Origin of the sequence: Streptomyces sp. SID12501 (assembly GCF_010550245.1) — a bacterium.
Lineage (GTDB): Bacteria > Actinomycetota > Actinomycetes > Streptomycetales > Streptomycetaceae > Streptomyces.
Genome location: NZ_JAAGLU010000024.1, coordinates 115,016 through 172,686, shown reverse-complemented (window position 1 = coordinate 172,686; position 57,671 = coordinate 115,016). Strand labels below are relative to the sequence as shown.

The following is a 57,671-nucleotide window of genomic DNA, read 5'->3' as shown; positions in this document are numbered from 1 at the left end:
GCTCAGCCGGGACCCGGCCGAGGCGCGGTCCATCGCATTCGCCCCGCAGGCCGTACGGCCCGTGATGGAGGTGCGCGCAGGCGGGCTCGGTCCCGACGCCGTGCCGGCCGCGATGGTGTGGACGGCGTCCGGCCGCTTCGCCGGCACGCTGCGGCTGGTCCCGCTGCGTGCCGGTGTGGTGGAGAACGTGCGCGTGCGCACCTGGGCCGACGACGGCCCCCTCCCCGGCCCGGACCGCGGCACGACCGGAACCGTCCCGGACCCCGGCGAGGAATGGGCGCAGCGGTGAACCGTACCCGTACGACGACGACCGACCGCGCCCCCGGCGCACGGACCAACACAGTGGGGAAGTCATGGTGAACGACCACCGGCCCGCACCGCACCCGGACCGGTTCGGGCCGGCGCCGGAGCCGTACGCGGCGGCCGACCCCCGGCCGAGCGCCCGTCAGGAGTCCGTCCACGACGCGGAGGGTGACCGCGCGGAGCGGAGGGGGCCCCGCGAGCACACCGGCCGGAAGACCGGCCCTGCCGCGTCCCGGGAGGCTGCCGTGGAGTTCTCGTTCGTCTCGCCGCAGGGCGTCACGCACCGGGTGCGGGCCAGGTTCGGGCCGGACCGGCCGCGTCTGGTCCGGCCGCCCGCGCTGGCCCGGCCGGTCCGCTTCGAGGACGGCTGGCAGGGCTTCCAGGTCCGGCTGCCGCAGGAGGCGGGCGCGGACCGGGAGGCGTACACCCTGCTCCAGGCGGAGATCACCGCCGCGCTGGCGCTGCACCGGGCGTACGCGGGCACCCGCTTCGCGGGTCTCTTCCCGACGCCGGTCGGTTACGACGTCAACACTTTGGCGCCGTTCGTGCTGTACGCCGTACCGCGCGGACGCCCGCTGTCCGGGCCGACCGAGCGGGTATCGATGGGCGACCAGCGGGCCGTCGAGCGCGATCTGGTTCTGGCCGTACGGCTGATGGAGGCGGTCGGCCTGGTGCACCGGGGCATCGTGCCGGGCGCCGTCCGCTGGGACGCGCAGGGCGTGCAGGTGTGGGACCTGGGCTCGGTGGTGCGGGCCGGGCGTCCCCGGATGCCGTACGGCATCCCGCCGTACGCCTCGCCCGAGCAGCGGAACGGGGTGGGCACGACGGAGGCGCGGGACGCGCTGTGGAGCGTGGCGCAGGTGATGTACCACCTGGTCACCGGTCGGCCGGGTAACGCCGACGGTCCACCCGCCGACCTTGCCGCGCAGCGGTCGGTGACGGAGACGCTGGGCCAGGTGTTCGCCCGGCACGCTCAGGACCGGCCGACGCCGGACGCGCTGCTGCGCAGTCTGGTGCCCGAGGTCGCCGCCGAGGCGGCGAGCGTGCTGCTGCCGGACCCGCTGGAGCACCACCGGCGGGAGTTCGACGAGGTCCGGCGCCGTAAGCACGCCTCCCTCGCCCCGCCGCCCCCGGCGCACGCCCCGTACCTCCCGGAGCAGGAACACACCGGGGTCCCGGGCGGCTACGGCGCGGACGGGCCCGGGTACGGCGGGGCACCGCCGACGCAGTCCACCGGCTACGAGTATCCGACCCGCGAACGCGGCCGGCTGCGCACCTGGATCAGCGGAGGCCGTACCTCCGGCACGAACGAGCCCGGCGGGAGCCGGTCCGAAGGAGACACCCGCCGATGACCGTTCCGATGCCGCCGGGCGCCACCGCGCAGGAGATCCTCTGCCCGTACTGCCTGGAGATCATCTCCTACGACGAGCAGCAGTTGTTCGCTCGCAACGACAAGCAGCTGTTCGAGGAGCTGCACGTGGACCGGCGGATCAGTCCGCTGCGGCTCGCCGACACCCTCCGCTCCGCCTATCAGCGGTGCGGCAACTCCGAGGGTGGGCAAGCCCATTACGTCCCGGCGCCGTACCTGACCAACGGCAGTCCGCTGACGGTGGCGATGGTCGGGGACTCTGCCACCGGCAAGACACATCTGCTTACCCAGATGATCGCCGAGATCGCCGACGGCGGCCTGAAGCGGTACGGGCTGCAGATGCAGTCGGTGAACCCGCAGGACCACCAGACGTTCATGACCGAGCGGGTGGAGCGGCTGCGGTCCGGGACGATGCTGGAGCACACCCGCAGCGCCGGTGAGTTCGCCGCACTCGTGGACGCGCTGCTGCTGAGCCGCCCGGACGGGCTGGCTCGGCCGGTGGCGTTCTTCGACCTGGCCGGTGAGGACCTGCGCCGCACGGACGCGCTGACCCGGTTCATGGTGGGCGTGGACGCGCTGATCTTCGTGGTGGACCCGCTGCGGGCGCTGCCGATGCCGTATCTGGACCCGCTGCGCGGCGACCTCGGCTACACCCGGGGCGGCGATCCGGCGTTCCAAACCGTACTGGACCGGCTGCCGCGCGCGGGCGGGCAGTATCTCGGGGTGGCGGCGGCGGTGGTGATCAACAAGAGCGATCTGGTGCGGTTCGAACCGCCCGTGGACCGCTGGCTGGGCGAACCCCCGCCGGAACGGCGGATGGCCGAGCGGTTCGTGGAGGAGAGCCGGGACGCGTACTCGTTCCTGCGGCACCACACCGGGCAGGCGTGGGTCGGTCCCTTCGACAGCGTGCTGCGCTGTACCCTGCACTTCGCCTCGGCCACCGGCAGCCACGACCACGAGGGCAGATTCCCGCACGGCACCCGGCCGTTGCGAGTGCTGGAGCCGCTGATCTCGGTGCTCGCCATGTGCGGACTGCTCGACGACGGCACCGAGGACGGACCGGCGGCGGTGGGCTTGTGACACGTACGCAGCCCGGCCGCCCCGGCGACACGGCCGCACCCGACGACCAGGTGCACCAGGTCGTGTTCCGCTGGGCCGGCAACCTCGGCCACCGGGGCGCTGGGATCGCCGCGGTCGCCTACTCCTGCCCCGAGCCCGAGGCACGCGCACTCGCCGACCGGCTCGGCCCAGTCCTCCGCGTCATGGGCGGCGAGCAGCGCCCCAGCCTGGTCCGGCACATCATCCCCGGCGGCCGGGTCCTCCTCGTCCGCCGCACCCCGGGCTCCGACGCCCACGGGCGCGACAGCACGGTGTGCCATGCGCTGCTGGGACCGGCGAAGCTCCTGGTGCCGCTGTACTGCGTCAGCCTGGGCGCGGTTCCCTGGGCGGAGCAGGGCTGGGCCGACCGGGTGACGGGGCGGATCGACCCGATGCCGCGCGAACGGCTCAACGCCCTTGCCAACCACATGCGGAACCGCATGTGGGAGAACGTACGGCTGGTCCGGCGCCCGCTGCTCTGTCTGGTGGCCCAGTTCCTGCGCACTCCGGGGGCCCGGCTGTCGGCTCTCGTGGGCGAGCTGGACGAGTCCCTGGCCAAGGCGCACGCCCAGACCCTGGAGCATCAACCGGTGCCCCCCGTAAGGGAGTTGCCGGAGCCAGCACTCCTGGTGCTGTGGGGTCTGTGGTGGATCTTCGGCTCCTCGCTGGACCGAGGCTCGGGAAGCTGGCAGTTCGCCACCTTCGACACGATGGACGACCAGGCGTACCGGGTGGTGTTCGTCCCGGCCTGGCGTGTCTCCCCCACCGAGGACAGCCGTCTGCGCCGGATCGACCTGCTGGACCCCGGCACGGACCTGGCCTCCAAACTCGCCGCCACCCTCGTGGACCACTACCTGCACTGGCCAGCCGTCAAGTACCACCGCCTGCTGGACACCGACCCGAACACGACCGACCCCGAGCTACGGCGCTTCCACACCCGGCTCCGCGAAGTGTGGCCCACCAGATACGAGGGCCCGGGAACTACGGACACGGGTTCCGTCCCCGTGATCTCCCCACCCCCGGCCCCGGAACGGAACCAGGAGCCCGCTCCGCCACAACATCCTTACATCCAGGACGAGTTGCCTGCCCATCCGCCGGCCCGGCGCACTCCGGCCTCCGACGCAAGCTGGTCCTCCCCAGCGGAGTGGCGCCAACAGCTTCACAAAGAACCGGAGTTGCCCCCTTCCCCACACTCCCGCCCGACGGCGGAGCCGGCGACAGGGCTACGGCAGGCGGGGAGTCCCACGGAGGAGGGGCAGGGCTCACTCGAAGCGACGGAAGCGCAGCGGTCCGGCACGGGGACTCCGTCGTCGGCGTCGTCGCCGCCATCGCCATCGCCGGACGGATCAACGTCCGCGGCGGCACAGGGGACATACACGTCCGGGCAGACCGTGGAGCCCAGGCAGCCAGGACAGCACAGGCGGTCCGGACGGTCAGGACAGGGGGCCCACCACAGATACCCGGAGCCACCGAACACCCCACCCCAGTACCCTCCACCACCGAACCCGCCTCCCGAGTTCTCCCCGCAGGCGGACCCGCCCACCACCCACCACGCGGCGAGCCCCGCTACGGGCGCCGAAATGGGTTCCGCGACAACCCCGGCGATGGGAACGATCACCGACCGGCTGACGCCGAACCGCCAACGCGCCCTGGAGGAAGAGGCGTTGCCGGAGTTCTTCGACCAGCCGGTCGCGGGAAGATCGGCGGTCTCGAAGTTCTGGGTGCACAGGGGCCGCCGGGCCCGCATGGAGACATCTCAGATCCGAGCGCTGGCCGAGGACCTGATCCGCGCGACGAACCCGGCGGAACGCGCCGCCGACCTCAGGCACAAGGCCGAGGAACGCCTGGCCCAATTCCACCACGAGGACCTCCTGTCCCTCCTCCGGCAATCCCTGCCCTACGCCGCCCAGAACATCGTCCTCGAACACCTCCCACCCGCCGTCCAGGCGGAGGAGTCGGCCCGCGACCTCCTCACCAGCCTCCTGGCGAGCGGTTTCCGGATCACAACACCCCCCGGCCTCCCGGACCCGTGCTTGACCGACCTCCACACCCAGCGCACCGCCCGCATGATCCGCTGGTTCTTCATCTGGCTCGTCGAACCCCGAGCCACGAAGACCCAGAGCCCTCAGCTCACCAAGTACCTCAGCTCGATCGCCTCCTCCGACGCCCCGGCCGACCACCAGATCCTGCAGGAACTCCTGATCGACGCGAAGGAGGACCGGATTCCGACATTGCCGAAGGAGACTTGGGTGGCGATCACCCGGGCGTTGTACGAGAAGGCACGGCCGTAGGCGGACGCAGGTCTGCCCCAACAGAGATCGGGGGCAGACCTGCAAAAGGCTACTGTCCGAGGGAGCCGAGGAACACATTCCAGGCCGCACCCGGTTCATCGTGGAAGCTGCGGCCGGTGAGCGGATCCCGTTCCAGCGGACGCGGCACAGCGAAGCTGTACCAGCACACCCGGGTAGGCCGGCAGACGTGCTCTCCGCGCGAGCGGAGGTGAGCCGCCCGCTGCCGCGGAGGAACAAGGCCGGCCTCCAGCGCACAGCCCTGGCCCCGCCGCGCCGCCCTACGGGGCCCGCCCAGCCCAACAGTTCGCCTGACTCCCCATCGGAACGAGCGTCACGAGCGCCGTTCCAGCGTCAGGATATCGCCCGTAACGCCCACACCGCACACAATGCGCACGCGCAAAGCTGCAGGTCAGGAACCCTTGGCAGCAGGCTCCAGAATCGCCACGCACTCCACATGGTGCGTCATCGGAAAGATGTCACAGGGAACGAGTCAACAGAAACCGCAGTTCAGGGCCGGGTTCTCGGCTCGGTGGACGACATCTTGGGGCCCTGAGCGTCAAACGAGCGTCACGGTGCGAGCCTGCCCGTCGTGATCAACCGGCGACTGGCTGGGGCGAAGGCTTGCCTCTTCTTTGCACTGACCTGCAGCCCAGCTCCCCGGGCGCATCGGCTCGCCAGTGACAGAGTGACCGGTGCAACGGAGGTGCGTGAGGTTTCCGTGATGCCCACGATGTGCGCCCCGGACAGCGTCTGCCCGCAGCCATCCTCGGGTGCGGGCGTGCTCCAACATCGCCGCCCATCGATCGGCCCAGTCGGGCGTGATCGGTTGGGGATCGACATGTACCAGTTCACGTAGCCTGTGAGTGTTCAGCCAGCGTGGCTAGTACCGTCCAAGTGCCCCAGGTTTGCATGTCGAAGGGCCGCCGAGACGTCCGCGATGCACTACCGCCGCGGTCACGGCGGCGGACGTGGGATTCATGTGCACACTCTCCTTCAGCGCCCGGCTCACTTCACTCGCCGCCGGGCCTCGTCGTGGATGGACTGTGCGGGCAGGTTACGTTGGAGCAGAACGCCGCGTACCGTGCGCAGGAACGGCAGCGGGCAGCCGCCCTCCGGCGCGTGATCGCCCGGCCCACGTCACGGGCTCGGAGTGACGCAGACAGCGGCCTCGTCGGGCGGGCGGTCCGTGAGCTCGTCGAGTGGTACGACGTCGGCGGCCGCGCCTGACACGTCACCGCGTGCGGCAGATGCCATGGTTCCTGCACCTACCGACCCGTAGCTGTCTACGCTGGTCGTGTGCGGGCACGGGAGGGGAACGATGTCCTCGTCACACGGGGACTGTTCAAGACTTACGAGACGGGAGCCGCATCGGTACGAGCATTGCGCGGAGTCGACTTCCGCGTGAGCGTGGGCGACTTCGTCGCCATCATGGGGCCATCAGGGTGCGGGAAGTCCACCTTGCTGAACCTTGTCGCGGCCCTCGACCAACCGGACGAGGGCGCCATCGCGGTGGCCGGCTCGCGGGTCGAGAGACTGTCGGCCGCGCAGAGTGCCAGGATGCGGCGCAGACACATCGGCATGGTCTTCCAGTTCTTCGAACTGGTCCCCCAGATGTCCGCGTTGGAGAACGTGAAGCTCGCCGCGCTCCTGAGTGGTGCCTCCGCCGCCGACAGCGAGCGGCGAGCGATCACTCTGGTGGACACCCTGGGGCTGCTCGGCAGAGCGGGGGACTTACCGCACACGCTGTCCGGTGGGCAACGCCAGAGGGTGGCCATCGCCCGGGCGCTCGCCAACCGGCCCACGCTTCTGCTGGCGGATGAGCCCACTGGAGCCCTCGACTCGGGCGGGACTAGGGAGATCATCGAGTTGCTGCAACGGCTTCACCGGGACGGGCAGACCATCGTGCTGGTCACGCACAATCCGGAGGTCGCCGCCGCGGCGCGCCGGATCGTGCACATGCGGGACGGCTGTCTGGAGGCCGGGTCGGGGGAGGACATGGCGGACGGAGGCGGGCCGGCATGATCCCAACCGGACAGTCGAGTGCGGTGGCACTTCGAGCCCAGGTGTCATTGGCCGCCTCGGCCGTTGTGGTGGCGGCAGGCACAGGCAGTGCCCTGCTTCTCGTCCGGTGGGTGACCGGAGGGCCGTCATTGCTGGTGATGGTCCTGACTGTCGTCGTTCCCGCCGTCCTGTTGTGGCCGATCGCGGGCTTCGTCGGCGGCTCCCGACAGGTCAGTGGCCCCGCCACCGCGGTCGCCGCCTGGGTGGTGGCGACCGCCCTGGCCGTCATGGCCGGTGTCGCCGGGACCGTACTGCTGCTCGGACGTCTGCCCGACCACGGCGAGGGCGAGGGCGAGCTGATGGGAGCGGCCACGGCCGGCATCGCACTGGCCGCCGTGCTCGCCGTCCCGTCGGCCCGGCGCGTGTCACCCGCACTGCGCCGGTGGGCACCTCCCCCGGCACGGCTTCCGGACGATCTCCTGGCCGTCTTCTCCTCCCGCTCCGCGCATGGCGCGGAGTTGGCAGAACTGCTGCGCGAGCTTGCCGAGGCGTTACGCCGTCACTGGCAGCTTTCGGCGGTTCACCTGTGGACCGCCGAGGAGGGTGCGTTGCGCTGCTCCGTATCCGTACCAAGGCCGGCTGAACCACCGGGTGACGTGGAGGCGAAGGACATCCACCTGCTCCGCAGGGTCTCGGTCGCGGGATCCGGCTGGCTGCACAACTGGCTGCCGGGTCTCCTCCGAGCCCGGACGGCCTGCGAGTTGCGCCTCGCACCCGCCGTCCATGGCCGGGACGTCCTCGCCCTCGTTGTCGTCGAGCGGGACGACGACGCAGACCGGTTCGGTGAGGCCGAGGAGCGGGCGTTGATGGAGGTCGCCCAGCGACTGGCCATGGTGCTGCGCAACAGGGAACTCGACGAGCGACTGGGAGACACCCTGCGCGATCTGCGGCGCATGAACCAGCAGTTGGAGGAGTCGAGCAGCCGCCTGGTCACCGCGGCGGACGCCGCCCGGGCCGCGATCGAGCGCGACCTCCACGACGGTGCGCAAGCACATATCACCGGACTCGTCGCCGCCATCGGCCGGGTCCGCAACTCACTGTGCCGCGCGGCACGGTTCGGCGACCGGGAACGCGCGGCCTGTCTGGCGGACCTCGATGCGTTGACCGAACGTGTCAAGGAGGTAGCGGACGCGCTGCGGGACCTGGCACACGGCATCTACCCTGCGGTGCTGACCGATTTCGGTCTGCGTGCGGCGCTGAAAGCGGTGGCGGCACGCAGTACCGCCCCGGTGACCGTGGATGTGCCGGACAGCACCCGCTACGCGCCCGGAGTGGAGGCGGCGGTCTACTTCTGCTGCGTGGAGGCGTTGCAGAACGCCGCCAAGCATGCGCCGCCGGGCGTCTCCGTGTCGGTCTGCCTGTGGGCGTCTGGGGGCCGGCTGCACCTCATGGTCCGGGACGACGGCCCGGGCTTCGACCCCGCGTCCGTTCACCGCGGCAGAGGTCTGCTGAACATGAAGGACCGACTGCGGGCACTCGGCGGCGAGCTGACCTGTAAGTCGGCGCCAGGGGCCGGGACCACGGTGTGCGGGTTCGTGCCGCTGTGCAAGGAGGCGTGACGTGCAGTGGGGCGCCGTCCTGGCGGTCGCGAAGGCCGATTGGCGCAGCCGGTGGCGCGGCTCACTGGTCATCGGCTTGATGTTCGGCCTGATCGGGGGGTGCGTACTGGCCATTCTCACGGTCGCCCAGCGCACCGACTCGGCCTTCCCCAGGCTTGTGGCAGCGGTGCACCGCCCGGACGCGGTCACGCATGTCGTGGGCGCGCAGGACGCGTTGCTCCAGAAGGTGGCGTCCCTGCCGGGGGTAGAGGAATCATGGGCGCCGCACATCTGGGTCGGCCAATTGGACAGTGGCCCCCTCACCTATCTGAGCGTCATAGCGGGGCCCGGCCATCCGGCCGACCTCGTCCGGCCTGTGCTGCTCGAGGGCCGTGAGCCGCGGGAGGGCTCACCGCATGAGGTCCTGCTCTCCGAGGACTACGCCCGGGCATCCGGCGTCTCGGCCGGTTCGACTATCGACATGACGCTGCTGACGGGTCAGCAGGTCGCCCGCTTCGGCGTCGGCTTCGGCAAGCCGGCCGGTCCGCGGGTGACGTTGCACGTCGTCGGCATCGGAAGGATGCCGCTGTGGGGAAGCGATGCGGGCACCGCCATCGCAACTCCCGCGTTCACCGACCGGTACGTGTCCTCGTCCGCCGGTCATGTCTCGTTTCTGCGGCTGGCTCCCGGTGACAAGCCCCGGCGGAACTTCGACCGGGCCTTCACCGCTCTCGCCACGGCCAACCCGGCGCCCCCGGAGCTGGCGGAACTGGGGCCGCCGCAGGTGCGGTATCCGACGGCGACCGAGGACCCCTTGGTGGCCCCCGTGCGCCGGGTCCTGGTCGCCGGGCTCACCATGTCGGCGGGGGTCACCGCCGTGGCCGCGCTCCTGATCACGACACAGGCCCTCAACCGCCGGCACGCCCAGAGCCTCACCGCCCACCGCGTCGAGGCGGCTCTTGGGATGACACGCCTCGAACGGGCGGTGGCGAGAACGGCGGCCGCCCTACCCGGTGCGACGGTCGCGGGCTCGACGAGTACGGCGACCGGTCTGGCCGCCGGACTGCTGGAGCCGCTCGGCGCGCTGCGGGCGTTCGAGCCCACGCCCGGCTACCTGCCAAACCCGGGGATCGCGCTCATCGGCGGGACGTCCATCGCCCTGATCCACCTCGCGCTCTCCGGTGCGACGGCCGCGGCGGTCCTGCGCAGCACGCTCGCGGGCAACGCAACGCCGCGGCGCGGGCCATGGCTTCCGCTCGTACGGCGTAGCCCGGTCCTCCTGGCCGGGCTGCGCATGGCCTGGGGGCCCGGACAGGGCCATGGCACCGGTATGGCCGCCCAAGTCCTCGGACTGGCGGCGGTCGTCACGCTGAGCGTCGCTGTCTCGACGTTCTCGACTAGCCTGGATAGGCTGGTGTCCACTCCCTCGCGCTACGGGGCGCCCGCCGACATCTCGCTGATGGACGCCAAGGCTCCGGACGTCGCCCGCCTGGCCACCGATGCCAGGGTCGCGGCGATCGACGTCGTGAGCATCGGTGAAGTCGTCCTGGCCGGCGAAATGGTGCGCGCCTACGCCTATCGGCCGGTCAAGAGCGCCCGAGAAGTGACCGTGATCTCGGGTCGACGCCCCGCTGCGGCGGATGAGGTGGCCCTCGGGCCGCGGCTCGCCGACCAGCTCCAGGGCCGGAAGCGGGACGGCCGTCTCGTCGTCACCCTTGCCGACGGATCCACCGCGACGCTGCGCGTCGTCGGCGTCATCACCAACCAGCCGATCGACGCGAGCGAGCGTCTCGGCGCGAGCGCGGTCCTCTCCCCGTCCGGTCTCGACCGGGTGGCGGTGACACCGCCGAGACAGGACGCCCGCATCACGGCGGAGCCCGGCCGGCTCGAAGCCCTGCGGGCGTCTATGGAGCACACCCTCGAGATCTACGGTGCCGAGACGCCCAGGGAGATCACAACCCTCGACGGGCTGCGACCCCTGCTCGACTTCCTGACCAGCGTGCTGGCCTCCGGGGTGGTCATAGCCGTCACCCACTCCCTGTGGCAGACGCGGCGGCGCAGTCGGCGGGCGACGGCCGTGGTCCGGGCACTGGGGTTCACCCCGGCACGGGTTGGTGCGCTACGCGTCACCATGGTTGCGGCGCTCGTCGCACCGGCCCTGGCACTCGGTGTCCCGATGGGGCTGGGCCTGGGCCGGCTGGTGTGGTGGGAGGTGGCAACCACGTCGGGGGTGGAGGGGGATGTGCTGCTTCCGGGCGCGTGGGTAACGGCCGCCGCCCTGGCTGTGCTCGTCGCGAGCATGGTGCTTCCCACCGCCTGGACGCGGAAGGAGGACCGCGCGGTGTCCACAGAGCTGCGGGCGGAGTGAGGGCCCGCCTCACGGCCCATTTCCTTTTGTGGGCGGCCGCGGAGGCCGTGCCAGTCCGCGATACGCCCGACGCCGCCGTCATTGGTCGAGGAAGAGCAGCACCGCACGTACCCGCTTGTTGATGTCCCGTTCCTCGGCGATCCCAAGCTTCGCGAACATTGAGTTGGTGTGCTTCTGCACCGCCCCCTCCGTCAACTGGAGAGCCTTGCCGATCGCCGCGTTGCTCTTCCCCTGCGCCATATGACCGAGCACCTCCAGCTCCCGGGCCGTGAGTGCGTCCAGCGGGGACCGCCTGCCGCCTCGCCGGGCGCGCACCATGGTCTCGACCACGGCGGGGTCGACGACCGACAGTCCCGCGGCCACCTGCCGTACGGCATCCGTCAGATCCTTCACCTCCGCGACTCGTTCCTTGATCAGGTACCCACGACCAGCGACACCGTGTTCGAACAGCGCGTACGCGTACGCGGGTTCCTTGTGCTGGCTGAGTACCACGACACCGGTCGAGGGGTGCCGCTCACGCAGCAGCGCGGCGAGCCGGATTCCTTCGTCCTTCTTGGTGGGCGGCATCCTGATGTCCGTCACGACGACGTCGGGACGCAGAGCGTCGACCTGCTCCAGAGCCGTCGAGAGGTCCGCCGCCTCCCCCACGACCTCCAGACCGGGTGCCGCATCGATCAGTTGGGCCAGGCCCTTGCGCAGGAGCACGTCGTCCTCGGCCAGTACGACTCGGATGAGCATGACCGCAAGCCTAGTCAGCGAGCCGGACCACCATGGGGCGAACCAACAGGTGAAGGCAACTACACCTCGTGCAGGGAGGTTTCCATCCCCGTACACGCACACTGGGCATATCGCCCTCCGCTCGCCGCCCTGCGACCTTGGAGACGCGGCTCCCCGAGGGGGCCAGCCGCGCACGCCGCGTCCTGACGACGAGGAGGCACAATGACCGGCCAAGACCCGGAGGAAGCCACCGCAACCAGGTCCGCCATCACCCAACGTTTTCGGCGCGCCTTCCGGAAGGACGGGGACGGCGACGGTGATCAGGCCGATCTCCGCCTCGTGCACCACAAGCGAGATGTGTACCGCCGGGTGGCGGGCCGGATGGCTCAGCTCCTGCCCGCGCCGCCCGCGCCCCTGCGGGTCGCCCTGATGCGACTGTGCGAGGAGGACGACCCCCGTGTGCTCTCGTCCGGGGGCGAAGAGCCGGTGGACGAAACGCTCGTCGACCGGTTGAGGGAGATTCTGATCGCCCTCACGGTGATCTTCGAGTACATCGAAGGACCGTACGTGCGGGTCGTCGAACTCGTCGTCCGCAACGGCGACAAGCCGGTGGTCTATCGGAACAAGACCTACGCGGACGGTCTGGACGTCCCGCACCGGGTCACCGAGGCGCGGATCATGGCCGGCGAGACGGAGACCCGCTTCACCGTTTATCCGCCGACCGCGGCGGAGGTGTGACATGCCGCTTCCCATCCTGATCTGGATGGCTTTCGCCGGGGGTGCCGCCTGGCTGGCCGCCAAGGCCGTGGAGACCCTTTGGCTCCGGGTCCTGCAATGGGCGGAACAGAGCCTTCTGCCGTGGGCCGAGGCCCGGTTCCCCGCGCTGGCCCAGGACCTGCGGCTCGCCTACCTGCACATCCACGACCTCTCGGCGCGGAAGCTGGACGAGGTCCGCAGGGCATGGCTCCGTGTCCGGCAGGTCCTGCTCGACCAGACCGCGGAGCTGGTTCGCCAGCCGAACGGACACTGGGCCCTGAAGCTCACCAGCGTGGTGGTCGACGCCGCCCGACAGGGGCAGCCACCGAGGAAGCAGCAGCAGGAGGTGTGGACCGAGCTCGGCGACCTCTCCGAGGAGGAGCTGGCCCGCTGGCGCGCATTCCACGAGAAGGGGACGCTCCAGATCGTGCAGACCAGAGACAACGAGCTGTTCGGTGACCAGAACGGGGAGCGCTGACATGCCGGCATGGAGCACCAACGGAACAGCCCGGCCCGCCGCCGTCGCCGCACTGCCACCGGCCGCCAAAGACCCGGTCGCGGGCGAGCGACGCCGGCCCGCACGGACGCTGGACGAGCTGATCGTGGCGGACGTCGTCCTCGAGCAGCTCCGGCAGACACTGACCATCGTCACCCACCGGCAGACGCTGCTGGAAACCTGGAACCTCGCCCGGCTGGTACCGCACAGGACCGGTATGGCCGTCAACCTGTACGGCCCGCCGGGCACGGGCAAAACGCTCTGCGCCGAGGTGATGGCCTCGGCGCTGGAGCGGGATCTGCTCGTCGTCGACTACACCGCGCTCGTCTCCAAGTACGTGGGGGACACGCCGAAACACATCGCTTCGGTGTTCCGCACCGCTGAGCGGACCGGTGCCGTGCTGTTCTTCGACGAGGCCGACGCGCTGCTCACCGCCCGGGAGCACGCGGGCGGTGAGGCGGCCGACTCCGCCAACCTCAACCGTTCCGTGCTGCTCGGTGAACTCGACCGGGGTGGCTCAGTCGTCGTCTTCGCCACCAACCGCGCCGCCGACTACGACCCGGCGTTCGTGCGCCGCATGATCGCCCATATCGAGATTCCGTTGCCCGACGAGGCGACCCGGGTGCGCCTCTGGGAGCGCATGCTGCTCGACGAACTGCCCCGGGCCGCGGATGTCGAACCGCGCGAGCTGGCTTCCCGCTCGGAAGGACTGTCCGGTGCCGACATCGTGAACGTCATCGTGCGTGCCGCCGCGCGGGCCGTCCAACGGCAGGGGGACGAGCGGCGCGTCGCCCTCGCGGACCTGCTGCGCGAGATCGAGGCGGTACGTGAGGCGGCACGCCGTATCGGCTCGTCCTGGCAGGCGTCGTGATGAGGTGCGCACGGTGCGGCGCCTCCTTCCCGGGGGGCGCCGGGAGCACCGTTCGTCTGATCGGTGAGACCGACGTCGTCCTCCTCGGCGCGCTCCTGCGCGGCGATCTGGACAGTGTGCGCTGCCCGGCATGCCAGGCAGCGCTGGGGCGGACCCCCATGCTCATCGCGGTCCTCCCCAGCAAGGGCGCCGCCTACTACACAGCGGGACAGGTGAGGGGACACAGCCCAACTGCGTCCGTCATGCGGGCGAATCTGCGGGCGTTGCTCCCCGGTGCGGCAGCCCCCCGGCTCGTCGAGCATCCGGACGCTGAAGCCCTGCGGCGGGCCGTCACCACGGAGCTGGCCGGGCAGCTCGTACCGCTCCGTGCCGTCGTCCGCGCGGTCGCCGACGGCACGATGCCGGAGCTGATCTCCGTCCAATGGCGGATGCTCACCCCTGCCGTGTTCGCCGCTGGACACCTCGCCGTGGTCGGCGAGTTCCCCCAACTGGAGCTCGGTGGCGCCGACGCGGACGAATCCGACGACTCTGCGCTGGCCCCCCTGGTCGCGCCCCACCGATACGCCCACGCCGACCGCCTGGCCGCGCTGACCCTCGTACAGCTTGCCGCGCTGGACGAACTGTGCAGGGAGTGGAGTGCGTTCATCGACGCCAAGTGCGCGTCGCCGCCCGGCGTGACCTTCGAGGAGGATCTGCACGCCTATGTCGACCGGGGCCCGGACCGGTCCCGGCTGGCCACGGCCGCGCACGAGGTCCTTCGGGAACAGGAGGGGCTAGTGCCCTACGTCCTCGAAGCCGTCCTGGCGAGCCTCCACGCCGGCACTGGGGTTACCAACCCGCGGGGCAGCCAGTGGGCGGAGCTCTACTTCGCGCACGAACTCGTGGCACGGGCGCGGCGGCCCCCGGCGCCGTACATCACGGCGAGCCGCGTAGCGGCCGAACGGGCGCAGGCGACCATCCCCCACGAGCACGCCTGGGGGGCCGCCGGAGCGGCACTGGCCACGCTCATGACCGAAGGGCGCGGGGGCTTGGCCCTGCCGGGTGGGCCCGCACTCCTCGAAGAGATCGCCACCGGCGCCGGGCACCCCCACCTGATGGAAGCGATGAGCCAGGCACACCTGCGCAGCGCCGTCAACACGGTGGAAGGCGTGGTTCAGGAGCTGCGCCGCGAGGCGGCTACGCGCGGCCCCGATGACCTGGTCCCGCTCGTCCGGCTCCATGCCGAGTTCCTGGTCGCCCAAGGACGGGTGGAGGACCTGGAGGCCGTCGCAGAGGCCCTGCGGGAGTGCCTGGGCGGGGACGGCCCCGCACGGGGCCGCTCGGAGACCTGGCTGGCCGGAGCACTGAACCGTGCGCACCGGCCCGCGTCGGTGATCACCAGGCTCGGCACCGCCCCGCAGCCGTGGGAAGCGGAACTGGACACGGATCTGAGAGTGAACCTCCACCACGAACGGGCCACCGCGCTGGAGGGTGCGGGACGCTTGGCAGAGGCGCTCGCCATCCGGGTGGCGGTCCTCGGTCTGCTGAACGAGGCGTCCCCGAGGCACCCTTGGGCGCTCACCAATCTCGCCCTGACCCAACTCGACATGGGCCGACCCGACCTGGCGCTGCCCGGAATCGAGAAGGCGATACGGCTCCTGGGCCCGGACCCATCACTACTCGAGTACAAAGCCATGGCGCACGAGGCAGTCGGCGACCGGTCGGCTGCCGAGGCCGCCCTGGCCATGGCCGAGAGGCTCTCGTCCACGGACCGCTCCCGGCACTACGCCCTGCTCCGGGCGCACCGGCTGGCCGTACGCGGGCGGAGCGACGAGGCGATCGGTCTCCTGACCAGCGCTTCGGGGCTCAAGGGCACGGCAGCCGCCACAGCGGACGGCCGCGATCTGCTGACGGAGTCCCGCGCCTGGGCGGCCCTCCTGGACAGGCGGGCCGAGCTGCACCCGGCGGCCGAGGCGCGGGCCGCCGCTCTGCCCCCGCTGCTGCACACCTTCGCGGAGTGGAGCGAGGCAGCGGGTCACGCGACGCTCGCCGCCGCCGCCCACAGGTGCCGCGCCGAGCTCCTCGACGCCATGAACACCGGCGCCACAGGGGACGACCTCGTGGCCGAGGCGTGGCGCGAGGCCCACGCGGTCGGGGAACGCCATGGCCTGGCGCCCGACGGGATGACCCTGCTGAAGCTGGCCTTCGACGCGTACGCCCACGCGGACACCGAAGCGGCTCGGCGTCACCTGGCGGCGGTCCCGGCCGCCGTGGCCGCCGAGATCGGAGGTGTACCAGACATCAGCAAGGTGGTCCACGCACCGGCGAAACTGGCCGCCCCGCTGGCCGATATCGGCGGCCTCCTGCTCGGCGTCCTCACCGACGGCGGGACCGAGCCCTCGCAACGGAGCCCCGGTGCCGCGCGAGTGGAGTGGCCGGACTTCCGCATGGTGGCCGAGCTCCAGCGCGACGCCGCCGGGCGGGCCGCATCGCGGCGCCGGCTGCCGGACGTGACCGTATTGGACGAGGGGTTCACCGACGCTGCCGTGGCCCGGCTGGCCCAGCCGGGCCATGGCCTGGTGGTGGTCGAATGGTTCTACGTACGTCACCAGGACGATCAACGCGACAGCGGACTCTGCTCCGTGCTGACGCGCATCGACGCAGCCGGCCACGTCACGACGTATTTCCTCCCGCAGGAACAGATCGACTACGCCCGACTGGGGGCGCGTCTCCGCAAGCGCCTGTTCGACTGGAGACCTCGCCGTCGGGGCGACCCCCTGGACCAGGCGGAGTGGCGCCGGGCCGAAGAGTGGATGGTCAATGTGCTGCGCACCTGCGCCGAAGCCGACGATCATGTTGTCGTCCTGGCCCACGCGGCGATGGCCGGGCTGCCGTGGCACACGGCGATCGGACCGCACTGGTCGGTGTCGTACGCATCAGGCTGGACGGCCCTCCACTCGCTCCTGCGGCAGCCTGTACCGCCGAGGGAACGTATTGGGGTCCTGACCGTGCCGCGTTCGGGCGAACAGCCCGAGGTTGCCGCGGCGCTGCGCGCGTCCGCAGGCCGCGCCGCGGCGCTCGGGGCGGGTGCGGTGGCGCCGCAGGAAGGCGCCTGTGACATAGCGGCCTTCGAGGAGGTGATGCGCCACTGTGATGTTGCGGTTTTGCTGTGCCATGGCTTCGTCAATCACGTCGAGCATGAAGTGGCGTTGATGCTCGCCGATCGCGGAAACGCGCCGCTGGCCGATTCGGTCGCCGCCGGCAGCTCGCTGGGCAACGCCCACCGGCTCAGTTGGCGTGACTGCGTCCTGTTGCCCCACGCCTCGCGCACGGTGTTCTCCGCGGCCTGTTCCAGCGGCATGAGCCACCACGCCGGGCTGGGTGACCGCCTCGGCATCTTCGGGGCACTGCGCCATTCGGGAACATCGGCGGTCGTCGCTCCCGGCTGGGATGTGGTGGCCTCGGCGACACTGCCTGTTCTCGACGCCACCCTGGCGCGCTTCATGGCGGGACAGTCCCTGGGACGAGCGCTCCGGCAGGCGTCCTTGGACGCGACCGAGGACCTGCCAGCCTGGCTGGCGTGGTCCCTGACCCTCGAAGGAGACTGGCGATGACGGAATCCCTGGCAGCGTTTCTCGAGCACATCGGGGCCGACGCCGACACCGTGCAGCAAGCGACCCGCTATTACCTCGCCGAACACACCGACGACCTCGACTACGAGGAGATGAGGGACGAGGCACTAGCAGCAGCACCTGACGCGGCGGAGGCCGAGGAACTTCTCCACCTCCTGACCTCGCATTCGGAGTACCTCGAACAGGGTGCGCTGGTGATCCTTTCGACGGCCTGGGAGGACCCGGGAGAAAGAGACATGGTCCGCGACGCGCTGCTGGACGCCAAGGCGAAGCTGCCGGTCATCGAGGTCGCCATCCTGGGAATCGTGGTGATGTACGGCATGTACCTGTTGGCCACACGTGGCCGGAAGAAGCACAAGAGGGTTATGGAGCGCAGGCGGGACGGGTCCTACAAGGAATCCGTGGAGACCGAGTACTTCCCGCCGGGCAATCCGCTTTCCGCGCTGATCCAACTGTTCAACCAGCCACCTCCGTAAAGGTTCCCGCTGCGGCGAGGCAACCCTCCTCAGGCGCTCGCCGGGCCCGGGCAATTGATAACCGGTAGCCCGCCAGCGAGTACGCGGGCCGCCGGTGACCCATCACCGACGGCCCGCGCCACTCCTGGCGGCGGCCGTGCGGCCCACCGAGCAGCGCGTGCGCCGTAACGGCGGCAATGCACAGCCGGTCGGGCACCTCGTAGAAGCCAGCGAGGCTAGGTTCCCTACGAGGTCGTCCCGCAGGGCGACGGGGCCCGTACCGCGTCCGGTCCCTAGCCGGCGGACATCTCCCGCACCACGGTGCCCGCCTTCGCCGAGTGCCCGGGAACACGTTTGCCGGCGCTGCCCAGCTCCAGCGGCAGCCTGCGTGGCGACGACCGGTGTTCGGCCGCCGGGGCGTGATCGACGTAACCCACGGTGTCGCCCTTCACCACGACCGTGGCCGTGGTGAGGCCCTTGTGCGCCGCCTCGAACAAGCCACGGCTGCACATGTGCATCGCCAGCCTGAACTTCTCGTGCAGTGTGCGCGCGTTCCGCACCCCCATCACCATGCAGGGTGAGGTTCGCACCAGGCTTTTCACGCCTGTCGCCTTTTGTTGCCAGCTATTTGTGAGGGAAGCACAGCCGCTGCCTGAACTGGTGACGGCCGGACCACGACCCGACAGTCCATGCGCGAACGCGCCGTGGTGGAGCGTGCCGCGCTGGAAGGAGTGGTGGACGCCTGTGTCGAGTTCGCACCAAAGGTGACAACCCATCAGAGCGGGCGTCAGTCGAGCGTCAAGACCGTCGGCCACCATCCTGCCGAGAGGAAAGGGAACTCAACCGTCATCCTCATCCCCCTAACGAAACCCCATGTCAGACGGGAAATTCCGAGCGTATGGCGCCCTTCACCTGGTGGGGGTCGGGAAACAGGTCAACACCATCCGCCAGGAACGTGAAAACGAAGGAAACCAGCAGGTCAGACGCCCTTGGCGGTCGGTTCCAGAATCGCTACGCACTCCACATGCGAGGTCATCGGAAACAGATCGAAGGCCCGCAACGTCCGCACCCGATACCCACCCTCCCGGAAGTACCCCAGGTCCCGAGCCAGCGCCGCCGGGTCGCACGCCACGTACGCGATCTTCCTCGCGCCCAGCTTCACCAGCTGCTCGACCGTCTTCCGGCCGGCTCCCGCGCGCGGCGGGTCCAGGACGATGAGGTCGACCTCGGTGATACCCGTGCGCGGCAGCACCGCCTCGACCTTGCCCTGTTCGATGCGGACGCGGTCGAAGGCGGCGAGGTTGTGCCGGGCGTCCTCGACCGCGCGCTTGCCCGACTCGATGCCGAGGACCGCGCCCTTGTCGCCGATCCGGTCGGCGAGGGCGCCCGCGAAGAGGCCGACACCGCAGTAGAGGTCGAGGGCCATGTCGCCCTTGCGCGGGAGCAGACCCTGCATGACCGCCTTCGTCAGCATGTCCGCCGCCGCCGGGTGGACCTGCCAGAAGCCACCGCTGCCGACCCGGTGCGTACGGCCGTCGGCGCGCTCGCGGACGAAGCCACGGCCGTGGACACGGTGGATGCCTCCGTCGTGCTCCTCGACCCGCATGACGGAGACGGGCTTGTCGAGCTCGACCAGGGGCAGCCGGGCGCCCGGCTTCGGCTCCAGGATGACCATGCGGTCCTGGGAGCCGGTCGCGGCGATCACGTCGACGGACTCCATGCCGGACCAGTCGTGCTTCTCGATGCCCAGCTCGCTGACGCCCGGCGCCGCGATCATGCAGTGCTCGATCGGCTCGACCTCGTGCGAACGGTGGTGCCGCAGCCCGGCGTTGCCGTCCGCGTCCACCGCGTACTGGACCCTCGTACGCCACTGGGGCACCTCGCCCGGCGGCAGCTTGTCGCCCTCGGCCGGCATGACCGTGCCGTCCCAGCCGGCCTCCTCCGGGGTCAGACCGGCGAGCCGCTGGAGCTGCTCGGTGATGACCTCGCCCTTGAGGCGGCGCTGGGCGCCCGGCTTGGCGTGCTGCCAGTCGCAGCCGCCGCAGCGGCCGGGTCCGGCGTACGGACAGGGGGCCTCGACCCGGTCCTTGGACGCCGTCAGCACCTCCACCGCGTCGGCGCGCAGGAACCGCGCCCCTTCCTCACCGTCCGTCACCCTGGCCACGACCCGCTCACCGGGCAACGTGTGCCGTACGAAGAGCACCTGCCCGTCATCCGTACGGGCGACGCAGTGGCCGCCATGGGCGACGGGACCGACCTCGACCTCGTACTCCTGCCCCGCCAGCGATTTCTTCGGTTCTGCCTGCATGGCGGGGTGACTCCAGGGGAGAGAAAAAGGAACGGCCGGACAACAGCCCACCAGTCTACGTGGGCGCCGCCCGACCGCTCACCACAAGCCCGAGGAGGCCGTGCAGGCCGTCCCCGGCTCGTCAGTTCTTCGCGCTCGGTTCGCGCGTCCGCTCCTCGGCCGGCCCGCGCCGGACGGATCCGGGCGCGTTCCACTCCTGCCGCTTGCGCGCCCGCTTCTTGGCCGCCTCGGACGACTGGAGCTGGTAGGGCACCGACGTCACCATGACGCCAGGCGTGAACAGCAGGCGCCCCTTGAGCCGCAGCGCGCTCTGGTTGTGCAGCAACTGCTCGTACCAGTGGCCGACCACGTACTCCGGGATGATCACGGACACGACGTCGCGCGGCGACTCCCGGCGCAACCCCTTCACGTACTCGATCACCGGCCGGGTGATCTCCCGGTACGGCGAGTCGAGCACCTTCAGCGGGACGGTGATCCCCCGCCGCTCCCACTCCTCCTGCAGCGCCTTCGTCTCCACCGGATCGACGTTGACGCTGAGCGCCTCCAGCGTGTCGGAGCGCATCAGTTTCGCGTACGCGAGCGCGCGCAGCGTGGGCCGGTGGATCTTCGAGATCAGGACGACCGAGTGCACCCGCGACGGCCGTACGCTGTCGTCGCTCGGGCCCTCCGGGGCGGCGATCTCCTCGGAGACGCGGTCGTAGTGCTTACGGATCGCGGTCATCACCGCGTAGAAGATCACCATGCCGAGCAGCGCCACCCAGGCACCGTGCGTGAACTTCGTACCGAGTACGACGACCAGCACCAGCCCGGTGAAGAAGGCGCCGAAGGTGTTGATGGCTCGGGAGCGGACCATCTGCCGGCGCTTCGCCTGGTCCTTCTCGGTGGCCAGATGGCGGTTCCAGTGCCGGACCATGCCGGTCTGGCTGAGCGTGAAGGACACGAACACGCCGACGATGTACAGCTGGATGAGGCGGGTCGAGTCCGCCCCGTAGATCCACACCAGCAGGATGGCGGCGCCGGCCAGCAGCACGATGCCGTTGGAGAAGGCGAGCCGGTCGCCGCGCGTGTGCAGCTGGCGCGGGAGGTAGCGGTCCTGCGCGAGGATCGAGCCGAGCAGCGGGAAGCCGTTGTACGCGGTGTTGGCAGCCAGGAAGAGGACCAGCGCCGTGGCGGCGGCGAGCAGGATGAAGAAGAAGCTGCCGTCACCGAACACGGCCTCGGCGACCTGCGAGATCACCGGGTTCTGGACGTAGCCGGAGCCGACCTCGACGCCCTTGTCCAGCAGGTCGTGCGCGGGGTTCTCGGCCATCCGCACCTTGGTGGTCATGGCCAGCACGATGATCCCGCAGAACATCGTGACGGCGAGGATGCCCATCGCCGCGAGCGTGCTCGCCGCGTTCTTCGACTTCGGCTTGCGGAAGGCCGGCACACCGTTGGAGATGGCCTCGACGCCGGTGAGCGCGGCACAGCCGGAGGAGAAGGCGCGCAGCAGCAGGAACACGAGTGCGAACCCGGCCAGTCCCTGGTGTTCGGCCTTGATCTCGTAACCGGCCGTCGGCGCGCGCATGTGGTCGCCCAGCACCAGGCTGCGGAACGCGCCCCACGCGATCATGATGAAGACGCCCGCGACGAACACGTACGTCGGAATCGCGAACAGCTTCCCGGACTCCTTGACGCCCCGCAGGTTCATCAGTGTCAGCAGCACGATGACGCCGACCGCGCAGGACACCTTGTGCTCGACGACGAAGGGGACGGCGGAGCCGAGGTTCTCGATGCCGGAGGCGATGGACACGGCGACGGTCAGCACGTAGTCGACGAGCAGCGCGCTGGCGACCGTGAGGCCGGCCTTGGGGCCGAGGTTGGTGTTCGCCACCTCGTAGTCGCCGCCGCCGCTCGGGTAGGCGTGCACGTTCTGCCGGTAGGAGGCGACCACGGTGAACATCAGCACGACGACAGCGACCGCGATCCACGGGCTGAAGTGGTATGCCGACACGCCCGCGATCGACAGGACCAGCAGCACTTCCCCGGGGGCGTAGGCCACGGAGGAGAGCGGGTCGGAGGCGAAGACGGGGAGAGCGATGCGCTTCGGCAGGAGCGTTTCGCCGAGCCGATCACTGCGCAGTGCGCGCCCGATCAGGATCCGTTTGGGCACGTCGGTCAGTTTGGACACGGACAGGATCGTAAGCTCCCCGCCTTGTTCTGGGCACATCCGGGTGAAAACCCGACGGTCCGCCGAGTGAAATCCCGGCATCCGAGACAGGCGAACACCCCCGGGACCGCGTCCTCATGGCTATATGACGAAACCACAGCGCTCTTTATGCCCCCTTTAGCCGCCTTTCCGGCTTCCTTGCTTCCCCTCTTGCCCGGGAGACCCCATGCCGCAACTCGCCGCGGAGCTGATCGGCGCCGCTCTCGCACTCGTCGTCCTCGTGCTGCTGACCGTGGCCAGCGTGCGCAGCATCAGCCGCAGGTAGGCGGCCCACAGGTACACACGGAGTGCACACGGGAGTGCCCCGCGCCCACCGTGCGTGTATAGCTTGGGCGGGGGTCTGAGACCCTGTTCAAGCCAAGTCGACAACGGCGGGCTTCGACATCGGATCGGAAGGACGGTCGTGCACATCGTCATCATGGGCTGCGGCAGAGTGGGTTCCGCTCTCGCGCAGACCCTGGAGCAACAGGGGCACACGGTCGCCGTGATCGACCAGGACCCCACCGCCTTCCGACGACTGGGCTCCGGGTTCGGCGGCCGTCGTGTCACCGGGGTCGGCTTCGACCAGGACACCCTGCGCGAGGCGGGCATCGAGGACGCCAGCGCGTTCGCAGCCGTCTCCAGCGGTGACAACTCGAACATCATCGCCGCCCGGGTGGCCCGCGAGATGTTCGGCATCGAGAACGTCGCGGCCCGCATCTACGACCCCCGCCGCGCCGAGGTCTACCAGCGCCTGGGCATCCCGACCGTCGCCACGGTCCGCTGGACGGCCGACCAGATGCTGCGCAGGCTGCTGCCGTCCGGGGCGGAGCCGCTGTGGCGCGATCCCACGGGTGGCGTCCAGCTGGCCGAGGTGCACGCGTCGTCGGCCTGGGTGGGCCACAAGATCAGCAAGATGCAGGACGAGACCGGCGTGCGTGTCGCCTTCCTCACCCGCCTGGGCGAGGCGGTTCTGCCCACCTCGCAGACGGTGCTGCAGGAGGGCGACCTGGTGCACGTGATGATGCGTACGGACCACGTCGAGAAGGTCGAGGCGTCCTTCGCCGAGGGCCCTGAAGAGGAGGCCGGTCACTGATGAGGGTCGCCATTGCCGGTGCCGGTGCCGTCGGCCGCTCGATCGCGGGCGAGCTGCTGGAGAACGGCCACGAGATCCTGCTGATCGACAAGGCCCCCACGGCCATCTCGGTCGAACGAGTCCCCCAGGCGGAGTGGCTGCTGGCCGACGCCTGCGAGATCACCTCGCTGGACGAGGCGGCGTTGCAGCGCTGCAACGTCGTGATCGCCGCGACGGGCGACGACAAGGTGAACCTGGTCGTTTCCCTGCTCGCGAAGACGGAGTACGGCGTTCCGCGCGTCGTCGCCCGCGTCAACAACCCGAAGAACGAGTGGCTGTTCACCGAGGCCTGGGGCGTGGACGTGGCGGTCTCCACCCCCCGCCTGATGTCGGCCCTGGTCGAGGAGGCGGTGAGCGTCGGCGACCTGGTTCGCCTGCTCCGCTTCAGCCACGGCGACGCGAACCTGGTCGAACTGACGCTCCCCCCGGAGTCGGCGCTGGCCGGCACCCAGGTCGGCGACGTGGAGTGGCCGGACGACACGTCCCTGGTGACGATCATCCGCGGCTCCCGGGTCCTGACCCCGACCCGGGAGGACTCCCTGGAAGCCGGCGACGAACTCCTGTTCGTAGCCGCCCAGGCCAGGGAGGAAGAACTGGAGGACCTCCTGTCGGTACGCAAGGAGGAAGCCCCGAGCTGATTGTTTCAGCCCGTCCGGGGGTCCCCCTCTGGGGGAGCTTGAGGACGAGGCCGTCCAGGCCGAAGGGGGATCTGGGGCGCAGCCCCAGCGGGGTCGAAGGGGCAGAGCCCCTGGGGATGGGACGGGTAAGGGCGGCGGGGGCGAAACACCCCGACGCCCGCCCTCCACTCCCCCTACCCGGAACCTACTCGGAAGAAGAAGCCGCGGCCTTCCGCTCCTCAGCCGCCCGCTCCTCCGCCTCCATCTCAGCGAACACATCGATCGGCGCGGGCGCCTTCGCCAGGAACACCCACGTGAGCCACACGGCCAGCAGGAAAGGCGGAATCTTCAACGCCACCAGCACCCACCCGAGCGACGCCGTGTCCGCCCACCAGTACAGCGGGAAGAGGATCGCGCACTTGGCGAGCAGAATCAGCCCCCACGCCCAACTGGCCTTCGCGTACGCCTTCTTGCGCCCCGGATTCCGCGTACGCCAGGAGAGGTTCTCCTTGAAGACCGGGCCGAGGATCAGCCCGAGCAGCGGAACACCGAACAGCGTCGTGATGATGTACGCCAGCGACAGCCCCAGCGTGTAGAGCATGCCGGGCAGGTAGAAGTCCTTGGCATTGCCCGTCATCATCGCGAAGACGACACCGAAGGCGACACCGAACACACCACTGAAGGCGTGCTTGACGGTGTCCTTCATGACGAGGCGCACCACGACCAGCAGCACCGAGACACCGAGGGCCGCGATGGCCGACGAGTGCAGGTCCTTGTTGATCGTGTAGATCGTGACGAAGAGCAGCCCCGGCAGGACCGTCTCGATCATGCCGCGCAGACCGCCGAACGCCTCGAAGAGCGCGGCCTCGGTCACCGCCCTGGAATCGTGCTGGGCGTCTTCGGTCGGCTTGTCGAGCGACGTCACCGGCTACTCCCGTCCGAGGGGTCTCAGTTCGTATTTCGGATTGAACAGCACACGGCGGCCCCGGCTCATCGAGATCCGCCCCGACGCGATCAGCTTGCGCCCCGGCTCTATCCCGACGATGGAACGCCTGCCGAGCCACACCACGTCCAGCGCGGCCGAACCGTCGAAGAGCTCGGCCTCCAGGGCCGGAACCCCCGCCCTCGGCCGTAGCGTGACCGTGCGCAAGGTACCAGTAACCGTCACTATCTGTCGGTCGTGGCAGTCACCGATACGCGTACAGCCCGCGGTCTCGGTGTCCTCGCACAGCTCCTCGGACTCCAGGTCCTCCTGCGACGAGGAGAGCCGGTCGAGCATGCGCCGGAACCGGCCCACCGGCTTCTCGGAACGAGGAACAGCACTCATACCTGAAGCCTACCGGCGCCCACCGACACCGACGTACCCCGGGACCATGCCTCCCTGGGGACGGCCCTACCGCTCGAACCGGTACCCCATGCCGGGTTCGGTGATGAAGTGCTTCGGATGCGAGGGATCCGCCTCCAGCTTGCGCCGCAGCTGCGCCATGTACACACGCAGATAGTTGGTCTCCGTCCCGTACGACGGCCCCCAGACCTCCTGAAGCAGCTGTCTCTGGCTGACCAGCCGTCCCGTGTTGCGCACGAGCACCTCCAGCAGATGCCACTCCGTGGGCGTCAGCCGTACGTCACGCCCGTCGCGGTGGACCTTTTTCGCGGCCAGGTCGACGGTGAACTCGTCGGTCTCGACCATGACGTCGTCCTCGGCGCTCCCGGTGGGCTCGGCCCGGCGGACGGCGGCCCGCAGCCGGGCCAGCAGTTCGTCCATGCCGAAGGGCTTGGTGACGTAGTCGTCGGCGCCCGCGTCGAGCGCCTCGACCTTCTCGTCGGAAGAGTGCCGGGCCGACAGCACCAGGATGGGCACCCGCGTCCATCCCCGGAGCCCCTTGATCACCTCGACGCCGTCCATGTCGGGCAGTCCCAGGTCGAGCACGACCACGTCGGGATGGCGCGCGGCGGCGAGTTCGAGGGCGGTGGCACCGTCGTGGGCCGCGTCGACCTCGTACTTCCGTGCCCTGAGGTTGATCACGAGTGCACGCACGATCTGCGGCTCGTCCTCGACCACCAGCACCCGGGTCATGAAACCTGCCTTTCCGACTCTGCCGCCACTGCCGACTCCGCTGACACTTCTGTTCCCACTTCCACGGCCCCCGCCCCGCCACGCCACAGGAACTCGTCCCCCGCGCCCGCCGTCGCCGCCCGTACCGTGAGCACCATGCTCAGGCCGCCCCCAGGCGTGTCCTCGGCCCGCAGGGTGCCGCCCATCGCCTCGGCGAACCCCCGGGCCACCGCGAGCCCCAGCCCCACCCCGGCCCCGCGCGGAGCGTCACCGTACCGCTGGAAGGGCTCGAAAATGCGGTCCTTCGCCTCGTCCGGCACGCCCGGCCCCCGGTCCACCACCCGCACCTCCACCCGCTCGGCGATGGCACTGGCGGCCACCAGCACCGTCTCCCCGTCCGGGCTGTACTTGACGGCGTTCTCGACCAGGTTGGCCACCGACCGCTCCAGCAGCCCGGGGTCGACAGCGACCATCGGCAGGGTCTCGGGAATGTCCAGCTCGACACTGTCCTCGGGTACGCCCCCCAGCGCCATCGGCACCACCTCGTCGAGGTCGATCTCCCTGATCAACGGCGTGACGGTGCCGGTCTGGAGCCGGGACATGTCGAGCAGGTTGCCCACGAGGTGGTCGAGCCGGTCGGCGCCGTCCTCGATGCCGGCCAGCAGTTCGGCCTGGTCCTCCTCGGACCAGGCCACGTCGTCCGACCGCAGCGACGAGACCGCCGCCTTGATCCCGGCCAGCGGCGTACGAAGGTCATGGCTGACGGCGGCGAGCAGAGCCGTGCGGATCCGGTTGCCCTCGGCGAGGGTACGGGCCTGGTCGGCCTGGGACTGGAGGCGCCGTCGGTCCAGCACCACGGCCGCCTGGGCGGCGAACGCGGCCAGCACACGCCGGTCGGCGGCGGGCAGCACCCGGCCGGACAGCGCGAGCGCCATGTGGTCGCCGACCGGCATGTCCACGTCCGCGTCCTCCGGCCGCTCCACCGCCTGCCGGGTGCCGACACTGCCCGCACAGGTCCACGGATCGACGTCGGAGGCCCGCTCCAGCAGGGCCACGGACTCCATTCCGAAGGTCTCCCGGACCCGGTCGAGAAGGGCCTCCAGGCTGGTCTCGCCGCGCAGGACACTGCCCGCGAGGAAGGAGAGGATCTCCGACTCCGCCCGCAGCCGGGCCGCCAGATGCGTGCGCCGCGCGGCCAGATCCACCACGGACGCCACCGACACGGCGACCCCGAAGAAGATCACGAGGGCGACGATGTTCTTCGGATCGGCGATGGTCAGCCGGTGGTACGGCGGCGTGTAGAAGTAGTTCAGCAGCATCGAGCCGACGGCCGCCGAGGCCAGCGCCGGGTAGAGGCCGCCGAGCAGGGCCGCCGCGACCGTGAGCGCCAGGAACAGCAGCATGTCGTTGGCGAGGCCGAGGTCGACGGCGTTCAGCAGCAGCGCGAGGAACACCGGCCCGGCCACGCCGACCAGCCAGCCCCACACGATCCGCGCCCGCCCGAGCCTGGCCCCCCGGGCCACGGGCAGCCCGCGGCCCTTGCCCGCCTCGTCGTGGGTGATCAGATGGACGTCGAGGTCGGGCCCCGAGTCCCGGGCCACGGTCGCGCCGACCCCGGGCCCGAAGACGTACTGCCAGGTCTTGCGCCGGGAGACGCCCAGCACGATCTGGGTGGCGTTCACGCCCCGCGCGAAGTCCAGCAGCGCCACCGGGACGTCGTCCCCGACCACATGGTGAAACGTTCCGCCAAGGTCTTCGGCCAACGTGCGCTGGACGGCGAGCTCCTTCGGCGAGGCGTTGGTCAGACCGTCGCTGCGGGCGACGTAGACGGCCATCACCTCGCCGCCGGCGCCCTTCTCCGCGAGCCGCGCGGCCCGCCGGATCAGCGTGCGGCCCTCGGGCCCGCCGGTCAGTCCGACGACGATCCGCTCGCGAGAGCCCCAGATCCTGGAGACCTGGTGCTCGCTGCGGTACTCGGTCAGGTACTCGTCGACCCGGTCCGCCACCCACAGAAGGGCCAGCTCCCGCAGCGCGGTCAGGTTCCCCGGCCGGAAGTAGTTGGCGAGAGCCGCGTCGACCTTGTCCGACTTGTAGATGTTGCCGTGAGCCATCCGTCGCCGCAGCGCCTGCGGGGACATGTCGACCAGCTCGATCTGATCCGCACGCCGGACCACCTCGTCGGGGACGGTCTCCTGTTGACGTACACCAGTGATCGACTCAACCACATCACCCAACGACTCAAGATGTTGAATGTTGACAGTCGAGATCACGTCGATACCCGCGGCCAGCAGCTCCTCCACGTCCTGCCAGCGCTTGGTGTTGCGCGAGCCGGGAATGTTGGTGTGCGGCAGTTCGTCCACCAGGGCGATCTGCGGGCGACGGGCGAGCACGGCGTCCACGTCCATCTCGGTGAACACGGATCCGCGGTAGGTCAGATCCTTGCGCGGGATCTGCTCCAGCCCGTGCAGCATCACCTCCGTGCGCGGCCGGCCGTGGTGCTCCACGAAGGCCACCACGCAGTCCGTCCCGCGCTCGACACGGCGGTGCGCCTCGGACAGCATCGCGTACGTCTTGCCGACGCCCGGTGCCGCACCGAGGTAGATCCGAAGCTTGCCGCGTCCCATGGCCTCATTGTCTTCCCGTGCCCACTGATTGCGCAGCGTCGACCTTACGTCCAACAATGTCGACAAAAGGGACGAGAAGCAGGCCGAGGCAGGTCCTTGACGCAACCCTGACGCACCGGCGAACGGAACACGGACCGCACTCCTCGGTGAGGAGTGCGGCCCGTGCCGTGAAAAGTGACGCGGCTAGCGAACCTCGGTGATCTCCGGTCCGCGCTGCAGCTGGCCCATGCCGCCACCGAAGCGGGAACCCGCCTCTTCCTCGACCTGCGACACGCCCTCGGGCACCATCTGCGCGTCGTTCGGCAGCTTCAGGACGATCGGGTCGCGGGGCGCCATCGGCCCCTCTCCACGGACGACGACCGTGTCCCTGAAGATCTGCTCCAGCAGACCGGCGGCCTGCGGCTGCACGGCGCCCTGCCCGGAGATGACCCCTCGCAGGAACCACCGCGGACCGTCCACACCGACGAACCGCACGACCTGGAAACCGCCCGTGCCGTCCGGCAGTTGCACCGGCACCTGCGCCCGCAGCTCCCAGCCCAGCGGCCCCTCGACCTCGTCGACGATGCCACCCTGCTGGGTGATACCGGTGGCGATCTCCTCGCGCACCTCGCCCCAGATGCCCTCGCGCTTGGGTGCGGCGAAGGCCTGGAGCTGCACGGCGCTGTCGCGCAGCACGACGGTCGCCGCGACGATCGCGTCGCCCGCGACCTCGACCCGCAGCTCCATGCCGTCGACCCCGGGCACGAAGAGTCCGCCCAGGTCCACCCGGCCCTCGCCGGGCTCGCGCACCTCGGTGTCGTCCCAGGGCCCGTCGGGACGCGGCTCCGGCTCCAGCCGGACGCGCGCACGGCTGCCCGCCGCTTCGTCCGCCTCGGTATCGACGCTGTCGACGACCTGCTCGGCCTCGCCGGCCGCGTCCTCGGCGGCACCCTTCTTCTTGCGACGTCCGAACACGTCACTGTCCTTCCCGGTCGGCTACGACCGAAGCGTATCGATTCCCACCCGTTGTGCCGCCTGCTGCGGCCTGACCGCTGTGACCGCTCGGACCGCCCACCGAGGCGTGACCGCCGGTGGACCCGAAGCCCCCCTCGGCCCGCGCCGAGCCTGGAAGTTCCGCGACCTCCCGGAAGTGGACCTTCTCGACCTGCTGGACGACCAGTTGGGCAATCCTGTCGAAGCGCTCGAATCGCACGGGTTCGTGCGGGTCGAGATTCACCACGATCACCTTGATCTCCCCACGGTACCCGGCATCAACCGTCCCCGGGGCATTCACCAGAGCGACACCGCACCGGGCCGCGAGGCCCGAACGAGGGTGCACGAAGGCCGCGTACCCGTCCGGGAGCGCGACAGACACCCCGGTGGGCAGAACAGCCCGTTCCCCGGGCGCCAGTTCGCATTCCTGCGTGGTCCGCAGGTCGGCTCCGGCGTCACCCGGCTGCGCGTACGCCGGAAGCGGTACGTCCGGATCGACGCGGCGGATGAGTACGTCCAGGGGCTCACGGCCCATGGGTGCGGGGCTCACGGGTTCACCTCGAATGCGCGGGCGCGCCGGACCTGGTCCGGGTCGCTCATGGCCGCCTGGATCTCCTCCGGGCGGCCGTTGTCGATGAAGTGCTCGACCTTGACCTCGATGAAGAGGGCCTCGGCGCGCACCGCGACGGGCCCGTCGGGGCCGCCGATGCGTCCGGTGGCGGTCGAGTAGATCTTGCGCCGGGCCACCGCGGTGACCTCGGCCTCCAGGTACAGCAGGGTGCCGACGGGCACGGGCCGGACGAACTCGGTCTCCAGCCGTCCGGTCACTGCGATGGTGCGCAGCAGCCAGTTCAGCGAGCCGAGCGTCTCGTCCAGCGCGCTGGCGAGGACGCCGCCGTGGGCGAGCCCCGGGGCGCCCTGGTGGGCCTCCCGCACGGTGAACTCGGCGGTGACCGTGACACCGTCGCCGGCCCGGGCGGCGAGGTGCAGCCCGTGGGCCTGTTCACCGCCGCATCCGAAACACTGTTCGTAGTGGGCACCGAGGAGCTCTCCGGGCGCGGGCGCGTCGGGGTGCCGCACGGGCGCCACTGCGTCGGCGGGGGGCTTCAGAGCTGCGGAAGTACCACTCACAGCCGCAGACCTTACCCGCGAGTCGGCCATGGACCGACACCATGCCAAGCTTGGCTCCATGCAGCTTTCGGCCTCCCCGTACGAAGAACGCCTCACGGCCCCCCGCTCCTGGTGGCTGATCTCGTTCCTGGTCGGCGTCTCCTTCGCCCTGATCCTGCTCCCGTTCGGCACCCTGCCCCTGCTCGGCGGCCTGGTGGGCGGCACCGCGGTGGCCGCGGTGGCGGCGAGTTCGTACGGCTCGATCCGGATCCGGGTCGTGGGGGACGCGTTGATCGCGGGCGAGGCGAGGATCCCGGTGGCGGCCCTGGGCGAGACGGAGATCCTGGACGCGCAGGAGGCGCGCGCCTGGCGCACCTACAAGGCGGACACCCGCGCCTTCATGCTTCTGCGCTCGTACATCCCGACGGCGCTGCGCGTCCAGGTCACGGACCCGAAGGACCCCACCCCGTATCTGTACCTGTCGACGCGGGAGCCGGAACAGCTGGTGGCGGCACTGGAGTCGGCGCGGGCGGCTGTGCGCGACGCGGGCTGAACCGGCCGGAGCGGCGGCTCGGCGCGCATCGGCAAATTCTTCTTCGGCGGCGGGCAAAGACTTGCCCGCCGCACCTGTGTCCAGGGTCGCGCGCCCCTCGAGGCCCCTACTTCCCGAGTTCCTTCGGCCCGTCCCCGAGGCTCAGCGCGTCCGTGGGCGGCTCGAGCGGGGGCAGTTCCGGGAGCTGGTCCCAGGGGACCTGGAACGTACGCAGGTCCTTGCGGATGCGGTCCGCGAGTTTTCTGGTGTCGCGCCGGTTCATGACCGCGCCGACGGCGGCGCCCACCATGAACGGCATCAGGTTGGGCAGGTCCCGGATCATCCGCTTCATGATCTGCTGGCGCAGTTCACGCTTCATCTGGCCCCCGAGGGCCGAGTTGATCGTCGACGGCTTCGTCACGTCGATCCCGCGCTCACCCGACCACGAGTTCAGGTACGCGGTACTGCGCTGTTTCAGGCTGCCCGGAGGCCGTACGCCGTAGACCTCGTGCAGTTCCGCGATCATTTTCAGCTCGATCGCTGCCACACCTGTGATCTCGGCGGCCAGCTCGGTCGGCATGGCCGGTGGCACCGGCAGCATCGCCGCCGCCCCGATGCCCGCGCCGACGGCTCCCGTCGCACTCGCGGCGCCCGCGACGAGCTTGTCCGCGAGCTGCTCCGGACCGAGACCGGGGAACTGCCGACGGAGAGTGGCGAGGTCGCGTACGGGGATGCGCGGGGCGTTCTCGATGATCCGGTCGGTGAGGTAAGCCAGGCCCGCCCTTGCGCGGCTGCCGCCCTTGCGGACGCCTTGCCTGGCCTTCTCCCGGATCGTGGCCACCCGTCCGGTGACGGGTGCGGAAGGCTCGGCCGGCACCGGGAGGTAATCCCCGTGGTCGGCCGGCCTGGCGGCCGGTTCGAGCGAGGCCGATCCTGTATCGGATGAGCCCCGCTCGTCGTCACGCACACCGGGGCCGTCCTGCGGCCCCTGGTCCGCTCCCCGCAGGGGGAAGCGGCGCTTCCAAGGTGGGGTCGAGCCAGTCACGGCCGACCCTTCCTCAGTCGCAGTCGCGGCAGACGGGCTGACCGTTCTTCTCGCGGGCCAGCTGACTGCGGTGGTGCACCAGGAAGCAGGTCATGCAAGTGAACTCATCCTGCTGCTTGGGCAGCACCCGGACGGCCAACTCCTCGTTCGAGAGGTCCGCTCCGGGCAGTTCGAGGCCCTCGGCGGCCTCGAACTCGTCGACGTCGACGGAGGAAGTCGACTTGTCGTTCCTCCTGGCCTTCAGTTCTTCAAGACTGTCCGAGTCAACGTCGTCGTCGGTCTTGCGTGGGGTGTCGTAATCCGTTGCCATGTCGCGCTCTCCCCCTCTGGGTGTCTGCGGTGTCTCAGCGCAGGTAACGCGTGAGAGGCCGGACTTGTGCCCGACCTGAGGCGGAGATTTTGCCTCACATCAAGGTCTGTTACTCAATCGACACCCAACCGGCCCCTCTGAGAGAGATCGGCATGGATGGCGATCGGGACCGTACACGGTCCGAATGCCATACTTCAAAGGCCCCCACCGTGTACTTCCCGTGATCAAGACCCCCGAAAACCCGTATCTACCGGGCCTTACGACGACTTGTGCAATCACGGAGAGTGGATGGCCGTAAATTCGCCCTTGTGATCGATCACACACGAGGTCGCCGGGAGGGTACCCCGGAAATTCCGCGCAAAGCGAACATCCTCGCGTGTCGGCGACATGATCTCAGATCGGCAGGGCGACTCGCATCACGAGTCCACCTCCCTCACGCGGCACGGCCGAGATGTGGCCGCCGTGAGCGCGCGCCACAGAGCGTGCGATCGACAGTCCGAGGCCCACACCCTTGTCACTGCCCGTTCGCTCCGTACGCAGCCGCCTGAAGGGCTCGAAGAGGTTGTCGATCTCGTACGCCGGGACCACGGGACCCGTGTTCGAGACAAGCAGCACCGCCTGCCCGTGCTGAACCGCCGTGGCCACCTCGACCCAGCCGTCCTCCGGCACGTTGTACCGCACCGCGTTCTGCACGAGGTTCAGCGCGATCCGCTCCAGCAGTACGCCGTTGCCCTGGACGACCGCGGGATCGCGCTTCCCGCGGAACTCGACGCCCTTGGCCTCGGCCTCGGCATGCGTCTGGTCGACGGCCTGCTCGGCGACCTCGGCGAGGTCCACCGGCTTTCGCTCGATGATCTGGTTGTCGCTGCGGGCGAGCAACAGCAGGCCCTCGACGAGCTGCTCACTGCGCTCGTTGGTGGCCAGCAGTGTCTTGCCGAGCTGCTGGAGTTCCGGCGGCGCCGCCGGGTCGGACAGGTGCACCTCCAGAAGCGTGCGGTTGATCGCCAGCGGCGTTCGCAGCTCGTGCGAGGCGTTGCCGACGAACCGCTGCTGGGCGGTGAAGGCCCGCTGGAGACGCTCCAGCATGTCGTCGAGGGTGTCCGCCAGCTCCTTCAGCTCGTCGTCGGGTCCGTCCAGCTCGATCCGACGGGACAGGTCCGAGCCGGCCACCGCACGGGCGGTCCGGGTGATCCGGCCGAGCGGGGTCAGAACCCGGCCTGCCATGGCGTAGCCGAAGGCGAAGGCGATCACTGCGAGACCCAGCAGCGTGAGCAGGGAGCGGCTGAGCAGTCCGTCCAGGGCGTGCTGGCGCAGGGCGTCGTAGCACGCCTTGAGCGCGGCGCTGCGCTGCTGGTCGTTGGTCGCGACGTTCAGCGCCGGGCAGGTGTCACTGGTGATGCTGACGCCGCTGCCGTTGATCTGGAAGGACTGGCTGCCACTGCCCTCACGGATGGCCTGGGCGGCCAGCAGGTAGATGATCGACAGCAGCAGGATGCCCGCGATCAGGAACATGCCGCCGTACAGCAGCGTGAGGCGTATGCGGATGGTCGGGCGCAGCCAGGGCAATGGCAGCTGCTGAGGCTTCCTCGGGTCCCAGGTGGGCTTCGGAGGCGCCTGCGGGGGCGCGGGTGTCGTGGTCATCGGAGATCAGATCCGGTAGCCGGAACCCGGCACGGTGACGATCACCGGCGGCTCACCCAGCTTGCGGCGCAAGGTCATCACGGTCACCCGGACGACGTTGGTGAACGGGTCGGTGTTCTCGTCCCAGGCCTTCTCCAGGAGCTGCTCGGCGGAGACGACCGCGCCCTCGCTGCGCAGCAGCACCTCCAGGACGGCGAACTCCTTGGGCGCGAGCTGGACTTCCTTGCCGTCACGGAAGACCTCTCGGCGGTTCGGGTCGAGCTTGATCCCGGCACGCTCCAGGACGGGCGGCAGCGGCAGGCTCGTACGCCGGCCGAGGGCACGCACGCGTGCCGTCAGCTCACTGAAGGCGAAGGGCTTGGGGAGGTAGTCGTCGGCGCCGATCTCCAGCCCCTCGACACGGTCGCTGACATCCCCGGAAGCCGTGAGCATCAGCACGCGCGTGGCCATGCCGAGTTCGACGATCTTGCGGCAGACGTCGTCGCCGTGCACCAACGGGAGGTCCCGGTCGAGGACGACCACGTCGTAGTCGTTGACCCCGATGCGTTCCAGGGCCGCCGCGCCGTCGTACACGACGTCGACGGCCATGGCCTCCCGGCGCAGTCCGGTGGCCACCGCATCGGCGAGCAGTTGCTCGTCCTCGACGACGAGTACGCGCACGTCGTTTGTCCTTCCTCGGGGTCGCCCGCGGGCCGGGACGGCACGTTGGCGGAAACTTTTCCAGCGGTCAGGCCTCCATCCTGCCGCTTTGGGCCGTAAACCGGTTGTAAGGGGCCTCCGGACGATCACTGCGGGGCTCCTTCCCGGCCGACCGGAGTCGCTCCTGCCGACAGCGGGCGGAAGAAATCTTGGCGGGCGGAGGTTTCCTCTCCGGGGAGCGCGGGGAGGACGGCTTTACACCCCGCGATCACGCTCTGCGTGTGCCATGACACCTAGTGGTACAACGAACCGCTTTCCGCGGAGCGGGCGTGGGTGTCCGGCACCGTGGCCGCCCGGCAGGGCAACGCCGGGCATCCAGTTGGAGACGTGATCGCCCCTTCCGAACGGCACACCCCCGTGCCGTCGACCCACGACCCAGGACGAGGGGGCGCAGCATGGACGCATTCACCGCAGGACTTCTGCAGCGCATAAGGGCGACTGAGACCGACCTGACACGGGCTCGCGACGAGGGCGACGACTTCCTCGTCGAGGTGGAAGAGGCCGACCTCGACGAACTGCGCCGCCTCGCCGCCGAACATGGCGTGGAGGTCGGCGCGGCCAGCGTCTGATCAGTCCGTAAGAGAGAAAAAGAGGAGCCCCGGCATCGATCCAGTGCCGGGGCCTCCTCCTTTTCGCTCGTCAGTCGTGCCAGGCGCCGAAGTCCTCCAGGAGGCGCTGGAGGGGTTCGAAGACGCCGGGGGTGCCCGCGACCGTCAGATCGCGTGACGGGCGCTCTCCGGGGCGTCCACCGGTCAGCGCGCCCGCCTCTCGGGCGATCAGGTCGCCCGCGGCGACGTCCCAGGCGTTGAGACCGCGCTCGTAGTAGCCGTCCAGGCGACCTGCCGCCACGTCGCACAGGTCGACCGCCGCAGAGCCGCCACGCCGGATGTCACGCAGCAACGGGATCAGTCGCCGGGCCACCTCGGCCTGATGGGCCTTGACCTCGGCGACGTAGTTGAAGCCCGTCGACACCAGGGCCTGGTCCAGGGGCGGAGCCGGGCGGACGGCGAGCCGGCGAACGCCCTCCCAGGCGCCGGAGGCCCAGGCTCCTCCGCCGAGCACGGCGTGGAAGGTCTCACCACGCATGGGCACAGCCACCACGCCGACGATGCGTTCCCCTTCCTGCTCGGCCGCGATGGAGACGGACCAAGTAGGCAGCCCGTACAGGTAGTTGACCGTGCCGTCGAGCGGGTCGATGACCCAGCGGATGCCGCTGCTGCCCTCTCTGGAGGCACCCTCCTCGCCGAGGAAACCGTCGTCCGGGCGGTGGTCGGAGATCACGTCGGTGATCAGCTTCTCCGCCGCGATGTCCATCTCCGTGACGACGTCGATGGGGCTGGACTTGGTGGCGGCGACCGCGAGGTCGGCCGGCCGTCCGTCCCGCAGGAGCTCTCCCGCGCGGCGCGCCGCCTCCTGGGCGAGCCGGAGCAGTTCGGGCAGCAAGGGGTCGCTCACAGGGGTCCTCACGCGTACGGGCTGTCGGCGCCCGCGGCTGCGGGCCTGGGGGCACGGGACGGGCAGCAGCCCACGGGGCACAGGTTGTGGCTCGCGCCGAGCGTGCCCAGGGCGCACGGCGTGATGTCCTGCCCGCTCTCGGTGGCCGCGCGCTCCAGGACGAGTTCACGGATCGCGGCGGCGAAGCGCGGGTCGGCGCCCACCGTCGCGGAACGGCGCATGGGCAGGCCCAGCTCCTCCGCCTTCGCCCTGGCCTCCGTGTCGAGGTCGTACAGGACCTCCATGTGGTCCGACACGAACCCGATCGGTGCGATCACGACGGCCGGGACACCGGCGCCGTGCAGCTCCTCGACGTGATCGCAGATGTCGGGCTCCAGCCACGGGATGTGCGGTGCTCCGGAACGCGACTGGTAGACGAGCCGCCAGGGGTGGTCGACGCCGGTCCGCTCACGCACCGCGTCCGCGATCAGCCGCGCGGTGTCCAGGTGCTGCTTCACGTACGCCCCGCCGTCCCCGTGGTCCTCGACGGGCCCGGAGGTGTCGGCGGACGCGGTCGGGATGGAGTGGGTCGAGAAGGCGAGGTGCGCGCCGTCCCTGACGTCCTCGGGGAGGTCTGCGAGGGAGGTGAGCACGCCCTCGGTCATGGGCTCCAGGAAGCCCGGGTGGTTGAAGTAGTGCCGCAGCTTGTCGACCTCGGGCAGGTCGAGGCCCTCGGCCTCCAGGGCGGCCAGGGAGTCCGCGAGGTTCTCGCGGTACTGACGGCAGCCCGAGTAAGAGGCGTACGCGCTGGTGGCGAGGACGAGGATGCGGCGTCTGCCGTCCTGGACCATCTCGCGCAGGGTGTCGGTCAGATACGGGGCCCAGTTGCGGTTGCCCCAGTAGACAGGCAGCTCCAGACCGTGATCGGCGAAGTCCTTGCGCAGGGCGTCCAGAAGGGCGCGGTTCTGGTCGTTGATCGGGCTGACCCCGCCGAACAGGAAGTAGTGCTGTCCGACTTCCTTGAGGCGTTCCTTGGGGATACCCCGCCCACGTGTCACGTTCTCCAGGAACGGAACCACGTCGTCCGGGCCCTCGGGGCCGCCGAAGGAAAGCAGGAGCAGGGCGTCGTAGGGGGTGGCGTCGAGCGCGTCTCGCATGATTCCGATCCTGCCACCACCCTCTGACAGCCGGGATCCCGGCCCGTCCCCGCCCGTGCATTAGGGTCACCTAACTCGTAAGCTGTAACGGCTTCCTTCACGCCTTACCGGATCGACCGGAGACTGCCGTGCCCAGCCCCTACCGCGCCCTGTTCGCCGCCCCCGGCTCCAGGCGCTTCACCGCCGCGGGGTTCCTCGGCCGGATGCCGATGTCGATGATGGGCATCGGCGTGGTCACGATGGTCTCCCAGCTCACCGGCCGGTACGGGCTCGCGGGCGCCCTCGCGGCGACCGTCGCCCTGGCCGCCGCGGTGGTGGGCCCGCAGATCTCGCGCCTGGTCGACCGGTACGGGCAGCGCCGCGTGCTGCGTCCCGCGACGCTCTGCGCCCTGCTGGCCTCGGCCGGGCTGCTGCTCGCCGCGCACTTCGGGTGGCCGGACCTGGTGCTGTTCGTGTGCAGCGCCGGCATCGGCTGCGTACCGAGCGTCGGCGCGATGACCCGGGCGCGCTGGGCGGCCGTCTACCGGGACACCCCGCAACTGCACACCGCGTACTCCTTCGAGTCCGTGGTGGACGAGGTCTGCTTCATCTTCGGGCCGATCATCTCGATCGGGCTGTCCACGGCGTGGTTCCCGGAGGCGGGACCGCTGCTCGCCGCCTGTTTCCTGGCCGTCGGCGTCTTCTGGCTGACGTCCCAGCGCGACACCGAGCCGAAGCCGCATCCCCTCACGCAGCACAGGAGCGGTTCGGCGCTGCGCTCCCCCGGTCTCCAGGTCCTGGTGGTCACTTTCGCGGCGACCGGGGCGATCTTCGGGGCTGTCGACGTGGTCACCGTCGCCTTCGCCGAGGAACGAGGGCACAAGGGCGCCGCGAGCATCGTGCTGGCCCTCTACGCGGCGGGCTCCTGCTCGGCGGGAGTCGTGTTCGGGCTGCTGCACCTCCCGGGAGCCCCGGAACGTCGGTGGCTGCTGGGCGTATGTGCGATGGCCGTGAGTATGATCCCCCTCCTACTGGTCGGAAACTTGCCGTCTCTGGCCGTGGCGCTGTTCGTTGCGGGTCTGTCCATCGCTCCGACGATGATCACGACGATGTCCCTCATCGAACAGCACGTACCACGCGCGCAACTGACCGAGGGCATGACCTGGGTGAGCACCGGGCTCGCGGTCGGCGTCGCGCTCGGATCCTCCGTGTCCGGCTGGGTCATCGACGCCGCCGGTGCGAGCGCCGGGTACGGGGTTCCGGTGGCGTCCGGGGCCGTCGCGGTCGCGGTCGGTTTCCTCGGGTACCGCCGGCTGAACAGACCGGCTCCATGTCGGGGAGGCACCGTTGAACAGCACAGTGAGCGGCAAGAGCGGCACGTGGCGTAACTGGGCGGGCAACGTCACCGCCCGGCCCGCCCGGGAGGTCACGCCCGCTTCCGTGGAGGAACTGTCCGAGGCCGTACGAAAGGCAGCCGCGGACGGCCTGAAGGTGAAGGCCGTAGGTACCGGGCACTCCTTCACGGCGGCCGCGGCCACGGACGGGGTGTTGATCCGCCCTCAACTGTTGACCGGCATCCGCAATGTTGACCGGGAGAACATGACGGTCACGGTCGAGGCTGGCACTCCGCTCAAGAGACTCAACCTGGCCCTCGCCCGCGAGGGTCTGTCGCTCACGAACATGGGCGACATCATGGAGCAGACGGTCTCGGGCGCCACCAGCACCGGCACACACGGCACGGGCCGCGAGTCGGGCTCGATAGCCGCCCAGATCAAGGCACTTGAGCTGGTGACGGCGGACGGTTCGCTGCTCGTCTGCTCCGAGAAGGAGAATCCGGAGGTCTTCGCGGCGGCCCGGGTCGGCATCGGCGCCCTGGGGATCATCACGGCGATCACCTTCGCCGTGGAGCCCCTCTTCCTGCTCACCGCCCGCGAGGAGCCGATGACCTTCGACAAGGTCACCAGCGCCTTCGATGAACTCTGGGCCGAGAACGAGCACTTCGAGTTCTACTGGTTCCCGCACACCGGCAACACCAACACCAAGCGCAACAACCGCAGCGCGGGCCCCGAGAAGCCGGTCAGCCGGATCAGCGGCTGGATCGAGGACGAGTTCCTCTCCAACGGCGTCTTCCAGGCGGCCCAGCTGGTCGGTCGCACGGTGCCCGCCACGATCCCGACTATCGCCCGGATCTCCAGCAAGGCCCTGTCCGCGCGGACCTACACCGACATCCCGTACAAGGTCTACACATCGCCGCGCCGGGTGCGCTTCGTGGAGATGGAGTACGCCGTTTCGCGCGAGGCCCTGGTGGCGACGCTGCGCGAACTCAAGGCGATGGTCGACCGGTCGGACATGCGGATCAGCTTCCCGGTGGAGGTGCGCACGGCCCCCGCGGACGACATCACGCTCTCCACGGCCTCGGGCCGCGACAGCGCCTACGTCGCCGTCCACATGTTCCGCGGGACGCCCTACCAGGCGTACTTCACCGCCGCCGAGCGCATCTTCAGGGCGCACGAGGGACGACCCCACTGGGGCAAGGTGCACACGCGGGACGCCGAGTACTTCGCGGGGGTCTACCCCCGCTTCGGGGAGTTCACCGCCCTGCGGGACCGGCTCGACCCTGAACGCCTGTTCCAGAACGACTACTTGCGGCGGGTTCTCGGCGCGTAGCGAGGCAATTGGTTCCGTTTCCGATGTTTACGTGAACTGTGCTGCGTCCGAGGTCACGGAACCGGCGGGGGAACGGCCAACTCGCACTCTCCGGCTGGAATTGGGTGGCGTGCCAATCCACGCACGTGGCCCAAATGGAGTACTGTTGCGAGCCCTGGGTCCGGTCTCCCGCCTGGGCGTCCAGGGCCTTCCAGGACGGCCAAGAGGGGTCCCGTTGCACAGGGTGACGGAGTTTGTCACTTAGCGTTGCGAATAGATAACCGTGGCATAACGGCGATCTCGGGCCCCTGCCCGACACGCCGGGCAACTCGGCAAGGTTGTGGCAGGCTGCACCCGGGCAGGCCACACTCGACTAGCGGAAGCAGCGACGCACGTGACGTCGGCAGGCACCACCCGGGAGGTCCCCATGCCCGAACTGCGTGTCGTGGCCGTCTCTAACGACGGCACACGGCTGGTGCTGAAGGCTGCGGACAGCACGGAGTACACGCTTCCGATCGATGAGCGTCTGCGCGCCGCCGTACGCGGCGACCGTCCCCGCCTCGGCCAGATCGAGATCGAGGTGGAGAGTCATCTCCGCCCCCGCGACATCCAGGCACGCATACGTGCCGGCGCGTCCGCGGAAGAGGTGGCGCAGCTCGCCGGGATTCCGGTGGACCGCGTACGCCGCTTCGAGGGCCCCGTGCTGGCCGAACGAGCCTTCATGGCCGAGCGGGCCCGGAAGACTCCGGTCCGTCGGCCCGGTGAGAACGCCGGTCCACAGCTCGGCGAGGCCGTGCAGGAGCGGCTGACGATCCGTGGCGCCGACAAGGAGACCGTCCAGTGGGACTCCTGGCGCCGCGACGACGGCACCTGGGAAGTCCTCCTGGTCTACCTGGTGGCCGGCGAACCGCACTCGGCGAGCTGGACGTACGACCCGCCCCGGCGGCTCGTACAGGCCGTCGACGAGGAAGCCCGCTCGCTGATCGGCGATTCGGACGACCTCGCGGCGCCCGAACCCAGCTTCCCGTTCGTACCGCGCATCGCTCGGCTGCCTCGCGACCGGCCGATGCTGCCCGCGCCGACGTCCGAGCTCACCGAGGAGGGCGTGAGCGCGAGTGAGCGCGACTCGCTGACCAGCCTCCTGGAAGCGGTACCGAGTTTCCGCGGCGACATGGTCGTGCCGGAACGGCCCTCCTCCACGGAAGCCCCGGAGGAACCGGCACCCGAGCCCGAGCTGGAGGAGCCCCCGGCTCCCGCGGCCTCGGCCGGTTCCGCGTACGCGGACGTGCTCATGCCCCGCTCGGTCGGCGCCCACCGCGACCGGCTGGTCGGCGCCACCGACCGCCAGGCCGAGGCGGACGGCGTCCGTCCCGGCCGCAGAGCGGCGGTACCGAGCTGGGACGAGATCGTGTTCGGCACACGCCGGAAGAACAAGGAGTAGTCACCCGTCCGGGTTACTCGTACGACTGTGGGGGCCGCGTCCGTCGGATGCGGCCCCCACAGTCGATCACGCCCCCCGTTCGGCCGCACGCTCCGGCTGCCCGCCGAACTACTGCGCTACTGCGGGTCGGGCCCCACGGCCACCGGCCGCGCCGCATCCCCCGACCATTCCGACCACGAGCCGACGTACAGCGCGGCCGGAATGCCCGCGACCGCCAGGGCCAGGACCTCGTGGGCGCCCGAGACGCCCGATCCGCAGTACACGCCCACCGCGGTGGTGTCCGCCGCGCCCAGGGTCTTGAAACGGGCCGTCAGCTCGTCCGCGGGCAGGAACCGTCCGTCCGCGGCCACGTTCTCGTTCGTGGGCGCCGAGACCGCGCCCGGGATGTGTCCGCCGACCCGGTCGACGGGCTCGGCCTCGCCCCGGTAACGCTCCCCCGCGCGCGCGTCGAGCAGCAGCCCGGAGCGGGCCAGCGCGGCGGCCCCGTCCGCGTCGAGCAGCCCGACCGCTCCCGGCACCGGTGTGAAGTCGCCCTCGGCGGGCACCCGTACGTCCGTGTCGAGCTCTCCCTCCCAGGACGGCAACCCGCCGTCGAGGACCCGCACGTCCGGGTGACCCGTCCAGCGCAGCAACCACCAGGCGCGGGCCGCCGCCCAGCCCTGTCCGCCGTCGTACACGACGACCGGGACTCCGGACGAGACACCAGCGCGGCGCATGGCGGCGCCGAACACCTCCGGGTCGGGCAGCGGATGCCGCCCGGCCGGTCCCGCCGCAGAGGCGAGTTCCCTGTCCAGGTCGACGAAGACCGCGCCGGGAAGGTGCCCGGCGGTGTACTCGGCGCGCCCGTCGAAGGGCGCCGCGCCGCCCGCGGTGGGCATGCTCAGCTGCCAGCGGACGTCGAGCAGGACCGGCGGGCTGGAACCGGCCAGCTCGTTCACGAGTTCGGGTGCGGAGATGATGGCGTTCATGGCTCCATCCTTACCCACGGGGTGGCCGCGGCGGCCAGGGCGGGCTACTGTCCCGCCGGACAGGTTCGATCACGCGGCGTACGGGATCGGGCACATGCTGTACAACTGACGGACACCTTGCGGCAATTGCGCGGAAACGGGCGGGAAACACCGGGTCGGGCACCCTCAGGACGAGGACGTGCGGGGTCGGCGCGGCCCGGGCGCGCGGTACCGCGGGTGGTGCGAGCATCGGCACGGAACGTGCGGGCACGCGACAACGCAGTACGGCACGACCGGCGTACGCAACGGAGCACGCCGTACGACGGCATGCGGCAGGTCCGCCGACGCGGCGGACAGCGGAAGTGACACGGCCACCGCGAGGGGTCGAGGAGAGAGTGACGATGACCGAGGCACGGGAGTCGGCCGACCGGAACAGCGAAGCGCCGGCCCGGCACGCGCCCGGCACACCCTGCTGGGTGAGCCTGATGGTGCACGGCATGACAGCGACCCAGGACTTCTACGGGGAGCTGTTCGGCTGGGAGTTCGAGCCGGGCCCGCAGCAGCTCGGCTGGTACGTACGGGCCCTGCTCGACGGCCAGGAGGTGGCCGGCATCGGCCAGCTGCCACCGGACCGCCACCTCCCCGTCGCCTGGACGCCGTACCTCGCCTCGGACGACGTGGACGTCACGGCGGAGATGGTCCGGCACTCGGGCGGCACCGTGGGCGTGGGCCCCCTGGACGCGGCCGAGGCGGGCCGGCTGGCGATCGCCTCCGACCCGATGGGCGCGGTGTTCGGCATCTGGCAGACCGCCGCCCATCTGGGCATCGGCATCACCGGCGTCCCCGGCACCCCCGCCTGGAACGAGCTGGTGACGCGCGACTCGTCGAGCGTCGCCAAGTTCTACAAGACCGTCTTCGGCTACGAGGAGGAGCCCGTGGTGTCGGCGGACTTCGACTACGTCACCCTGCACGTCGGGGGCCACCCGGTCGCCGGCATCCACGGGGTGGGCAACTTCCTGCCCCGCGACCGGGGCCCGCACTGGATGACGTACTTCGAGGTCGCCGACACGGACGCGGCGGCCACCCGCCTGGTGGACCTGGGCGGCCACGTCGTCGAACCCCCGCACGACAGCGCACACGGCCGCGTGGCGACGGTGACGGACCCGGAGGGGGCGATGTTCTCGCTGATCCAGGGGGCCCACTGACGGCCCCCTGGAAGGGCGCCTACGCGGGCCGCAGGACGCTGTGGATCGCGGTCTCGCCGGCCGCGAAGATCGAGTCCTCGCGCACTCTCGATCCCGGACTCGGCGCGTGCATCATCATTCCGTCGCCGACGAAGATGCCCACATGGCCGACCTGGCCCGCGTCGCCGTGGAAGAAGACGAGGTCACCTGGCCGGACGTCGGCGACATTGATCGCCATACCGGCGCTCGCCTGTTCGTACATGGAACGCGGGAGAGCGACCCCGGCGGCCTTCCAAGCCGCCTGGATGAGACCGGCGTTGTCGTACGACCCCGGCCCGACAGCGCCCCAGACACACGGTCTGCCGATCTGCGCACGGGCGAAGGCGGCCGCCTTCGCGGCCTTCGCGCCGGGCTCCACGCCCAACGCGAGGCCGGTGCCGACACTCGCGCCGGTCCCGGCACCGGGAAATGACTCGGCACCGAAGTAGTGGGTCCCCGTGGCGTAGGAGGTCTGCGTGCCGTGGGGCGGCGTCTGCGTTCCGTAGGCCGTCTGCATGCCGTGGGGCGGCGTGTGCGTTCCGTAGGACGGCGTGCCGTGCGGGGGCGTCTGCGTCCCGTAGGGCGTGTCCGTCGCGGGGAAGGGGTCGGCGACGGGGAACGGTTCGGTGACCAGGGGGAGTTCGGTGACAAGGGCGTAGTCCCCGTCGCGGAGCGTGCCCGCGTAGACGGGTGTGCCCGCGTCGAGGAACGCGTCCGCGCCCAGGCCGGCCGGCTGGGGCAGTTGCCACTCCTCGGCGTGCTGCGGGCGAGCTTGTTCCACGGGGTTGGGCAGGCGCCAGGCATCCTCGACGGGCAGGGGGACGACTGGGAGCGGAGCGGCGCCCTGGGCAGGCGTCGGGAACCAACTGGGCTCGGCCGAAAGCGCGTTCAGGCTCCCGGGAGCTTCCTGGCGCGGCGCGGGCACGGCCGGCAGCACGGTCATGGGTGCGGCGGCCAGTTCGGCGACCGGCGCGGGCGGCAGTTCGGCCATGCGCCCGGGCGGCAGCGCGGCCACAGGTCCGGCGGTCAACTCCGGCACCGGAAGGGCGGTCAGCTCGACCTGGGGGCCCGCGGGTCGGGTGGGCCGGGCCTCCGGGGAGCGGGCCGGCCTCCTGTCGCGCGGCAGCACGGCCGGCACGGTCGGGCCCAACTGGGCGCGCCCCACGTCGAACCACGGCCGGGCGACCTCGTCAAGGGCGGGATCGGAACGCCTGCGCGCGGTTTCAGGCGCAGGGTTGACGCGCTTGCGTATCCCGAGCCTCATCGCGCGGGTGGCGTTGAAGGTCCCGGTGAAGCTCTCGGCCTGGTCGTAGAGGCTGTTGATCCGTTGCTGGACCTCCTCACGGCTCGGCCCATCATCTCGGGTTCGTTCCGGCGCCATGCGGGACGAGCTCCTTCCGTGGTACGTCCCCCCAGCCCACTGTCAGGTGCGGACAGAAGGTTTGGGAAGGTGTTCGGAGGTCAACTTAGCCAACTTGTGTGCTTCAGGTGAAGGTTGAAGCACGAAATGCCCGATACGTTATTGTGACCTTCATCGTATCGGAACGGCCGGAAAGAACCGCCCAGGAGAACGATCAGGCCGAATTGACCGGCAGTACGTCCGGAGAGATGACGGAGGCGTGCGCGGCTGCGCTTGTCATACGGCGCCGGTGGTGGCGTCGGCACAGCACCTCGTAGCCGATCTCCTCGGCCGGGCGGTTCACGTCACCCACGACGACCTGCTCGCCCTCCACGACCATCACGCCCCCCACGGTCCGCGCGTTGTGCGTGGCCCGTGCGCCGCACCAGCACATCGCCTCCACCTGGAGGGTCTCGATCCGGTCCGCCAGCTCGATCAGCCGCTGGGAGCCCGGGAAGAGCTTCGTGCGGAAGTCGGTGGTGATGCCGAACGCGAAGACGTCCAGTCCCAGGTCGTCCACCACCCGCGCCAACTGGTCGATCTGCTGCGGCGCGAGGAACTGCGCCTCGTCCACGATCACGTAGTCGACCTTGCCGCCCCTGGACATCTGGTCCACCAGATAGGCGTGCAGATCCATGCCCACGGTCGCCTCGACCGCCTCCGTCACCAGACCCAGCCGCGAGGAGAGCTTGCCCTCCCCCGCCCGGTCGTCGCGCGTGAAGATCACACCCTGCAGCCCCCGGGCCGACCGGTTGTGCCCGATCTGGAGCGCCAGCGTCGACTTCCCGCAGTCCATCGTTCCGGAGAAGAACACCAGCTCGGGCATGGGAGGTCGAGCACCTTTCGGCGAGATGTGCGGAGGACGAGAAGAAGGCGGGGGAGCCGGGCAGGGGCTGTCGGTCGGCAACGGGCGTCAGGAGCGTACTTGCAGGAGCGGGACCAGCTGTTCCGCAGGGGTCATCGAACCGTGGTTGCCGACCATCGCCGACTCCCTCGGCTCCCGCTCGGAGGCGACGATCAGGACGTCGTCCCGGGCCGCCGCGACCACGTCACCGATCCGCCCGTACACGCGTTCGTCAACCGTGGGTCCGAACCAGCCTGCCGCGATCGCCTCGTCGCGCGAGGCGACCCAGAACTGCTCGCCGAGCACCTCGCGCCAGCAGGTCAGTACGTCGGCCTCGGCGCCCGGCACCGCGTACACGTGCCGAGCTCGGCCCTCGCCGCCCAGCAGGGCGACGCCTGCGCGCAGTTCCCAGTCCTCGTCGAAGTCCATGCGGTGCTGCTCGTCGAACGGGATGTCGATCATGCCGTGGTCGGCGGTGACGTACAGCGCGGTACGCGGCGGGAGTTGCTCCGCCAGCCGCTGTACGAGCCGGTCGACATACATGAGCTGACCGCGCCAGTCGTCCGAGTCGACGCCGAAACGGTGGCCCTTGCCGTCCACCTCCGCGTAGTACGTGTAGACCAATGAACGGTCACCGGCGGCCAGTTGCTCGGCCGCGAGGTCCATCCGGTCCTCACCGGAGAGCTTCCCCCGGAACGTTCCGCCACTGAGCGCGATCTTCGTCAGCGGGGTGTTCTCGAAGGTCGGCGAGGAGACCTGGGCCGTGTGCACACCGGCCGCGTGCGCCAGCTGGAACACCGTGGGGTACGGCTGCCACGCGCGCGGGTCCGTCCACGGCTGCCAGCGCAGCTGGTTCATCAGCTCACCGGTGGCCGGATTGCGCACGGTGTAGCCGGGCAGGCCGTGCGCGCCCGGCGGCAGCCCGGTGCCCACGGAGGCGAGGGAGGTCGCGGTGGTCGCCGGGTAGCCGGTGGTGATCGGGCGGCCCGTGTCACCGCGCGAGCTGCTCATGAGCGAACTCATGAAGGGCGCCTCGTCCGGGTGGGCCCGGAGCTGCTCCCAGCCCAGTCCGTCGATCAGGAACACGCAGTTCCGGTCGGCGGGTGCCAGCTCCGGGATCATCGGGGACATGCCCGGTACGTCCATGCCGGCGGCCAGGGTGGGCAGCAGGTCGGCGAGCGAACCCGTGCCGTAGTGCGGGACGGGGGCGGAGGACACGGCCAGTGGTTCCGGGTAGTCCCAGGCGGTCGGCTGCGCCATCAGCGGGGGACGTCCGCGGTCGCCTCCGAGAGGGCCTGGGCGAAGACGAGGGCCTGGCGGACCGTCTCCGGGCCGTCACCGGCCTCGCTGACACGCAGGCTCAGGTCGTCCGCCGTCGAGCTGCCGGTGTAGCCGTGGTCCGCCTCGCAGTTGGGGTCGCCGCAGGCAGCCGGTTCCAGGTCGATGCGGGAGACGGCGCCCCAGCCGATGGTCAGGACGACCTCGCGGGGCAGCGTGCCCGGCGTGTACGACTCCGGGTTGGCGACGACCCTGCTGAGGACGACGGACGAGATCCGGCCCAGCTTCACGGATTCCGTGGACGTGGTGGCGTACGGCGTCGGGGACGTGGTGTCCTCGGCCTGCTCGTCGGTGTGGCTGACGATGAAACGGTTGCCCGTGAGGACGAGCACGGTCACGTGCCGACGCACCTCGTTCGCGTCGAATGTCGTCTCCTGGTGGACCAGGTACGACCGGATGGAGTCGCCGCCGATCGCGGCCTCCACCGCCTCGGCCACGAGGGCCGGGTAGTAGCCGCTGCGCTCGATCGCCGCTCGCAGCCCCTGGGTCGACGTACTGGTCTTGGCCATGTGTCCATCCTACGGGGGCCCACTGACTGCGAGGCACCGCTCAGTACACAGGAAGTGTCCTGGGACCCAGGTCGTCACGGACGGGCGGCGGCGCCAGTCGCACCGACACCCCGAGCACGCTCAGTCCGTGCTGTGCGACGACCACCGGCTCCAGGGACACCGCGATGACCTCGGGGTGATCGTCGACGAGCCGCGACACCCTGAGCAGCAGTTCCTCCAGCGCCCCGGTGTCGACGGGCGCCGAACCGCGCCAGCCGAAAAGGAGCGGCGCCGTCCGGATCGACCGGATCAGCGAGGCCGCGTCGCGGTCGGTGACCGGTATCAGCCGGTGCGCGATGTCCCCGAGCAGCTGCGAGGCGGGTCCGGCGAGCCCGAAGGAGAGCACCGCTCCGGCCGCCGGGTCGATCACCGCCCGTACGACGGTGTCGACTCCCCGCGGTGCCATCCCCTGCACCACGGGCCGCACCTCCTCCGGGTTCCCGAAGAGGCCGGTCAGTTCGGCGTACGCCCGCCGCAGTTGCTCCTCGTCCGCGAGATCCAGGCGTACGCCGCCCAGGTCGGCGCGGTGCCGCAGGTGCGGTGCGGTGGCCTTGAGGGCGACGGGGTAGCCGAGGGTCCGCGCGGCGGCCACGGCGTCCTCGGGGCTCGGGGCGGGCAGGGCCACGCGCACCGGGATGCCGTACGTCCCGAGCAGCTCGCACGTGTCGTCCGTACCGAGGGTGAGCCCCTGCCCGCGCGCGAGGAGCCCGCCGATCTGCGCGGCGGCGCCCTTCTCGTCGATGTCCTCATAGCCGGGCACCTTGCCGGGCTCGGCGGCCTCCCGCCGCCACTGCGCGTACTTCACGGCTTCCCCGAGGGCCCGTACGGCGCGCTCGGCGGCGGGGTAGGCGGGGATGAGACGGGAGCAGGAGTCCGGGGTGGGCGGGGTCGGGGATGCCGGTGCCTGCGACACCGGCGCGGGGGGCGGCCGTTCCGTCACCGCGGTGCCCGGTGCCGGTGAACCTGCCTGTGGGGCGGTGCTGGCCGCAGCCGACAGCGCCTCCGCAAGCCCGCCCAGCTCCACATGGACCACCAGCACCGGCTTCCCGGGAACCTCCGCCGCGGCCGACCTCAGGGCCTCGGCCAGCGCCGCGTCCCCGGGGGAACCCTCCCCCACCGTCGGGATCGCGGTGACGACGACCGCGTCGCACTCCTCGTCCGCCAACGCCTCCGACAGCGCCCGGTGGAAGTCCCCGGGCGACGCTCCTGTCGTCAGGTCCAGCGGCGCCAGCGGCCGCAGCCCCTCGGAGAGGCACGCGTCGTAGGTCAGCAGCCCCAGCGACTCCGAGTTCCCCAGGATCGCGACCCGCGGTCCGGCGGGCAGTGGCTGCCGGGCCAGCAGCAGCCCCGCGTCGACCAGTTCGGTGATCGTGTCCACCCGGATCACCCCGGCCTGCCGCAGCAGCTCGGACACCGTCGCGTGCGACAACCGCGTGGCCCGTACGGCATGCCCCTGGGGAGCCGCGCCGCCGTGCCGCGTCCCCTGGACGACCACCAGCGGCTTCGCCGCCGCCGTACGCCGGGCGAGGCGCGTGAACTTGCGCGGGTTGCCGATGGATTCGAGGTACATGAGGACGACATCGGTGTCCGGGTCGTCGTACCAGTACTGGAGTACGTCGTTGCCCGACACGTCGGCCCGGTTGCCGGACGAGACGAAGGTCGACACCCCGGTGACCCCGGTGACCCCTCCCCCGCGCCGGTGCAGCCGGGACAGGAGTGCGATCCCGATGGCCCCGGACTGCGCGAACAGCCCGATACGCCCGGGCCTCGGCATCTCGGGGGCGAGCGACGCGTTCAGCCGGACGTCCTGCGCCGTGTTGATGACACCGAAGGCGTTGGGGCCGATGATGCGCATCCCGTACGTGCGCGCGTGCCGCACGAGTTCGCGCTGCCGCTCCCGTCCCTCGGGGCCGCTCTCGGCGTACCCGGCGGAGACCACGACGAGCCCCTGCACGCCGTGCTCACCGCACTCGGCGACGACATCGGGGACGTACGCGGCCGGGACGGCGACGACCGCGAGGTCGACGGGGCCCCCGATGTCGCCCACCGATCGGTGGGCCGGTACTCCGTCGATGTCCTTCTGGTCCTCCGGGAAGGCGCTGTTGACCGCGTACAGGTCACCGGTGAAACCGGCGTCCCTGATGTGGTCGAGGACGCTGCGGCCGACGCCGCCGGGGGCGCGGCCGACGCCGATGACGGCCACGGCGCCCGGGGCGAGCAGCCGACGTACGGAGCGCGCCTCGGCCCGTTGCTCCCGCGCGCGCTGGACGGCGAGTGAGCGGTCGGTGGGCTCCAGGTCGAACTCCAGGTGTACGACACCGTCCTCGAAGCTGCGCTTCTGGGTGTACCCGGCGTCCGTGAACACCTTGATCATCTTGCTGTTGGCCGGCAGCACCTCGGCGGCGAAGCGGCGGATGTCGCGCTCGCGGGCGACAGCCGCGATGTGTTCGAGAAGGGCGGAGGCGACGCCCCGGCCCTGGTGCGCGTCCTGCACCAGGAAGGCGACCTCTGCCTCGCCGGCCGGACCGGAGGCGGGCAGTCCCTCGGCGTCAATACGGTCGTAGCGTACGGTGGCGATGAACTCGCCGCCGACCGTGGCCGCGAGCCCCACCCGGTCCACGAAGTCGTGGTGGGTGAAGCGGTGGACGTCCTTTGCGGACAGGCGCGGATAGGGCGCGAAGAAGCGGTAGTACTTCGACTCGTCCGAAACCTGTTCGTAGAAGCTGACCAGCCGGTCGGCGTCGTCCGCCGTGATGGGCCGGACACGGGCGGTGCCGCCGTCGCGCAGCACGACGTCCGCCTCCCAGTGGGCGGGGTACTCGTGCCGGTCCGCCGAGTTCTGCATGCGCCCCAGAGTACGGCTCGCGTCCGACAACGTCGCGAGGCAGTCTGTGGGGGACCGAAGTCGGGCCCAGGCCGGGGTTCGAACGCGGTTCCGGGACGGGTTTCGGCCCGCCTCCCGGCACGCTTCACGCTATGGAATAATGGTCTAGACAACCCTGAGACAGTGAAGGGCAGCATCACATGGCTGAGCGCCGCGTCAACGTCGGCTGGGCGGAGGGCCTCCACGCCCGCCCCGCCTCCATCTTCGTCCGTGCGGCCACGGCCGCCGGCGTCCCCATGACGATCGCCAAGGCCGACGGCAACCCCGTCAACGCGGCCTCCATGCTGGCGGTCCTCGGCCTGGGCGCCCAGGGCGGCGAGGAGATCGTCCTCGCCTCCGAGGCGGAGGGCGCCGATGCCGCACTCGACCGCCTGGCGAAGCTGGTGGCCGAGGGTCTCGAGGAACTCCCCGAGACGGTCTGAAAAGTCCGGCGGAGTCCTCGATTGACGGTGGCGGCAGACGCCACCGCAAAAGCATCATCCGCACATGACGAAGGGCCCGCCCGAATATCGGGCGGGCCCTTCTTAATTCCCGGTCGCAGGCAGCAGAAATAATCCCCCGCGAATTCAACCCTCTTTGTATACGGCGCCCGTGTTAATGACGCAGGCCCGTCATGTTTACGGGATGTTGCGAAGTCCTCACACGATCCGGCCGGTCCCCGGCGCCCGGAAATCGAAGCCGGTGCACACCGGTCGCCCGCTCGGCGTGCAGGGTCGTGATCGCCCGCGCCCGCTCACCGTCACCGCGTGCCACGGCGTCCACGATCGCCCCGTGCTCCGCCCAGGACTCGACGGGACTGGCCGGCGCCTCCACCGCGTACATCCAGGCGATCTTGTGCCGGAGCTGGGTGAGCGTCGAGGTCAGGGCATGACTCCCGGAGGCCTGGGCGAGCGTCTCGTGGAACCAGCCCCCCAGGGAGCGCAGATCCTCGCTGTTGCCCCTCCTGGCCCGCTCCTGCCCCAGCCGGACCAGGCCCCGCAGCACCTTGAGATGGGCCTCGGTGCGCCGCTGAGCGGCCCGGGAGGCACCCAGCGGCTCCAGGAGCATGCGCATCTCCAGCAGGTCGGAGGCCTCCTGCTCGGTGGGCTCCGCGACGCACGCGCCCGCGTGCCGCCGGGTCACCACGAAGCCCTCGGCCTCGAGGGTGCGCAGGGCCTCGCGGACAGGGACGCGCGAGACGCCGTACCGGCGCGCGAGCAGTTCCTCGGTGAGCCGGCTGCCGCGCTCGTAGACACCGGCGACGATGTCGTCCCGGATCGCCGTGCATACCGAGTGCGCCGGAATACGCATGTCCGACCTCCGCTTTAATCCCCGTGAAACGTCGACGATTGACGTGTGTTCAGTGACTCTATTGCAGAGAACCGGAATTTCCGACGGCAGGCCGGAATCGATGGATATTTTTTGGACACACCACCCTCCGAAACACCGAAAGCCCCGGCTCGGGGAGCCGGGGCCACGACAAGTGATGCGCGGGGTCGTCAGACGTTCACACCGTGCGAGCGGAGGTAGGCGACGGGATTGATGTCCGAGCCGTACTCCGGAGTCGTACGCGCCTCGAAGTGGAGGTGCGCGCCGGTGACGTTGCCGGTCGCCCCCGAGAGGCCTATCTGCTGGCCCGGGGTGACCGTCTGGCCGACGGAGACATTGATGGACGACAGATGACCGTACTGAGTGTATGTGCCATCGATCATCTTGATCACGATGTTGTTGCCGTAGGACCCACCCCAGCCGGCCTCGACGACGGTGCCGGAGCCCACCGCCTGGACGGTGGTGCCGGACGCGGCGTGGAAGTCGACGCCGGTGTGGCTGCCGGAGGACCAGAGGGCGCCGCCCGTCTTGTAGCCCGTGGAGATGTACGAGCCGGAGATCGGGGCGACATAGCTGGTGAGGCGCTTGCGCTCGGCCTCACGGGCGGCGCGGGCCTTCGCCTCGCGTGCCTCCTTGACCCGCTCCTCCGCCTCCTTCTGCGCGGCGGCCACGGCCCGTTTCTCGGCGGCGGCCTTCTCGGCGGCCTGCTCCTGGGCGGCGGCCTGCGCGTCGATCTGGTCGGCGAGCGCCTCGCCGATGGAGATCACCGGGGTGAGACCGGTCTGCTCTACCGCGGACTCCGCGGCGAGCGCCGGAGCGGCGAGGGAGCCGACGACGCCGGTGGTCGCGAGGGCGGCGACGCCGGCCGCGCGGACGGTCGTACGGGTGACAAGGCTGGGGCGGCTGGGACGCCGGTGCTTCCCGGTGGCGCGGGTGAACGCCATGTGGTGGTGGGTCCTTTCCTTCCTTCTCGCCTACCGGGTTAGCTGACGGGTTCGGAGCAGGAAGGTCTCCTACGGACACCCTCGCTGCACGCGCGGGCATCCGATTCACCCCAGGGACTGCACATGGTGGGTCCCCGGCTCCCCTGGCTCGCGCCGTACGGGGACTCGGCGATGACTGTCCGGTTGCCGCGGGTGCGGCGCAGTGCATGACGGACAGCCGGACAGACGCTAAGCGGGACGTCTTTCAATCAACAAACCGATCACGGGTTTTGTCGCGCATGCCACAGTGCAGACAGTCCACCTCTCCATCAATACGGACAACTTGACCATCAACATGGACAAAGAAGCCCCGGTGACGCTTTCGTCACCGGGGCCCCTGTCGTGTACGCCGCTACCGCTACTCGGCGGGAACGACGGTCACTTCACCGATACCGAGGGCCCGGACGGGCTCCTCGATCGTCGCAGCGTCCCCGACGAGGACCGTCACCAGACGGTCCACCGGGAAGGCGTTGACGGCCGCCGCCGTGGCCTCCACGGTGCCGGTCGCGGCGAGCTGCCGGTACAGCGTCGCCTGGTAGTCGTCGGGCAGGTGCTGCTCGACCTGGTCGGCCAGCGTGCTCGCCACGGCCGCCGCGGTCTCGTACTTGAGCGGGGCGACGCCGACCAGGTTCTGCACCGCGACATCGCGTTCGGCGTCGGTGAGCCCTTCGGCCGCGAGGGTGCGCAGCACCTTCCAGAGGTCCTCCAGCGCGGGCCCGGTGTTCGGGGTGTCGAAGGAGCCGCTGATGGCGAGCAGCGAGGCGCCGGTACCGTCCGGAGCCGAGCGCAGGACCTGGCCGAACGCCCGCACACCGTAGGTGTAGCCCTTTTCCTCGCGCAGGACGCGGTCCAGGCGGGAGGTGAGAGTGCCGCCGAGGCAGTACGTGCCGAGGACCTGGGCCGCCCAGACACGGTCGTGCCGGTCGGCGCCGATGCGGCCGATGAGCAGCTGGGTCTGCACGGCGCCGGGGCGGTCCACGATGACGACCCGGCCGGTGTCGTCGGCGGTCACCGGCGGCACGGGCCGCGGCTCGGCCGGCGAGCCCGTCCAGGCCCCCAGGGTGTCGCCGAGCAGCGCGTCCAGGTCGATGTCGGTGAGGTCGCCGACGACCACGGCGGTGGCCGTGGCGGGCCGGACGTGCCTCTCGTAGAAGGCGCGTACGGCAGCCGCGTCGATCTTCGCGACCGTCTCCTCGGTGCCCTGGCGCGGACGGGACATCCGCGAGGCCGCCGGGAACAGCTCCTTGTACAGCTGCTTGGCGGAGCGACGGGCCGGGTTGGCCGTCTCGTGCGGGATCTCGTCGAGCCGGTTGCGCACCAGCCGCTCGATCTCGCTGTCCGAGAACGCGGGCGCCCTGAGGGCGTCGGCCAGCAGACCGAGCGCCTTGGGGAGCCGCGACACGGGGACTTCGAGGCTGAGGCGCACGCACGGGTGGTCGGCGTGCGCGTCGAGGGTGGCGCCGCAGCGCTCCAGCTCGGCGGCGAACTCCTCGGCGGAGTGCTTGTCGGTGCCTTCGGAGAAGGCCCGGGCCATGATCGTGGCCACTCCGTCGAGACCGGCCGGCTCGGCCTCCAGGGGGGCGTCGACGAGTACCTCGACGGCGACGACCTGCTGGCCGGGGCGGTGGCAGCGCAGGACGGTCAGACCGTTGCCGAGCGTGCCGCGCCCGGGGGCCGGGAACGCCCAGGGCCTGGCCTCGCCCGCCTGGGGCTGGGGGTGGAACTCCATCGTGGCGAGCTCGGTCACTTGGCCGCCTCCTCGTCGGTGTCGGTGGCAGTGTCGGCGGTGAGGGGTTCGTAGACGAGCACCGCGCGGTTGTCGGGGCGCAGCCGGTCCTTGGCGGCCTGCTGGACCTCCTCGGCCGTCACGTCGAGCACGCGCTGCACGGCGGTCAGTGCGAGCTGCGGGTCGCCGAACAGCACCGCGAAACGGCACAGTTCGTCGGCGCGGCCCGAGACCGTACCGAGCCGGTCCAGCCACTCGCGCTCCAACTGGGCCTGGGCGCGCTCCATTTCCTCGGCTGTGGGGCCCTCCGCGGCGAACCGGGCGAGCTCCTCGTCGACGGCGGCCTCGATGACCGGCACCTCGACGTCCGCCGAGGTCTTCACGTCCAGCCACCCCAGGGAGGGTGCTCCGGCCAGCCGCAGCAGGCCGAACCCGGCCGCGACCGCCGTACGGTCCCGCCGTACGAGCCGGTTGTAGAGGCGGGAGGACTCGCCGCCGCCGAGGACGGTGAGCGCCAGGTCGGCCGCGTCGCACGCACGCGTGCCGTCCTCCGGGAGCCGGTAGGCGGCCATCAACGCGCGCGCGGGGACCTCCTCCACGACGACCTCGCGCAGTTCCTCGCCCATGACGTCGGGGAGGGCGCCGGAGCGCGGCGCGGGCTTGCCGTCGTGCCCGGCGACGGATCCGAAGTACTTCTCGACCCAGGCGAGCGTCTGGGCGGGGTCGATGTCCCCGACGATCGACAGGACGGCGTTGTTGGGCGCGTAGTACGTGCGGAAGAACGCGCGTGCGTCCTCCAGCGTCGCCGCGTCCAGGTCGGCCATCGAGCCGATCGGCGTGTGGTGGTAGGGGTGCCCCTCCGGGTAGGCGAGGGCGGTCAGCTTCTCGAACGCCGTCCCGTAGGGGACGTTGTCGTAACGCTGCCTGCGCTCGTTCTTGACGACGTCCCGCTGGTTCTCCATGGACTCGTCGTCGAGGGCCGCGAGCAGCGAGCCCATGCGGTCGGCCTCCAGCCAGAGGGCGAGCTCCAGTTGGTGGGTGGGCATGGTCTCGAAGTAGTTGGTGCGCTCGAAGCTGGTGGTGCCGTTGAGCGAGCCGCCCGCGCCCTGGACCAGTTCGAAGTGGCCGTTGCCCTTCACCTGGCCCGAACCCTGGAACATCAGGTGCTCGAAGAGGTGAGCCAGGCCGGTACGGCCCTTGACCTCGTGGCGCGACCCGACGTCGTACCAGAGGCACACCGCTGCGACCGGGGTCAGGTGGTCCTCGGAAAGCACCACGCGCAGCCCGTTGGCGAGGCGGTGCTCGGTCGCTGTCAGGCCGCCGGAGCCTGCCTCGGCTGTGGCCGTGTGACCCATGGGCATGTACGTCCCTTCGATCGCGGATGCGGTTGTTGCAACCGCTGGTTTCGTGCCGGTCCTGCCACTGTATGCAAGCGTGTGGAGTGCTGGCGAAGTTCCCGGCGGACGTACGCCGACAGCGAGATTCCTCGGGTGCCAGGCGGTACGTTTCAGCATTAGCGGCCATCGCCCAACACCGCCGCAGGCACGGGCCTTGGTCCGCGTTGTCAGTGCGGCAGTCCACAATGGTCCGCGTCAGATCCTGTTCATGTCTCAGCAAGGAGCCGGCAGCGATGGCCCGCCGCACCACGAAGACCCCGCCGCCCGATGACTTCGAGGAGCGGATCCTCGACATCGACGTCGTCGACGAGATGCAGGGCTCCTTCCTCGAGTACGCGTACTCGGTCATCTACTCCCGAGCCCTGCCCGACGCCCGAGACGGCCTCAAACCCGTACACCGTCGCATCGTCTACCAGATGAACGAGATGGGCCTGCGCCCCGACCGCGGCTATGTGAAGTGCGCCCGCGTCGTCGGCGAGGTCATGGGTAAGCTCCACCCGCACGGCGACTCGTCGATCTACGACGCCCTGGTGCGTCTCGCCCAGCCGTTCTCCATGCGCGTGCCGCTGGTCGACGGCCACGGCAACTTCGGTTCGCTGGGCAACGACGACCCGCCGGCCGCCATGCGGTACACCGAGGCCCGGATGGCCGACGCGACGTCCCTGATGACGGAGTCGATCGAAGAGGACACGGTCGACTTCGCCCCCAACTACGACGGCCAGGAGCAGGAACCGGTGGCGCTGCCCGCCGCCTTCCCGAACCTGCTGGTGAACGGCGCGTCGGGCATCGCCGTCGGTATGGCCACGAACATGCCGCCGCACAACCTCGGCGAGGTCATCTCGGCCGCCCGCCATCTCATCCGCTACCCGGCCGCCGACCTCGACACCCTGATGCGCCACGTCCCGGGCCCCGACCTGCCCACCGGCGGGCGGATCGTCGGCCTCGCCGGGATCAGGGATGCGTACGAGACGGGCCGCGGCACGTTCAGGATCCGCTCCACGGTGTCGGTGGAAAACGTGACGCCGCGCCGTATGGGCCTGGTCGTCACCGAACTGCCCTTCACCGTCGGCCCGGAGAAGGTGATCGCCAAGATCAAGGACCTGGTCGGCTCGAAGAAGCTCCAGGGCATCGCAGACGTCAAGGACCTCACCGACCGCAGCCACGGCCTGCGCCTGGTCATCGAGGTCAAGAACGGCTTCGTACCGGAAGCCGTCCTGGAGCAGCTCTACAAGCTGACACCGATGGA

General features: G+C 70.4%; 48 protein-coding genes, 1 pseudogene and 1 riboswitch (2 of these 50 running past the window's edge). Of the genes and pseudogenes, 22 read left to right on the top strand and 27 right to left on the bottom strand.

The features are described 5' to 3' along the window. The 7 genes and pseudogenes from G3I71_RS27720 to G3I71_RS27690 all read left to right on the top strand — a co-directional run. Positions 1-289 (top strand): annotated as a pseudogene (locus G3I71_RS27720) (hypothetical protein); its annotated part reaches 318 nt to the left of the window's first position; the annotation flags it as partial. Between the two features lie 64 nt (positions 290-353). Further along, positions 354-1,655 (top strand): hypothetical protein, encoded by a 1,302-nt coding sequence (locus tag G3I71_RS27715; protein WP_164318502.1) that lies wholly within the window; start codon positions 354-356, stop codon positions 1,653-1,655. Next, positions 1,652-2,752 carry a hypothetical protein gene (locus tag G3I71_RS27710; RefSeq protein ID WP_164318499.1) on the top strand — a complete coding sequence of 367 codons (1,101 nt, stop codon included), beginning with the start codon at positions 1,652-1,654 and terminating at the stop codon, positions 2,750-2,752. Before G3I71_RS27715 ends, G3I71_RS27710 begins: the two co-directional genes overlap by 4 nt. Continuing rightward, complete coding sequence (locus G3I71_RS27705; protein WP_164318497.1) at positions 2,749-5,061, top strand: hypothetical protein; 2,313 nt, start codon at positions 2,749-2,751, stop codon at positions 5,059-5,061. Before G3I71_RS27710 ends, G3I71_RS27705 begins: the two co-directional genes overlap by 4 nt. A gap of 1,296 nt (positions 5,062-6,357) precedes the next feature. Then, positions 6,358-7,083, top strand: coding sequence for an ABC transporter ATP-binding protein (locus tag G3I71_RS27700; RefSeq protein WP_164318494.1), 726 nt, complete (start codon positions 6,358-6,360; stop codon positions 7,081-7,083). Beyond that, positions 7,080-8,681: an ATP-binding protein gene (locus tag G3I71_RS27695; protein WP_164318492.1), complete on the top strand. Its 1,602-nt coding sequence runs from the start codon at positions 7,080-7,082 to the stop codon at positions 8,679-8,681. The genes G3I71_RS27700 and G3I71_RS27695 overlap by 4 nt, the downstream gene beginning before the upstream one ends. Position 8,682: 1 nt before the next feature. Continuing rightward, a complete protein-coding gene (locus G3I71_RS27690; RefSeq protein WP_164318490.1) occupies positions 8,683-11,028 on the top strand; it encodes an FtsX-like permease family protein in 2,346 nt (781 codons plus the stop codon). A 78-nt stretch (positions 11,029-11,106) separates the two neighbouring features. Here G3I71_RS27690 and G3I71_RS27685 read toward each other — a convergent pair whose 3' ends face one another. After that, the gene (locus G3I71_RS27685) at positions 11,107-11,766 is read right to left on the bottom strand and encodes a response regulator transcription factor (protein WP_164318488.1); all 660 of its coding nucleotides are present in this window, start codon (positions 11,764-11,766) and stop codon (positions 11,107-11,109) included. A gap of 201 nt (positions 11,767-11,967) precedes the next feature. On the opposite strand from G3I71_RS27685, the gene G3I71_RS27680 reads away from it, so the two are divergent. The 5 genes from G3I71_RS27680 to G3I71_RS27660 are packed head-to-tail and all read left to right on the top strand — an operon-like array spanning position 11,968 to position 17,955. Beyond that, positions 11,968-12,483, top strand: a complete 516-nt coding sequence (locus tag G3I71_RS27680) for a hypothetical protein (RefSeq protein ID WP_164318486.1) — start codon at positions 11,968-11,970, stop codon at positions 12,481-12,483. A gap of 1 nt (position 12,484) precedes the next feature. Beyond that, positions 12,485-12,979: a hypothetical protein gene (locus tag G3I71_RS27675; protein WP_164318484.1), complete on the top strand. Its 495-nt coding sequence runs from the start codon at positions 12,485-12,487 to the stop codon at positions 12,977-12,979. 1 nt (position 12,980) lies between these two features. Continuing rightward, entirely contained in the window at positions 12,981-13,868 is an 888-nt protein-coding gene (locus G3I71_RS27670; RefSeq protein ID WP_164318482.1) for an ATP-binding protein, read from the top strand. After that, the gene (locus tag G3I71_RS27665) at positions 13,868-17,461 is read left to right on the top strand and encodes a CHAT domain-containing protein (protein WP_164318480.1); all 3,594 of its coding nucleotides are present in this window, start codon (positions 13,868-13,870) and stop codon (positions 17,459-17,461) included. Before G3I71_RS27670 ends, G3I71_RS27665 begins: the two co-directional genes overlap by 1 nt. Then, a complete protein-coding gene (locus G3I71_RS27660) occupies positions 17,458-17,955 on the top strand; it encodes a hypothetical protein (RefSeq protein ID WP_164318478.1) in 498 nt (165 codons plus the stop codon). The genes G3I71_RS27665 and G3I71_RS27660 overlap by 4 nt, the downstream gene beginning before the upstream one ends. Positions 17,956-18,227: 272 nt before the next feature. On the opposite strand, the gene G3I71_RS27655 is transcribed toward G3I71_RS27660, so the two are convergent. The 3 genes from G3I71_RS27655 to G3I71_RS27645 form a co-directional block, all read right to left on the bottom strand. Then, complete coding sequence (locus G3I71_RS27655; RefSeq protein ID WP_164318476.1) at positions 18,228-18,494, bottom strand: hypothetical protein; 267 nt, start codon at positions 18,492-18,494, stop codon at positions 18,228-18,230. Between the two features lie 419 nt (positions 18,495-18,913). Further along, positions 18,914-20,242 carry a class I SAM-dependent RNA methyltransferase gene (locus tag G3I71_RS27650; RefSeq protein ID WP_164318474.1) on the bottom strand — a complete coding sequence of 443 codons (1,329 nt, stop codon included), beginning with the start codon at positions 20,240-20,242 and terminating at the stop codon, positions 18,914-18,916. Positions 20,243-20,363: 121 nt separating this feature from the next. Next, positions 20,364-22,412, bottom strand: a complete 2,049-nt coding sequence (locus G3I71_RS27645; RefSeq protein ID WP_164318472.1) for an APC family permease — start codon at positions 22,410-22,412, stop codon at positions 20,364-20,366. Between the two features lie 442 nt (positions 22,413-22,854). Between G3I71_RS27645 and G3I71_RS27640 the strand changes: the two genes are divergently transcribed. Both G3I71_RS27640 and G3I71_RS27635 read left to right on the top strand, forming a co-directional pair. Next, positions 22,855-23,526, top strand: coding sequence for a TrkA family potassium uptake protein (locus G3I71_RS27640; RefSeq protein ID WP_164318470.1), 672 nt, complete (start codon positions 22,855-22,857; stop codon positions 23,524-23,526). Beyond that, positions 23,526-24,203 carry a TrkA family potassium uptake protein gene (locus G3I71_RS27635; protein WP_164318468.1) on the top strand — a complete coding sequence of 226 codons (678 nt, stop codon included), beginning with the start codon at positions 23,526-23,528 and terminating at the stop codon, positions 24,201-24,203. The genes G3I71_RS27640 and G3I71_RS27635 overlap by 1 nt, the downstream gene beginning before the upstream one ends. Before the next feature lie 184 nt (positions 24,204-24,387). Here the strand turns inward: G3I71_RS27635 and G3I71_RS27630 are convergent, their stop codons facing one another. The 7 genes from G3I71_RS27630 to G3I71_RS27600 form a co-directional block, all read right to left on the bottom strand. Continuing rightward, entirely contained in the window at positions 24,388-25,107 is a 720-nt protein-coding gene (locus tag G3I71_RS27630) for a DUF3159 domain-containing protein (RefSeq protein WP_164318466.1), read from the bottom strand. A gap of 3 nt (positions 25,108-25,110) precedes the next feature. Then, entirely contained in the window at positions 25,111-25,509 is a 399-nt protein-coding gene (locus G3I71_RS27625; RefSeq protein WP_164318464.1) for an OB-fold nucleic acid binding domain-containing protein, read from the bottom strand. Positions 25,510-25,575: 66 nt separating this feature from the next. Next, a complete protein-coding gene (locus G3I71_RS27620) occupies positions 25,576-26,259 on the bottom strand; it encodes a response regulator (protein ID WP_164318462.1) in 684 nt (227 codons plus the stop codon). Then, positions 26,256-28,862, bottom strand: a complete 2,607-nt coding sequence (locus G3I71_RS27615; protein WP_164318460.1) for a sensor histidine kinase KdpD — start codon at positions 28,860-28,862, stop codon at positions 26,256-26,258. Before G3I71_RS27615 ends, G3I71_RS27620 begins: the two co-directional genes overlap by 4 nt. A 183-nt stretch (positions 28,863-29,045) precedes the next feature. After that, positions 29,046-29,816 carry a DUF3710 domain-containing protein gene (locus tag G3I71_RS27610; RefSeq protein WP_164318457.1) on the bottom strand — a complete coding sequence of 257 codons (771 nt, stop codon included), beginning with the start codon at positions 29,814-29,816 and terminating at the stop codon, positions 29,046-29,048. A 1-nt stretch (position 29,817) separates the two neighbouring features. Continuing rightward, positions 29,818-30,369, bottom strand: a complete 552-nt coding sequence (gene dut, locus G3I71_RS27605; protein ID WP_164318524.1) for a dUTP diphosphatase — start codon at positions 30,367-30,369, stop codon at positions 29,818-29,820. A gap of 11 nt (positions 30,370-30,380) precedes the next feature. Beyond that, positions 30,381-30,965 carry a PaaI family thioesterase gene (locus G3I71_RS27600; protein WP_164318455.1) on the bottom strand — a complete coding sequence of 195 codons (585 nt, stop codon included), beginning with the start codon at positions 30,963-30,965 and terminating at the stop codon, positions 30,381-30,383. 58 nt (positions 30,966-31,023) lie between these two features. Here G3I71_RS27600 and G3I71_RS27595 point away from each other — a divergent pair, with 58 nt between their 5' ends. Further along, the gene (locus G3I71_RS27595) at positions 31,024-31,497 is read left to right on the top strand and encodes a DUF3093 domain-containing protein (RefSeq protein WP_164318452.1); all 474 of its coding nucleotides are present in this window, start codon (positions 31,024-31,026) and stop codon (positions 31,495-31,497) included. Positions 31,498-31,603: 106 nt separating this feature from the next. On the opposite strand, the gene G3I71_RS27590 is transcribed toward G3I71_RS27595, so the two are convergent. From G3I71_RS27590 to G3I71_RS27575, 4 genes are all read right to left on the bottom strand, one after another. After that, positions 31,604-32,521, bottom strand: a complete 918-nt coding sequence (locus tag G3I71_RS27590) for a hypothetical protein (protein WP_164318450.1) — start codon at positions 32,519-32,521, stop codon at positions 31,604-31,606. Between the two features lie 13 nt (positions 32,522-32,534). Next, positions 32,535-32,831: a DUF4193 domain-containing protein gene (locus tag G3I71_RS27585; RefSeq protein ID WP_164318448.1), complete on the bottom strand. Its 297-nt coding sequence runs from the start codon at positions 32,829-32,831 to the stop codon at positions 32,535-32,537. Positions 32,832-33,224: 393 nt separating this feature from the next. Further along, positions 33,225-34,472, bottom strand: a complete 1,248-nt coding sequence (locus G3I71_RS27580) for a HAMP domain-containing sensor histidine kinase (protein ID WP_164318445.1) — start codon at positions 34,470-34,472, stop codon at positions 33,225-33,227. Positions 34,473-34,478: 6 nt separating this feature from the next. Continuing rightward, a complete protein-coding gene (locus tag G3I71_RS27575) occupies positions 34,479-35,132 on the bottom strand; it encodes a response regulator transcription factor (protein WP_164318443.1) in 654 nt (217 codons plus the stop codon). Positions 35,133-35,566: 434 nt separating this feature from the next. Here G3I71_RS27575 and G3I71_RS50405 point away from each other — a divergent pair, with 434 nt between their 5' ends. After that, the gene (locus tag G3I71_RS50405) at positions 35,567-35,740 is read left to right on the top strand and encodes a hypothetical protein (RefSeq protein ID WP_203690325.1); all 174 of its coding nucleotides are present in this window, start codon (positions 35,567-35,569) and stop codon (positions 35,738-35,740) included. Between the two features lie 70 nt (positions 35,741-35,810). Here the strand turns inward: G3I71_RS50405 and G3I71_RS27570 are convergent, their stop codons facing one another. Further along, positions 35,811-36,626 carry an inositol monophosphatase family protein gene (locus tag G3I71_RS27570; RefSeq protein ID WP_164318441.1) on the bottom strand — a complete coding sequence of 272 codons (816 nt, stop codon included), beginning with the start codon at positions 36,624-36,626 and terminating at the stop codon, positions 35,811-35,813. An 8-nt stretch (positions 36,627-36,634) separates the two neighbouring features. Then, a complete protein-coding gene (locus G3I71_RS27565) occupies positions 36,635-37,762 on the bottom strand; it encodes a ferrochelatase (RefSeq protein WP_164318439.1) in 1,128 nt (375 codons plus the stop codon). 128 nt (positions 37,763-37,890) lie between these two features. Here G3I71_RS27565 and G3I71_RS27560 point away from each other — a divergent pair, with 128 nt between their 5' ends. The 3 genes from G3I71_RS27560 (at position 37,891) to sepH (ending at position 41,828) form a co-directional block, all read left to right on the top strand. Further along, the gene (locus G3I71_RS27560) at positions 37,891-39,129 is read left to right on the top strand and encodes an MFS transporter (RefSeq protein ID WP_164318437.1); all 1,239 of its coding nucleotides are present in this window, start codon (positions 37,891-37,893) and stop codon (positions 39,127-39,129) included. Continuing rightward, the gene (locus G3I71_RS27555) at positions 39,089-40,408 is read left to right on the top strand and encodes a D-arabinono-1,4-lactone oxidase (RefSeq protein WP_164318435.1); all 1,320 of its coding nucleotides are present in this window, start codon (positions 39,089-39,091) and stop codon (positions 40,406-40,408) included. The genes G3I71_RS27560 and G3I71_RS27555 overlap by 41 nt, the downstream gene beginning before the upstream one ends. A 406-nt stretch (positions 40,409-40,814) precedes the next feature. Next, positions 40,815-41,828 carry a septation protein SepH gene (gene sepH / locus G3I71_RS27550; protein ID WP_164318433.1) on the top strand — a complete coding sequence of 338 codons (1,014 nt, stop codon included), beginning with the start codon at positions 40,815-40,817 and terminating at the stop codon, positions 41,826-41,828. A 116-nt stretch (positions 41,829-41,944) separates the two neighbouring features. On the opposite strand, the gene G3I71_RS27545 is transcribed toward sepH, so the two are convergent. Beyond that, complete coding sequence (locus G3I71_RS27545) at positions 41,945-42,796, bottom strand: sulfurtransferase (protein WP_164318431.1); 852 nt, start codon at positions 42,794-42,796, stop codon at positions 41,945-41,947. Positions 42,797-43,176: 380 nt separating this feature from the next. Here G3I71_RS27545 and G3I71_RS27540 point away from each other — a divergent pair, with 380 nt between their 5' ends. After that, positions 43,177-43,980: a VOC family protein gene (locus tag G3I71_RS27540; RefSeq protein ID WP_164318429.1), complete on the top strand. Its 804-nt coding sequence runs from the start codon at positions 43,177-43,179 to the stop codon at positions 43,978-43,980. A gap of 19 nt (positions 43,981-43,999) precedes the next feature. Here the strand turns inward: G3I71_RS27540 and G3I71_RS50400 are convergent, their stop codons facing one another. The 5 genes from G3I71_RS50400 to G3I71_RS27515 all read right to left on the bottom strand — a co-directional run bounded on the left by G3I71_RS50400 (position 44,000) and on the right by G3I71_RS27515 (position 50,972). Next, complete coding sequence (locus tag G3I71_RS50400) at positions 44,000-45,379, bottom strand: C40 family peptidase (RefSeq protein ID WP_239149389.1); 1,380 nt, start codon at positions 45,377-45,379, stop codon at positions 44,000-44,002. Between the two features lie 193 nt (positions 45,380-45,572). Further along, positions 45,573-46,223, bottom strand: a complete 651-nt coding sequence (locus tag G3I71_RS27530) for a thymidine kinase (RefSeq protein WP_164318427.1) — start codon at positions 46,221-46,223, stop codon at positions 45,573-45,575. A gap of 87 nt (positions 46,224-46,310) precedes the next feature. Next, on the bottom strand, positions 46,311-47,501 hold the full coding sequence (locus tag G3I71_RS27525) for an alkaline phosphatase family protein (RefSeq protein ID WP_164318425.1): 1,191 nt from the start codon (positions 47,499-47,501) through the stop codon (positions 46,311-46,313). Then, entirely contained in the window at positions 47,501-48,088 is a 588-nt protein-coding gene (locus G3I71_RS27520) for a DUF5998 family protein (protein WP_164318423.1), read from the bottom strand. The genes G3I71_RS27525 and G3I71_RS27520 overlap by 1 nt, the downstream gene beginning before the upstream one ends. A 40-nt stretch (positions 48,089-48,128) precedes the next feature. Further along, positions 48,129-50,972, bottom strand: coding sequence for a bifunctional GNAT family N-acetyltransferase/acetate--CoA ligase family protein (locus G3I71_RS27515; protein ID WP_164318421.1), 2,844 nt, complete (start codon positions 50,970-50,972; stop codon positions 48,129-48,131). Positions 50,973-51,151: 179 nt separating this feature from the next. Here G3I71_RS27515 and G3I71_RS27510 point away from each other — a divergent pair, with 179 nt between their 5' ends. Continuing rightward, entirely contained in the window at positions 51,152-51,433 is a 282-nt protein-coding gene (locus tag G3I71_RS27510; protein ID WP_006379745.1) for an HPr family phosphocarrier protein, read from the top strand. Positions 51,434-51,605: 172 nt separating this feature from the next. On the opposite strand, the gene G3I71_RS27505 is transcribed toward G3I71_RS27510, so the two are convergent. The 4 genes from G3I71_RS27505 to G3I71_RS27490 form a co-directional block, all read right to left on the bottom strand. Next, a complete protein-coding gene (locus G3I71_RS27505) occupies positions 51,606-52,301 on the bottom strand; it encodes a GntR family transcriptional regulator (RefSeq protein WP_164318419.1) in 696 nt (231 codons plus the stop codon). Between the two features lie 188 nt (positions 52,302-52,489). Next, the gene (locus G3I71_RS27500) at positions 52,490-53,263 is read right to left on the bottom strand and encodes a M23 family metallopeptidase (protein ID WP_164318417.1); all 774 of its coding nucleotides are present in this window, start codon (positions 53,261-53,263) and stop codon (positions 52,490-52,492) included. Positions 53,264-53,275: 12 nt separating this feature from the next. After that, positions 53,276-53,444: riboswitch (cyclic di-AMP (ydaO/yuaA leader) on the bottom strand. Between the two features lie 216 nt (positions 53,445-53,660). After that, entirely contained in the window at positions 53,661-55,049 is a 1,389-nt protein-coding gene (locus G3I71_RS27495) for a pitrilysin family protein (RefSeq protein WP_164318415.1), read from the bottom strand. Continuing rightward, complete coding sequence (locus G3I71_RS27490; RefSeq protein WP_164318520.1) at positions 55,046-56,383, bottom strand: pitrilysin family protein; 1,338 nt, start codon at positions 56,381-56,383, stop codon at positions 55,046-55,048. Before G3I71_RS27490 ends, G3I71_RS27495 begins: the two co-directional genes overlap by 4 nt. A gap of 275 nt (positions 56,384-56,658) precedes the next feature. Here G3I71_RS27490 and G3I71_RS27485 point away from each other — a divergent pair, with 275 nt between their 5' ends. After that, positions 56,659-57,671, top strand: partial view of a DNA topoisomerase (ATP-hydrolyzing) subunit A gene (locus tag G3I71_RS27485; RefSeq protein ID WP_164318413.1) — the 5' portion only. It continues 1,444 nt past the right edge of the window; the window shows 1,013 of its 2,457 coding nt (coding positions 1-1,013); the start codon lies at positions 56,659-56,661; its stop codon lies off the right edge, out of view.

Excerpts from the sequence above, each read along its gene's own strand:
- G3I71_RS27625 (WP_164318464.1), bottom strand. The coding sequence starts at position 25,509 with ATGAGTGCTGTTCCTCGTTCCGAGAAGCCGGTGGGCCGGTTCCGGCGC.
- G3I71_RS27675 (WP_164318484.1), top strand. The coding sequence starts at position 12,485 with ATGCCGCTTCCCATCCTGATCTGGATGGCTTTCGCCGGGGGTGCCGCC.
- dut (WP_164318524.1), bottom strand. The coding sequence starts at position 30,369 with ATGGGCCGTGAGCCCCTGGACGTACTCATCCGCCGCGTCGATCCGGAC.
- G3I71_RS27500 (WP_164318417.1), bottom strand. The coding sequence starts at position 53,263 with ATGGCGTTCACCCGCGCCACCGGGAAGCACCGGCGTCCCAGCCGCCCC.
- G3I71_RS27545 (WP_164318431.1), bottom strand. The coding sequence starts at position 42,796 with ATGAACGCCATCATCTCCGCACCCGAACTCGTGAACGAGCTGGCCGGT.
- G3I71_RS27530 (WP_164318427.1), bottom strand. The coding sequence starts at position 46,223 with ATGCCCGAGCTGGTGTTCTTCTCCGGAACGATGGACTGCGGGAAGTCG.
- G3I71_RS27595 (WP_164318452.1), top strand. The coding sequence starts at position 31,024 with ATGCAGCTTTCGGCCTCCCCGTACGAAGAACGCCTCACGGCCCCCCGC.
- G3I71_RS50400 (WP_239149389.1), bottom strand. The coding sequence starts at position 45,379 with ATGGCGCCGGAACGAACCCGAGATGATGGGCCGAGCCGTGAGGAGGTC.
- G3I71_RS27660 (WP_164318478.1), top strand. The coding sequence starts at position 17,458 with ATGACGGAATCCCTGGCAGCGTTTCTCGAGCACATCGGGGCCGACGCC.
- G3I71_RS27685 (WP_164318488.1), bottom strand. The coding sequence starts at position 11,766 with ATGCTCATCCGAGTCGTACTGGCCGAGGACGACGTGCTCCTGCGCAAG.
- G3I71_RS27585 (WP_164318448.1), bottom strand. The coding sequence starts at position 32,831 with ATGGCAACGGATTACGACACCCCACGCAAGACCGACGACGACGTTGAC.
- G3I71_RS27490 (WP_164318520.1), bottom strand. The coding sequence starts at position 56,383 with ATGGGTCACACGGCCACAGCCGAGGCAGGCTCCGGCGGCCTGACAGCG.
- G3I71_RS27680 (WP_164318486.1), top strand. The coding sequence starts at position 11,968 with ATGACCGGCCAAGACCCGGAGGAAGCCACCGCAACCAGGTCCGCCATC.
- G3I71_RS27710 (WP_164318499.1), top strand. The coding sequence starts at position 1,652 with ATGACCGTTCCGATGCCGCCGGGCGCCACCGCGCAGGAGATCCTCTGC.
- G3I71_RS27650 (WP_164318474.1), bottom strand. The coding sequence starts at position 20,242 with ATGCAGGCAGAACCGAAGAAATCGCTGGCGGGGCAGGAGTACGAGGTC.
- G3I71_RS27665 (WP_164318480.1), top strand. The coding sequence starts at position 13,868 with ATGAGGTGCGCACGGTGCGGCGCCTCCTTCCCGGGGGGCGCCGGGAGC.
- G3I71_RS27715 (WP_164318502.1), top strand. The coding sequence starts at position 354 with ATGGTGAACGACCACCGGCCCGCACCGCACCCGGACCGGTTCGGGCCG.
- G3I71_RS27510 (WP_006379745.1), top strand. The coding sequence starts at position 51,152 with ATGGCTGAGCGCCGCGTCAACGTCGGCTGGGCGGAGGGCCTCCACGCC.
- G3I71_RS27520 (WP_164318423.1), bottom strand. The coding sequence starts at position 48,088 with ATGGCCAAGACCAGTACGTCGACCCAGGGGCTGCGAGCGGCGATCGAG.
- G3I71_RS27505 (WP_164318419.1), bottom strand. The coding sequence starts at position 52,301 with ATGCGTATTCCGGCGCACTCGGTATGCACGGCGATCCGGGACGACATC.
- G3I71_RS27615 (WP_164318460.1), bottom strand. The coding sequence starts at position 28,862 with ATGGGACGCGGCAAGCTTCGGATCTACCTCGGTGCGGCACCGGGCGTC.
- G3I71_RS27635 (WP_164318468.1), top strand. The coding sequence starts at position 23,526 with ATGAGGGTCGCCATTGCCGGTGCCGGTGCCGTCGGCCGCTCGATCGCG.
- G3I71_RS27515 (WP_164318421.1), bottom strand. The coding sequence starts at position 50,972 with ATGCAGAACTCGGCGGACCGGCACGAGTACCCCGCCCACTGGGAGGCG.
- G3I71_RS50405 (WP_203690325.1), top strand. The coding sequence starts at position 35,567 with ATGGACGCATTCACCGCAGGACTTCTGCAGCGCATAAGGGCGACTGAG.
- G3I71_RS27670 (WP_164318482.1), top strand. The coding sequence starts at position 12,981 with ATGCCGGCATGGAGCACCAACGGAACAGCCCGGCCCGCCGCCGTCGCC.
- G3I71_RS27565 (WP_164318439.1), bottom strand. The coding sequence starts at position 37,762 with ATGCGAGACGCGCTCGACGCCACCCCCTACGACGCCCTGCTCCTGCTT.
- sepH (WP_164318433.1), top strand. The coding sequence starts at position 40,815 with ATGCCCGAACTGCGTGTCGTGGCCGTCTCTAACGACGGCACACGGCTG.
- G3I71_RS27580 (WP_164318445.1), bottom strand. The coding sequence starts at position 34,472 with ATGACCACGACACCCGCGCCCCCGCAGGCGCCTCCGAAGCCCACCTGG.
- G3I71_RS27540 (WP_164318429.1), top strand. The coding sequence starts at position 43,177 with ATGACCGAGGCACGGGAGTCGGCCGACCGGAACAGCGAAGCGCCGGCC.
- G3I71_RS27525 (WP_164318425.1), bottom strand. The coding sequence starts at position 47,501 with ATGGCGCAGCCGACCGCCTGGGACTACCCGGAACCACTGGCCGTGTCC.
- G3I71_RS27695 (WP_164318492.1), top strand. The coding sequence starts at position 7,080 with ATGATCCCAACCGGACAGTCGAGTGCGGTGGCACTTCGAGCCCAGGTG.
- G3I71_RS27620 (WP_164318462.1), bottom strand. The coding sequence starts at position 26,259 with ATGACCCGGGTGCTGGTGGTCGAGGACGAGCCGCAGATCGTGCGTGCA.